Source organism: Bacteroidia bacterium, assembly GCA_039924845.1.
GTDB lineage: Bacteria > Bacteroidota > Bacteroidia > DATLTG01 > DATLTG01 > DATLTG01.
Map to the genome: position 1 here is coordinate 1 of JBDTAC010000004.1, position 57,671 is coordinate 57,671.

Consider the following 57,671-nt stretch of genomic DNA (forward strand, 5'->3'; position numbering starts at 1 on the left):
AAAAATTCAAGGCTTGGATTCCTCATTTCATTTTAGCTTCCTGAAAGCTATTCATCGGGTGATTTTCTCGCATACGCTCGAAACTTCCCGAATTCATCACGCTTTCATTTTGCTAAAATTTTACTCGAAATCCGATGCCGTTGTTTTTCCTCAACCTCATCCCCAATCCTTCTTCAAAGGTGAAGGAGTTAATTGACAATGGAGAATTGAATAATTTTCCTTACGTTCTTTTTTCTTGAAAAAAAAGAACCAAAAATTCAAGGCTTGGATTTCTTCTTTCATTTTAGCTTCCTGAAAGCTATTCATCGGGTGATTTTCTCGCATACGTTCGAAAATCCCGAATTCATCACGCTTTCATTTTGCTAAAATTTTACTCGGAATCCGATGCCGTTGTTTTTCCTCAACCTCATCCCCAATCCTTCTCCAAAGGTGAAGGGGTTAATTTGATTATGGAGAGGAATTTGAAAGATTTGAAAATATACTGATTAAATAAAAATCATATCTTTGGTACTTATTTACCACTAATGAGAAAATTTATTTTTCTTGCTTTTTATTTTTGTATGTTTTCCTTTTCAGTGAAAATAAAAGCCCAAAACCTTGTGCCTAATTATTCTTTTGAAAATATGATACAGTGTATTACTGGATATAACCAATTTACTGGCTATGTGAAGGATTGGACGGGACAAGCTGGTGGTGGTGGGCTTTGCTATTTCACTTCCCAGTGCTCAGGGTATGAATCGGGCGTTCCTTCAAACATTTGCGGTCATCAATATGCACATACAGGGGTAGCCTATGCCGGCATATACACGTATTTTGATTCTGCTGCTTCTGGAGTAAGTAACTATAGAAATTATATACAGGACAGTCTGATAAATCCCTTAATAGAGGGCAAAAAGTATTATGTTACTTTTTACGTAAGTCTGGCAGATACATTCAATTTCTCTTGCAATAATTTAGGTGCTTATTTTTCAGATTCTGCCCTTATTTGGAGCGGAACCAAAGTAAAGTCTTATTTACATCCACAAGTAAGCAATGACATTGTCCATAACCCATTAACAGACAAAATAAACTGGATGCGTGTGAGTGGTAGTTTTACAGCTACTGGAGGTGAGCAATACATAATTATCGGTAATTTTGTGGACGATGCGCATAGTGATGCGACTTATTTTAATGTACCGACACCTGGAGGTTTTGATGAGAGTGCCTATTATTACATAGACGATGTGATAGTAAGTACGGATAGCATTTATGCAGATAGTTTATTTACAGGAGTAAATGAAATAAAGCCTGTTAAGGCGAGTGTTAAAGTATATCCAAATCCTGCTAATTCATTAATAGATGTAGCAGTGGATATGCAACAACTCAAATCAGGAAGTATTTGTTTATACAACACCACTGGACAAGTGGTGAAATGTGAGGAATTATCAGATAATATTACAAGTATTTCAATTAATAAATTATCAGCAGGTTTATATTATTACCGTATTTTAAATAGTAACGGAAGTCTTATAAAAGCTGATAAAATTATTATTGTGCATTAAACAGCCCCATTCCTTCTCCTTTGGAGAAGGGAGTGCAATACAATACCTCTCTTTTGGAGAGGATTTAGGTGAGGCTTTTAAATTATTGAAACTATGAAACGCCTTTTGCTATTTACATTTTTCATCACCTCGTTTTTACCTTTTGTAAAAGCACAACAGCATTATGATTTGTATGGCTTAGCACAAGGAGGAGCTAAAGATATGGGCGTTATTTATCGTTATGATTTACAATCCAATACATTTGATACCGTAATGAGTTTTAATGGCATCAATGGAACATATGCTGTTATTATGGGAGAATTAGTTTTAGGTACTGATGACAATTTATACGGATTAACCGCACAAGGCGGTTTGTATCATGACGGTGTGATGTATCGTTTTAATCCCCTTACCTTTAAAGATACTGTGCTTATCAATTTTGACAGTATCGTAAATGGCAGTTGTTATGATTATTCAAACCAGGGTATTGGCGCTTATATCATGCAGGCAAAAAGTGGTTTGATTTATGGAACCACCGTTTCTGGCGGCAGTAAGGATTCGGGTGTTTTTTTTAGTTATAATATTAATACCGGTAAGGACAGTGTATTGTTTAGTTTTAACAATGGCATTGGAGCCTATCCTATACAAGCAGTAACGGAAGATACATTAACAGGTATATTATACGGTACAACTATTTATGGAGGGACCAATAACTTAGGTGTTATTTATTCTTACAATCCTTTTACAAACAGGGACAGTGTTATTTTTAATTTTGATTCAATCGGAGAAAATGGTGCCTATCCCATAGGCATTAATTTTTGTCCTGCTTCAGACGGTTTGTTTTATGGTATGACAACTTATGGGGGTACTAACCCGGGCGATGGCACTTTATACAGTTTTAATCCGGCAACCGGAAAAGACACTACGTTAATACACAACCTCTTTGGAGGCGGTCCTTGGCGAATGAGCCTGCTGGAAGCAAGCAACGATTTATTGTATGGCGTTTATGTTGCGGGGGCTGATATCAATGGATCTTTGTTCAGCTACGATAGAACAACTAATACCATAACAATAGTGCATAATTTTACGGGAAGCGATGGCTCTTCTCCTTCAGGTGGTGTAACACAAAATCCTGATAATGGCTTATTATATGGGATAACTAATCAAGGAGGTACAAATAACGGAGGTGTTTTGTATTCTTATAATATAACAAGCAATACCTACACCGTGTTACACAATTTTGACAGTCTTTCCACTCTCGGAGGGTCATTTGCTCCTTGGTTATGCCCAACCCTTGTACGTGTAAGTGATACAGGCACTTTTGTAAAAGAAATAAAGCCTGTTAAGACAAATGTTAAAGTATATCCAAATCCAGCAACAAATTTATTGAATGTAGCAGTAGATATGCAACAAATTAAATCAGGAAGTATATGTTTGTATAATACCACTGGGCAAGAAGTAGAATGCGAGGATTTATCGGGTAACATTACAAGCATTTCAATTAATAAATTATCAGCAGGTTTATATTATTACCGTATTTTAAATAGCAACGGAAGTCTTATAAAAGCTGATAAAATTACGATTGTACATTAAGCAGCCCCAACCCTAACCCTCCCCAAAGGAGAGGAGATAAGTGAAAGAGGAGAATTGACAATGAAAAAGGCGGAGCGTCATTCTGAAATGATTCAGAATCTGCGCGTAGGAAAACAATTGAGAATGCAAAATTATTTGAAGATGTCGCGATTGAAAAGAAAGAAGATGTAAATTTTAATTTCGTAATTTCGCGCAAGTTCTAAAATCATTTTATCTCAAAAACATTATTTTATGGAATACAGAAGATTAGGAAAATCGGGTTTACAAGTAAGTGCATTGTCCTTCGGATCATGGGTTACTTTCGGCAGTCAAATTGGTGATGAAATAGCAGAGAATTGTATGAAAGCCGCTTACGATGCTGGCGTTAATTTTTTCGATAATGCGGAAGCTTATGCGAGTGGGAAATCCGAAATCGTGATGGGAAACATTCTCAAAAAAATGAATTGGGATAGAAGTACGTACATTGTTTCGAGTAAAGTTTTTTGGGGTGGAAAATTACCCAACCAAATGGGACTTTCGCGCAAACACATTATCGAAGCTTGCCACAGCGCACTAAAACGTTTGCAAGTAGATTATTTAGATTTGTTTTTCTGTCATCGCCCAGATAAAAATACACCTATAGAGGAAACGGTACGTGCCATGAATACTTTAATTGAACAAGGGAAAATTTTATATTGGGGAACTTCGGAATGGAGTGCGCAACAAATTATGGAAGCATACGGAATTGCGCGTCAATACCATTTAATTCCGCCAACCATGGAACAACCGCAATACAATATGTTTCATCGCGAGCGTTTTGAAAATGAATATGCTCGTTTATATACTGAAATTGGTTTGGGAACAACTATTTGGTCGCCATTGGCATCCGGATTATTAACTGGGAAATACAACAAAACAATTCCTGAAAAAACACGTGTAAGTTTGCCAAATATGGAATGGCTGAAAGAAAAAACAGTGGGAGAAGAAGCCAAAGAAAAAATAAAAACGGTTGCTAATCTTGCTAAAATTGCGGACAAAGTAGGAACCAATATGCCGCGTTTGGCTTTGGCTTGGTGTTTAAAAAATCCGAATGTAAGTACTGTCATTACAGGTGCTTCCAAAGTAGAACAAGTTATAGATAATATGAAAGCTTTAGATGTTGTTCCTTTGCTTACGCAAGAAATAATGGATGAAATAGATATTGTTTTAGGAAATAAACCAGTGCCTTCTGCTTTTTAACAAACGTCTGTTAAAAAAATAAATTTTCGAGGTTCGTTTTTTTAACTTAATTTTGTTTTTTATTTGATACAATTTTATTGATGAAAAAAACATTTTTCTATCTACTCATTTTTAGTTTTATCGTTCCGGAGTTTGCGTCGGCGCAGTATTATAATCGTAACCGTTACGAATGGGTTTTCGGTTTGGGTGCAACCAATTTTCTGGGAGATGTTGGTGGATCCAATTCCATCGGAACACATTTCATAAAAGATTTTAATTGGGGTGCTATTCGCGAAATGGGCAGTGTTGGAATGCGCTATCAATTAAGCGATTATATGGCAGTTAAAGGAGGTTTGTATTTAGCCATGGTAAGAGGAAATGATGCCTTTACTTCTGAAAAATTTAGAGAAAATCGTAACATTAATTTCCGTTCTCCAATAGTCGAAGTGTCTGGTCAATACGAAGTTTATTTCAATAAACAACAAATAGGACATCGTTACCATATCCGCCATGCACATGGCTTACGCTCGCTTAATCTGCAAGGATACGCATTTGTCGGAATTGGTGCTTTCTTTTTTAATCCTCAAGGATATTACAATGGTAATTGGTACAATCTCCGCCCTTTAAGTACAGAAGGAGAAGGTTTACCAGGAGGTCCGAAAAAATATTCGCAATTTGGATTGTGTGTACCTATCGGATTGGGATGTAAATATGCTCTTAACCGCCAATGGAGCATTGGATTGGAAATCAGTGAACGTTGGACAACCTCTGATTACATAGATGATACAAGCAATAAATATTATAATAACGATGCTATTTTAGCTGCGAAAGGTCCCATTGCAGCTTATTTTGCGGATCCTTCTTTAGGAAAAGTGCCCGGTCAAACCAATACTGGTCAGGAACGTGGCAATCCAACACACAACGACACGTATTTGTTTACAATGTTTACTGCTAATTACAAAATAGTTTACCACAGAAGAACGCGCTCTAAGTTCTGATTTTGTGCTGTCAAAAAAGAATATTTTGCCAAAAGGGATCCTGCTTATAAATTTAGGAACACCGGATAGCGCCTCTGTTTCGGATGTTAGAAAATATTTAACAGAATTTTTAAACGATCCGCGTGTCATTGACATTTCTCCGATTGGAAGATTCTTATTAGTCAATTTGCTTATCGTTCCATTTCGTGCATCAAAATCGGCTGCCATGTATCAAAAGATATGGACAAAAGAAGGCTCTCCTTTATTGATATATGGCAACGAAGTAAAACAACAATTGCAAGATCGTTTAGGCGAAAATTACGTGGTGGAATTAGGTATGCGCTACCAACAACCCAGCATTTCATCCGCTTTGGAAAAATTACGGAAAGCTCGCGTAAGTGATTTAACGGTGTTGCCTTTGTATCCTCAATATGCTTCCAGTAGTACGGGATCTTCCATCGAAAAGGTATTGGAAATTCTCCAAAAATGGGAAGTAAAACCAAGTTTGAAGATTATTTCCAAATTTTACGATCAGCCTGATTTTATAGATGCTTGGGTAGAAGTAGCGAAAAAATATTTTTTGAACGACTATGATTATTTCCTTTTCAGTTATCACGGTTTACCCGAAAGACACATCCAAAAAGCGGCTGCACATTACGGTAATAATACTTGCTTAACGGAAAATTGTTGCGATAAAATAACAAACAATAATGCGTATTGTTATCGTGCTGCATGTTATGAAACGACGCGACAATTGGTGAAAAAATTAAATCTTCCGGAAGGTAAATACAGCACTTCTTTTCAATCGCGATTAGATGACAAATGGCTAAAACCCTATTCCGACAAGGTAATTGAAGAAAAGGCAAAACAAGGAGTGAAGAAGATGTTGGTCTTTTCTCCTGCATTTGTAGCGGATTGTTTGGAAACGTTGTACGAAATTGGTTCAGAATACGATGCTATTTTTCGTAAACATGGAGGCGAAAAAATTCAATTGGTTAATAGTCTAAATAGCCACGTTGCTTGGATAGAAGCAATAAAAAAAATAGTACAATAAAAATGTATCTTCATTAATAATATCTCTACACAAAAAATATTTGAAAAAAATATTTTTCCGAATAAAATAATACCTTTGACGCACTAAGAAAAAAGATAATTATAATCGCATGAAAAAAATATTTTTTGTATTCGCTTTTCTGAGCATTGCAGTATTGTTAAATTCTTGTAGCAACGATGTAAAGCTACTTGCACCTTACAAGGAAACAACGGTAGTTTATGGTTTGCTCAATCAATCTTTAGACACCAATTATATCCGTATTGAAAAAGGATATCTCGGAAACGGAAATGCTTTAACGATGGCACAAGTGGCTGATTCTATTAATTATCCAGCAAATCAATTGACAGTTACGCTTACCGCATCCAACACTAGTTTAGGAACGTCAACTACCTATACTTTGACACCAACAAATAGCATTCAGAAAAATACAGGAACTTTTGCAGCACCTGCACAAACATTGTATCAGATGCCTGTAAAATTAGATTCCTCTAATCAATATAATTTAACGATAATAAACAACAAAACAGGGCATACGGTTACATCACAAACTAATTTGGTAAATGGGTTTACGCTGTTGTCTCCTTCTTCAGGAACCACTACTATTGCGCTAACAAACAATGTATATCCGTACCGAACAAAGTGGCTAACAGCGGCTAACGGTAGAGTATATCAGCTTTCTATTCGCTTTTATTATTCAGAAAAAAATATTTCATCAGGCGTTACTACTCAAAAATATGTAGACTGGAGTTTTGCTTCACAAACTTCTCAGGATTTAATTGGTGGAGAGCCTATGGAAACTGATTTTTTTGCCAATTCCTTTTTTCAATACTTAGGAAATGTAATTCCGGTAAATTCGAATGTGCAAAGAACAGCAGGAGCTTTTGTTTTTAATTTTACCGTAGGCTCGGATGATTTTAATACCTATTTGGAAGTAACGGCTCCTTCTTTAGGTATAAACCAAGCAAAACCAACTTTTTCGGATTTAACCAATGGCTTGGGACTTTTCACCTCGCGTTATACAACCAGCATATCTGTAGAACTCACTACGGCAACGTTGGATACGCTTTCATTGGGACAATATACCAAGAATTTGGGTTTTTAAATCGCCCAATAAAGAATAAAAACTGTCTTTTTGTCATTAAATTGATTTCGAAAAAATATTTTTTGAAACGAAGTTATGCCATAATTTCCATAAACGGCATAATAGGGCACTTGGCATAATCATTGACAAACTCAAGCAATTAAAATTTATTGATACTAATATAAAATTAACAAAAATGGGAAAAATAATAGGAATAGACTTAGGTACAACCAACTCTTGCGTAGCCGTAATGGAAGGCAACGAGCCAGTTGTAATAGCAAATAGTGAAGGACGCAGAACAACACCTTCTATTGTGGCTTTTGTTGAAAATGGAGAACGTAAAGTTGGAGATCCCGCTAAACGCCAAGCCATCACCAATCCGAAAAAGACAATTTATTCGATTAAACGCTTTATGGGCGAGACGTTCGATAAAGTAACAAACGAAATAAAACGTGTTCCTTACACGGTTGTAAAAGGCGATAACAATACACCTCGTGTGGAAATTGACGACCGTAAATACAGTCCGCAAGAAATTTCGGCGATCATTCTTCAAAAAATGAAAAAAACGGCTGAAGATTATCTCGGGCACGAAGTAACTGAAGCGGTTATTACAGTTCCTGCATATTTTAATGATTCGCAACGTCAGGCAACCAAAGAAGCTGGAGAAATTGCGGGTTTAAAAGTAAAACGGATTATCAACGAACCTACTGCTGCTGCCCTTGCTTATGGCTTGGACAAGAAAAACAAAGACATGAAAATTGTCGTTTTTGATTGTGGTGGTGGAACACATGATGTATCTGTATTAGAATTGGGTGATGGCGTGTTTGAAGTAAAATCTACGGATGGTGATACACACCTTGGCGGAGATGATTTCGACCATAAAATTATTGATTGGTTAGTTGCTGAATTCAAATCAGAAAATGGAAATTTGGATTTGACAAAAGATCCAATGGCTTTGCAACGTTTGAAAGAAGCTGCTGAAAAAGCAAAAATCGAATTGTCAAGTTCCGCATCTACCGAAATTAATTTGCCTTACATTATGCCTGTGGATGGCATTCCAAAACACTTAGTAAGAACATTGACACGTGCAAAATTTGAGCAATTGGTGGATGATTTGATTAAACGTACCATCGCTCCATGCCAATCTGCGCTTAAAAGTGCAGGTTTAAGTGTGAATGATATTGATGAAGTAATTTTAGTTGGAGGTTCTACACGTATTCCAGCAATTGTAGATGCAGTTCAAAAGTTTTTCGGAAAAGCTCCTTCCAAAGGTGTTAATCCGGATGAAGTTGTTGCGATTGGAGCAGCTATTCAAGGCGGAGTATTAACTGGCGAAGTGAAAGATGTATTGTTGTTGGATGTAACGCCACTTTCTTTAGGAATTGAAACAATGGGCGGTGTTTTGACAAAATTAATTGAAGCCAACACAACCATTCCGACTAAAAAATCAGAAACGTTTTCGACGGCATCCGATAATCAACCATCAGTAGAAATACACATTTTACAGGGTGAACGTCCGATGGCGAAAGACAATCGTACCATTGGGAAATTTCACTTAGATGGCATTCCTCCTGCACCGCGTGGCATTCCACAAGTAGAAGTAACATTTGACATTGATGCGAACGGAATTTTAAATGTATCGGCAAAAGATAAAGCGACCGGAAAATCACAAAATATTAGAATTGAAGCCAGTTCTGGATTGTCTGATGCTGAAATAAAACGCATGAAACAGGAAGCGGAAACCAATGCCGAATCTGATAAAAAAATAAAAGAAGAAACCGAAAAAATAAATGCGGCAGACGGATTAATTTTCCAAACAGAAAAGCAATTGAAAGAATATGGGGATAAATTGCCTGCGGATAAAAAACAACCTGTCGAAACAGCTTTGGCTGCCTTGAAAACAGCGCATCAAGCAAAAGATTTGACTGGCATTACAACGGCAATGGATCAATTAAATGCTTCTTGGCAAGCAGCTTCGGAAGAAATGTACAAAGCATCGCAAAATGCAGGAGCGGATCCAAATGCAGGTCAGCAACAAGCTTCGGCGGATAAAAATGGAAAAGCAGATGGAGAAGTAACAGATGTGGATTTTGAAGAAGTAAAAGAAGAAGAGAAAAAATAATTTTCACGGAATCAAAAATAAAGCATACCTTTGCAACTCAAATTAATTTTTTAACTTATATTATTTATAATGAAAACAGGAACAGTAAAATTTTTTAATGTATCAAAAGGCTTTGGTTTTATCAAAGTTGACGATTCTGATCAAGAAATCTTTGTACACGTAACCGGCTTGGTTGACCAAGTTCGCGAAGACGACAAAGTAACCTTCGAAGTAACCGAAGGAAGAAAAGGTTTAAATGCGATTAATGTGAAAAAAGCATAATCATATACTTAGTACCTTTAAAAAGCCCCGAAATTTTCGGGGCTTTTTTATGCCTTTTATTTTAGGTTTGAAAAATTATTTTTTTGAAGCTCTATTTTTCAATATGTAATTAACAGTTGAATTGTTAGTATTTTTTAGAAACACTTTCTTTTTTGGGGAATTATCGCGTAATTTTGTTTAGTGTTTTTGAGATGATGATGAAAAAGAATGAATTGACCGCACTTATTAGTTTGTTGGATGATCCGGATGAGGATATTTATTCGCACATCCGCGATCGATTATTATCCATCGGTTTTCCCGTTATTCCTGCTTTAGAAGGTGCTTGGGAACAATCTTTTGATACCTTAATTCAAAAACGTATTGAAGATATTATTCAGAAAATCCAATTCAATAATTTGGCAATTGAAGTGGAGAAATGGATGACTTCCGAACAAGATTTATTGAAAGGCGCTTTGTTGATTGCGCGTTATCAATATCCTGATTTGAATGAAGATACCATCAACAAACAAATTTCGCAGATGCGGCAAGATGTTTGGCTCGAATTGAACGACAATTTAACTGCGCTCGAAAAAGTAAAAGTGATTAATCATATTATTTTTGATGTTCATAATTTTAGTGGAAACACTGCTAATTTTCACGCTCCGCAAAATTCCTATATCAATATTGTGATGGAAAGTAAAAAGGGAAACCCTCTTTCTCTTTCTATTTTGTACACAATTATCGCACAAAGCCTTGGTATTCCTATCTACGGAATTAATTTACCAGAACGTTTTATTGTTGCTTACAAAGATGAATATCCCTTTTCGCCTGTGTTTAAAGGTGGTTTCGGAGCAAATGTGTTGTTTTATATTAATCCATTTAACAAAGGCTCTGTTTTCAGTAAAAAAGAAGTGGCTGCTTTTCTGAAACAGTTGAATTTAGAACCACGCGCTTTGTATTACGAACCTTGTTCCAACGCAGAAATCATTAAACGATTGGTTAGAAATTTAATTTCTTCGTACGAAAAATTAGCGTATCCTGACAAAGTAAAAGAATTGAATTTATTGATGGAAGTGTTGGATGGCAAGCACTTCAAGCCAAAATCCTAAAAATAGTTTTGAAAATTATTTTTACGTCTGTGAAAAAATTTTTTTCGCGGATGTATTTCAAATTCAAATTTAATTTTTCCGGCATCACTTCCTGAATGTATAGTTCTTCGGGATTCGAAACTTTTCCGAGTAATTCATTTTCGTTTGCAAATTTTATGGACGCGTAATCCGTAATTCCAGGTCGTACCGAAAGCACTTGCAATTGCTCGTTGTTGTAAAGATTGACGTATTTTCTGACTTCGGGACGCGGACCTACAAAACTCATATCTCCTTTGAAAACATTCGCCAATTGCGGTAATTCATCCAATTTATATTTTCGTAAAAAATAACCCACGCGTGTAATTCGACTGTCTTTCGCGCCCACCGTAAGTAATCCTTTTTTATCGGCGTCGCTTACCATTGTTCGAAATTTAAAAAGAGAGAAATCGCTGCTGTTTTTTCCGACGCGTATTTGCTTGTAAATTATTTTTCCTTTTGAATCAACAACAATACACAACGCGATAATCAGAAAAAAAGGAATCAAAAAAAGTATTCCGATGAATGAGAAAAAGAGATCGAATGCGCGTTTTAACATATCGCAAATCTACTCTTTTAAAACTTGAATGTTAACCCTGCAAAAAAATTAATTCCTGCTTGCGGATAATAACTGTTGTCGTTTACTACCGCTCCGTTGCTGTAATAACTGTTGGTGTATCCGTTAGAAATATATTGTACATTAAAAATATTATTCAGCATTCCGTTTATTTCAATAATCGGAATAAAGGAAGTTTTAAAACTCCACGAAATGCGGAAATCATTCAGTAAGTAAGCATTCAGCATACGCGCATTTTCCGAAGTATTGTCTAAAAATTGGCTACCAACATATTTTGTTAGAAAGCTAAACGATACATTTTTGATGGGTTGATAAGACAATTCGCTGCCCGAAATAATGTTAGGTGAAAACGCAATATTTGTTTCTCCGTGTGATATTGCGAATTGTTGCCCATTGTCATAATCTTGCAAATATTCGGTAAAATTTTTGATTTTATTTTGGCTTAAAGTGATATTGCCATTGAAAAATAATTTTTCAGTAAGCTTAATTTGTATCGTTGCTTCTGCACCTTCGCGATAGCTGGAAGGCACGTTGGTTCTATTAAAAGCACCTACGTCGTTCACTTGCCCTGTAAGCACTAATTGATTAAGATAATTCATATAATATAAATTAAGGCTCCAAAAAATATTTTTTTGATGCTGCTTATAACCTAATTCAAAATCATCTAAATGTTCTGGCTTTGGACGACTTTCTGGCGATGATTGTGTATAATCATCGTGGTTGGGTTCGTGATTTCCAGCACTGTAAGAAGCGTATAAAAACGCTGTCGGTTTTAATGTGTAAGTAAAACCAGCCTTCGGATTAAAGAAATCCAAATGCACCACTTGTTGTACATTTTGCAATAAATAATTGTATCCTAAAAAAGAATAGCCAATGTTCCGTTCTTGCATGTCGGCAAACAAATTCAGTTTTTCGGTGATTTGATCATTGGCTCGCGCAAAAATATTAAAATCGGTTTTGAAAGAAGTATTGTCATAATAATGTTGATCAATATTCGAATTTAATGCATAACGCGCCCAAATAATTTGTCCGTAATGTTCTCCTTGATATTGATTCCATGCGCCTTCCAAGGAAGCCGAAATTTTTTTTCCATTTGTATAGTTGAGAGAATAAGTAGTGCCGTAAAAATAATTACTGAGCCATTGTTGTCGAATAATATCCGATGAAGAAATAGTATCGTTTCCGAGAATAATCGGATTTAGTCCGTAATTACTAAACAAATCATTCGGCTGATATTCCTCGTAATAACCTTGTCCGCGCGTATAATGAAACGCGCAATTTCCACTCCAATGAGTGTTAAATGTTTTCGCAAAAAGTAATTGATAATAATCTTGTTGGTAATTATCAGTTTCGTTGTTATAATACTGAACATTTCCATTGCTGTCGAAATACATTCCTGCTGGGTTAAATGTTCTGTTTGTTTTCAATGAATCTTGCGGAACACCATACCACGCTTGATATGTTTTCTCAACGCCCGAAAAAATAATTGCTTTCATAAACCATGTTTTTGCATAATATCCTCCCGATAAATAATAAGATTTTAAATTGGAAAATGCTCGGTCAATGTATCCATCCGAATTTATTTTTGACAGTCGCACATCAAAATCCCATTTTCCATCAATCAATCCAGTACCAAGGCTTACCGTGTTTTTTAATGTGTTGAAAGATCCAAAAGAATTATCCACTTCTCCGTAAGGTTTTAGATTTAATTTAGTTGTTTCAATATTTAGGCTTCCGCCGAAAGCACCAGCACCATTGGTAGAAGTACCCACGCCACGTTGTAGTTGAATGTTATCTGTAGAAGAAGCGATGTCTGGCAAATCCACCCAATATGTTTGTTGTGATTCTGCATCGTTTACCGGCACACCATTAATAGTAACATTAACGCGTGTTGCATCGCTTCCGCGAATACGAATGCCAGTATATCCAATACCTGTTCCTCCATCCGAAGTTACCACCATCGAAGGCGTATAATTCAGCAAATAAGGCATATCCTGCCCAATATTTTCTTTTTCTAAAACACTTTTATCTATATTGGTATAAGCCATAGCAGATTTATTGTTTGCATTTACAGCACTTATCACTACTTCGTCCGACAAAATGGCTTTTTTTACGAGCTGATAATGGATTGATACGTCAGAAGAAAGTGTCAGCGTATCCTGCAAAGTAGTATAACCTAAATAGGAAATCTCTACAATGTACTTTCCTTTTTTTAAATTTTCTATTTTGAAATTTCCGTTGAGGTCGGTTTCTGAAACAAGAAATGTGTTTTTTAAATTAATGGCAGCATTGGCAAGTGTTTCTCCACTTGTTTGGTCTGTAACGCTTCCGCTGAATGTTATTTGTGCCTTGCTGTAAAAGGCTACAGAGCAAAATGTTAGTGCTAAAATAATTTTTATTGCACGTTTCTTTTTGAAAAACTTTTTTTCACACTTCATTTGATAAGTGATTTAATAAATAAATACACGTGAAAATAAAGGGTGATTTTCACTTTGATAATTTATTTTTCCATCCCTACGCCGGCATTATCCGGATCAGGTTCCTGTATGTTTTTGTTGTAAACGCCAACATACAATGGGTATAATCTCAGCCTGTGAATTAAAATAATTCGGAAGGCACCCCTTAAAAGATGTGCAAATGTAAAAATATTATTTAAGTGTTTGAAAAATTATTTTTTTGAACGCTTAAATTTAACTAAAATATTAAACAGTTTCTCAATATCCCGAAGGCTCTGGCGCTTCTGCGTAAGGTTTTTTCTTCGCTTTTATTTTCTTGATAAACAACACATTTATCAATTCATCGTTTACGGTAATCGTTGTTTTAGACATTCCGTTTATAACGGTTAAAGGATAGTTGTATCTCAATTTTTTTTTCACTTGCTCATACGTTCCATCTACCAATCTTAAATCCATTTCCACTACAGCACCGTCTTTTACCAAAGCTTTTCCATCAAAACATTCAGCGGAACTTCCTGTTCGGAATGTAATAATTACGTCGTTGTGCCAACCATCTCCAACAGTATCGGCACCACGCATTTCAAATATTTTTGCCCATTTAATATAGCAATTCGATTCTTCGGAAGAATCCGTTGCTGCAACCATTTTCACATCTTTCGCAAAAGCCGAAACACAAAAAAGAAAAGAGAATAAAACAAGTGTAGTAATTTTTTTCATAGCGTTGTTCTGATAAAATAGTGTTTAAAAAAGAAAGGCTAAATTTATAAAATAAATTTGATAAAGAATTTAAAAACAACGTTTTTTTGTATTTTTGAATCCCACACAAACGGAATAATTATGAGTTTAAACATCATCAAAAATAATTTTTTAGAAGCTCAACAAACGCTCGAAAAATTTATTTCGAACGAAGTGAATCTGAAAAATATCGAGCAAGCTGGAAATATTTTATCCGCTGCCATTAAAAGCGGAAACAAGATTATTTCGTGTGGCAACGGCGGCTCTATGTGCGATGCCATGCACTTTGCAGAAGAATTAACGGGTCGCTTTCGCGAGAACAGAAAAGCAATTGCGGCACTTTCTATTTCCGATCCGTCTCATATTTCTTGCGTTGGAAATGATTACGGATACGAATTTATTTTTTCGCGTTACATCGAAGCCTTGGGTGCTAAAAATGATGTTTTACTTGCCATCAGCACCAGTGGAAATTCGCAAAATGTGCTTCACGCGATACATGCCGCCAAAGAAAAAGGAATGAAAGTTATCGGTTTAACCGGAAAAAATGGCGGAAAAATGGCTTCGCTTTGTGATATAGAAATCCGCGCACCACATTCTGAATTCGCTGATAGAGCACAAGAAATCCACATTAAAGTTATTCATTCGCTGATTCATTACATAGAAAAACAGGTTTGAAAAAATAATTTTTCAAACTCTTATTTCAAAATATTTTGTTTTTAAAAATTCGTCTTCTTTCAGATAAGTAGAGTAGGGCGTATATTTTTTTGTGCTTTCCTGTTTTTTTATATCTTTATATTTCTAAAAACAAAAAAACATGAACACAGTTTTATTCGATACTGGCATAACAGGATTTATGCTATTGGCTACAAGCCTTGTAATGCTTATGACTCCGGGGCTTGCGTTTTTTTACGGCGGCTTGGCAGGTAAGAGAAACATTCTCGGAATTATGATTCAGAGTTTTGTTTCGATGGGAATAACGACTATTATTTGGGTAGTTTGTGGTTATTCACTTTGCTTTAGCGGAAATGCTTTGGGCGGAATTATTGGAAATCTCGACAAAGTATTTTTACACGGAGTTACACTAAACACGCCATTTCCAGGAAATCCAAAACTTCCGGAATTTGTTTTTATTGCTTACCAAATGATGTTCGCCATTATTACTCCTGCTTTAATTACTGGAGCTTTTATCAATCGAGTTACTTTTAAATCATACATTATATTTTTAGTGCTTTGGCAGTTGTTGGTGTATTATCCATTTGTACACATGGTTTGGGGCGGTGGGTTATTAGCACAATGGGGTGTTGAAGATTTTGCAGGCGGAATTGTGGTTCATGCAACAGCAGGTTTTGCAGCATTGGCTTCTGTTTTTTATGTCGGACACCGCAGAAACAAAGAATCAACGCCTAATAGTATTCCCTTGATTGCAATCGGAACCGGTTTACTTTGGTTTGGTTGGTACGGATTTAATGCAGGAAGTGAATTGAATGTAAATGCCATTACTGGTCTTGCATTTCTTAACACAGATGTTGCTGCTTCCTTTGCTGCCATTACTTGGTTAATTATTGAATGGACGATGCAACGCAAACCAAAATTTGTCGGTTTACTTACCGGAGCAGTTGCCGGACTTGCAACTATAACGCCTGCTGCAGGCTATGTTTCCTTGCCATCAGCAATTGTAATTGGAATTGCCGCAGGAATAATTTGTTATTTGGCAGTTCATTTGAAAAATAAAATGGGCTGGGATGATGCCTTAGATGTTTGGGGAGTTCACGGAATTGGCGGCTGCTTTGGTGTAGTAATGTTGGGTATTTTGGGCGAAAAAGCTGTAAACGCTTCTGGTTCGGATGGTTTATTATTTGGAGGAACACATTTTTTTATTAAAGAATGTATTGCTGTTACTGGAGCTTGTATTTATGCTTTTACTTTCACTTATGTTATGCTTGCTTTGATAAATAAAATTTCTAAAGTAAAAGTAAGCGAAGCCGATGAAGATTCTGGTTTAGACAATTCTATACATGGCGAAAAAGCGTATGACGAAGGTGTTTTGTAATACTCTTTTCAAAATAAAATAATCTCATTTTTAAAAGGATTCAATTTTTTTGAATTCTTTTTTCATTAAAACAAAAAGCGTGAAATAAATTTCCAAAGTCTGCGTTTTACAAGCTAAATTTCCACTTATGCTTGTAAAAACGTACGGTAGTTCCGTTTACGGAATTAATGCTACCACCATCACTGTCGAAGTAAATATTGGTCCGGGTGTCAATTTTTTTTTAGTCGGTTTGCCCGATAGCGCCGTGAAAGAAAGTCAGCAACGCATTGACGCTGCTTTAAAAAATAACGGATATAAAATTCCTGGAAAAAGTATTGTTGTAAATATGGCTCCTGCCGATATTCGCAAGGAAGGCTCTGCGTATGATTTAACCATTGCCATTGGAATTTTAGCGGCTTCTGAACAAATAAAATCGGATAAAATTCATCAATATATTATTATGGGTGAGCTTTCGCTCGACGGCGGATTGCAGTCTATGAAAGGTGTATTGCCCATCGCTATCAAAGCGCGTGAAGAAGGTTTTAAAGGAATTATTTTACCGAAGCAAAATGCCAGAGAAGCCGCCATTGTGAGTGAATTAGAGGTTTTTGGAGTGGAAAATATCAAAGAAGTAATTGATTTTTTTAATGAAAAAATAATTCTCGAGCAAACAATTGTAAACACGCGCGAAGAATTTTTTTCAAAAGTAAACGATTCAGAAGTGGATTTTTCGGATGTAAAAGGACAAGAAAATATCAAGCGTGCGCTCGAAATTGCAGCAGCCGGCGGACACAATGTCATTTTAATCGGTCCGCCCGGATCTGGAAAAACAATGCTCGCCAAGCGTTTGCCCACTATTTTACCTCCAATGAATTTGCACGAAGCACTCGAAACCACCAAAATACATAGCGTTGCCGGACGAATGGGAAAAAATACAGGATTGATTTCGGCACGTCCTTTTCGTTCTCCGCATCATACCATCAGCGACGTAGCGCTTGTTGGTGGAGGCGCAGCGCCACAGCCCGGAGAAATTTCTTTAGCACACAACGGCGTTTTATTTTTAGATGAATTGCCCGAATTTAAACGTACTGTTTTGGAAGTGATGCGTCAACCTTTGGAAGATCGCATTATCAATATTTCGCGCGCGCGTTTTTCGGTAGAATATCCCGCCAGTTTTATGCTCGTATCATCTATGAATCCTTGTCCTTGCGGCTATTACAATCATCCTGACAAAGAATGCGTTTGTGCTCCAGGTGTCGTTCAAAAATATTTGAATAAAATTTCCGGTCCATTGCTGGATAGAATTGATATTCATGTGGAAGTAACTCCCGTTTCCTTCAATGAATTATCTGGAAAAAGAATGTCGGAGAAAAGTGAAAATGTACGCGAACGTGTGGTAAAAGCACGCGAAATACAGCAACAACGTTATCTTACAAGCGAAGGCATTTATTGTAACGCGCAAATGAATACGAAACAATTACGCGAAATTTGTAAAATTGACGCTGCTGGAAATGATTTATTGAAAACTGCGATGGATAAACTCGGACTTTCGGCACGCGCGTACGACCGTATTTTAAAAGTAGCGCGTACTATTGCCGATTTAGATAACAGCGAGAATATAGAAACGATGCACCTCGCAGAAGCTATTCAATACCGCAGTTTAGACAGAGAAAATTGGGCTGGTTAAAACGCGGTTGAAAAAAATATTTTTGTCATAAATTATTTTTTCTGAATTGAAGTTTCAAAGGTAAACATTATCTAAAAAAGGATTGAAAAATTATTTTTTTCAATCCTTTTTTTGCCATAGAAACAAATCTGTTACTTACAATATTTTTCTAATTCTTCCTTAGCATCTATATAACCTAATTCAAATGCTTTTTTCCAATCAATAAAAGCACCTTCTTTATCTTTCAATTCATATTTCGCCAAACCTCTTTTATAATAAGCTTCTTCATCTTCTGTGTCTAATTTAATAGCTTTAGTAAAATCATCAATTGCACCTCTAAAGTCTTCTAATTCATATTTAGCACAACCTCTATTATGGTAAGCTTCTTCATCTTCTGTGTCTAATTTAATAGCTTTAGTATAATCTTCAATTGCCCCTTTATAATCTTCTATATCAATTTTTACATTACCTCTATCTGTATAAAGATAATGCTCTTCTTCCATGCCTTGCTCATTTAGTATTTTAATTGCCTTTGTATAATCTTCTATCGCACCTTTATAATCTTCTAATTCATGTTTAGCTAGGCCTCTATTTTCATAAGCCTCGAAATCTTCAGGTAGTAGTTTAATCGCAACGGTAAAGTCTTGAATAGACCCTTTATAATCTTCTAACTCATATTTAGCAAGCCCTCTTTGATTGTAACATAACCAGTCATCGCCAAAATCTTGAATAAATCTTGTGTAATCTTGAATAGCACCTTTGTAATCTTGAATTTCAAATTTAATTTCTGCATTTTGAAGTAAGGGATAAGAATTACAATCATTTAATTCAAATGCCTTTGTATAATCCTTTATTGCGCCACGATAATCTTCTAATTGATTTTTTGCATCAGCTCTTTTAGAATAGGATTTGGCATCATTAGGCTTTAATTCAATTGCTTTGGTATAATCCTCTATTGCACCTGCATAATCTTTCAATTTGATTTTTGCATGCCCACTTACATAATAATTGCGATGAGCTTCTTTGCTATTGTTTTTTGATTCTTTATCAATAGGACTTTTTCTTTCTGTTATTTTTTCCTCAGATTTAACAATTTCTTTTGTAAAAAGAATTGTTTTAGTTTTTTTAGGAGTATTAAATTGCTCAAGTTCTTCGCTTTCTCTTATCATTGAAAGAGTGTCATTTTCATAGTAAGTATATTTCCATAGTTCGGCTCTCAACTTTGGAGCTAAATATTTATCATCCATATTATATTCTTGGGCAAAGCAAATAATCCTTGTATTAGCAAAATCAATATTTACTTTAATATTTAATTCATCTCTAACTAAAAGTTCAAATTCAGCTTTGTTTTTTTCAATCCAATCTATATATCTATGCGCCTGTACAAGTTGTCCTTTTTCCATTGTCTTTTTATATTCTACAACAACAGGTCTATTGTTATAGTCAAGTCCAAGGGTTTCTATTCTACCATGTTTATCTGTTCTATGTTCTTTTTTTATAAACCGCACTTCAAAAAGTTCTTCAAGATTATTATCAATAAAGTCGTGCAGTTCTAATTCACTTTTGAATTCCTTTTGGGTTACTTTGCTCGCCTTACCATTTTTTATTTCAAATATCATAGTCGTGTGTTATTATTTATGTGAGGTGGATTTGACAATGGAAATAAGTCCTTCGTTCAGCAAAATTACGCAATCGGACGTAACACACAAATAATGTAACCATTATGTAAAAAATGAAAGGAAAAATTATTTTTTTGAAGTTATCGAATCAAGCAAAATTATTTTTTTATTTTTTAAAGATTCTCTAAAAAAATCAATCGTATTGTCAATGTATTTTCTTGGGGAACCAGTAGTTGTATATTTAAAATCAGTAATTATTTCTTCAATATGTTTTATGATGTCTTCCTCTTTCATATTTGAAATTTCAATTTGTTTATATCTTCCAGCAAGTTCGAACCAGTTTAGATTCAAATGATTAACATATCCTGATTTAAGTGGTGTTTTTTCTTCGAAGAAATGAGCTTCGAAATTTATAGATTTTGATATCTCTGCTAAGTTATTTTTCAAAAAAACATCAATACTATGATGCGCTACAATACCTATATAATTTACATCTTCTTGCAATAGAAATGCATCTATAATTGGCTGTCCAAAATATATATTTTTACTTTTATCTATACTAATTTCACCATGAGCAAAACCTCCTTTTAGAGGGATTTTGAATTTAAGCGCATTTGCATAAAAATTATTTACAATACTTGTAAAGATTTTGTAATTGCGAATGCTGTCATTATTTGAAAAAATAATAAATGAATCTGAAAATGTCGCAATCTCAATAAAGTCCTTGTAATATACGATTTGATCAATTTTATTATCCACAATATTATACCTTGGAATATTCGCTAAGAATTCTGTAAGATTTGAAATTTTAGTTAACTGTTCATAAACTTCATCATGAGAATTTCTCATAATAAATTCTTTGAAGCCCAAAATATCTAAAAAAGCTACGAATCTATTGTCTTTGATTTTCCACTCTGAATTTTCTTCCATAATATCTGTCATTATAATTACCTCATAATATTATTTTTATCCAATGCTTTCCTGAATTTTTGAGCATTGGCGGTTTGTTCTACCATGTTAGTCGAAAAATTATGTTTCCCACATCCGTATTCGGCACACATATAAATGTAATTATTTTTATCGTAATTTAAAACGGCATCAATAGAAGAAATTTCTGGCAATAAAATCGGTCCGGGCGGCAAACCTTTGTACATATAAGTATTGTAAGGCGAATCAATGGTTTTGTATTTATCCCAAACGCGCGCAATGGAAAAATCTCCAGAAGCATAAATAAGTGTTGGGTCCGACTGCAAAGGCATTCCGCGTTTTAAACGATTGATATACAAACCTGCAATAATTCTTTTCTCCTCGTTATTTTGCGATTGTTCCGCTTGCACAATGGAAGCCAAAATGGAAATTTGTGTCTGAGAAAAATTAATTTTTTGAGCCTCATTTTTCCGATCACTATTCCACACCTTTTTGTATGCTGCTGCCATTTTTCCCATCCATTCATCTACGGAAGTATTCCAGTAAAATTGGTACGTTCCAGGAATAAACAATGCCATAATATTATTTTTGTTCATGCCGTATTTCTGTAAAAAATCATTGTCGTTTAAAGCATTCAAAATACTTATGGAATCCGCTTCAATTTTATTGGAAACGCGAGATGCCAATTGTTCTTTTGTCCTGACATCGTTCAGCGTAAAATCAATCGGTTCTTGTTTTCCAGAACGCAATAAATTAATTAATGCATCATTACCCATATTCGCTAAGATCCTATATCTGCCTGGTTTTACGTTGTTCAGATAATGTTTCTTTTTCGCAAGCCATTCAAAAGTTGTTCGGTTAATAATGATGTTTTTTTCGCTCAACATATTCAGCACATTGTCAAATGTAGAACCTGTGTGAATGTAAATAAATTGCGATTTTTTTCCGTTCAAAGAAACGTTGGATTGATACACTGTTTTGTAACCAATGTATCCGCCAATAAGCGCAATAATTGCGATTATTAAAAGGAGTGATATGAAAATTTTTTTTCCAAAACTTGTTTTTTTCTTTGCCAAATTTTATACGTTTTTTAATTTTTGTAAAATAGTTGTTGCCTGATTATTTGTCGGATTCTTTTTCAACACTTCGTGCAAAATAATTTTCGCTTTTGCATAATTTTTTTGATAGATAAATAATCCTGCTTGGTTCATTAACAAAGGCTCATAATCCGGATTTAAAGCAAATGCTTTTGTGTATAAATGTTGCGCTTTATCGGCATCGCCTTGCAATAAAGTTAAATATCCCAAATTAGTTAATGCGGAAACGTTGTCTGGATTTTCTTTTAAAATTTCTGAAAAAACGGTACTCGCACCGTCGGTATTTCCAATCGCGACAAGCGCTGCGCCGTATTTGTTTTTAAATTCAGGAACAAAAGGTGCGAGTGTTGTTGCTTTTTTATAAAAAAGATACGCTTGTTCCGGATCATTTTCATTAGAAAAAGCTTCGCCAATCCGATAAGCCGTCCAAGCATTATCGTTGCTGTAAGATGTTGTTGTTAAGTGTTTATTCAGAATTAAATTCGCGCCTAAATTGTTCACGTAAAAAATAATTTTTTGATAGTCCTTTTTCAGGAAATATAGGTGCACCAAACTCGGAAAGCTTTTTTCAATGTCCGTTGAATTAGCATCTGGTAAATATTTTTTTGCAGAATCCAATAACATCGGATTGGCATCAAATTTTTCGAACTGATTGATGTATGCTTTCGCTTTCATTTCTGCCGAGGGATGATCGTCGTTTACGGCATACAATCCCAAAAATGTTTTAATTTTTACGAGTTGATTTTTCGGAATGGGAATGTGGATGTAATGATCGGTTGTAACTACGTGCGGAATATCAATGGTTCCGCCTTTCGGCATGTGACATTCCACGCAATTATTATTTGATTTTGCACGATCTGCGATGTCATCTGTACAAATTTCTTTTACTTTTTTACCATGACAATTTTCGCAAACTGCATTGAAAATATTGTTGTTTACTTGTCGCACATCCTTGTGCGGATCGTGGCAAGTAACGCAAGTTAAGGCGTCTTTATAAGGTTTTAGCGCTTTGTCATTCACTTCATTTTTCATGCTATACATATAGCATTTGCTCATTTTCAAACGCGCAATGTGTGATGCCATAATAAATTCATCTTCCATGCCTTTGTATTTGGGCGTAAATACGTCCATCACATCCGATAATTTCATTCCAGGTTTAAAATCATAAAATGATTTTCCATCTTTTAATACAGTATTTCCTTGCAAATGGCAACGCTCACAAACATCTACTTGCAAAGCCAAGGAAAGTTTTGCCGGATTTACAATCGTATAATCAATCGCTTTTGTAGTATCCACAATATGTCCAGCTTGAATTGATTTTACGTGCAATTCGCCTGGACCGTGACAACGTTCGCAGGTAATTCCGCTTGGAATACTTGTAAATTTATTTTCGGAACCTTTCACAAAATTAGGATACGAATTGTGGCAACTCATACATTCCAAACCAATTTCTCGGCTGAACCGCGAATTATAACCATCTGCAAAACCCGGAGGGAAATCCCAAATTCCTTTTTGCGTATAAAAGGTCATCGGCGCTTGATATACATATCCGTTTACCTCGTACATGTGCGAATTGGTGTGCATTCCGGAGCCTACAATGTAATTTACATGCACCACGTTTTTATACGTTGTGTCCTTTCCGGAAAGCCGAAATTCCCGAATCATCAAACTGTCTTTGTCCCAAAAAGGATAGTAATAAAAATCCTTGTATTTATCGTAAATCACTTCGTGTTTATCAAATCGCGCGGCACTTTTTTGTTCGGTTGCATGATCGAAGGATTCACCCATTCCAGTTTTTATAAAGGAATGATAAATGCTTTGGTGACAGGTTTTGCAGGTTTGCATGCCCACATATTTTACACTGTCGTTGATGTTTAAATAAACGTGATTTTCATTTTCTGGAACAATGTTTTTTTTAGTTCCGCTGTTGCAATAAATCGTGGAAAGCGCCATCAATACAAACAATATGAATAAAAGTATTGTTCGTTTGTAATTATTTATTTGCAAGGAATTTTTTTTCGAAGAATACATCTTTCAAAAAATTATTTTTTGATGAGCTGTAAAAAATATTCGTCTTTCCAGCCGGAAACAGAGGCAACCCATGATTTTTTAATTCCCGTAATCGAAAAATCGTGTTTTTTGAAAAGCAATAAACTATCTTCATTTTCAATCGTGATGTTGCAAAACAATTGATGCAGTTTTAAAATTCCAAAAGCGTAATTGATGAATAATTTCAAGGCTTCGGAAGCATATCCGTGTTTTCTGTTTTCTTCTGAAGCAATTAAAACTCCTACGCCGGCTCTACTATTTATCGGATCAAAATCAAATAAATCAATGGTTCCGATTGCCTCGTTATTACTAACTAAACAAATCATTAAACGCAATTGTTTTGTCGTGTAAATATCTTGATGCGCTTGTTCGATGTAACGTTCTAATGTGTATTTCGAAAAAGGAGTGATAGTATCACTTACTTTCCAGGTGTTAGCATCGTTTTCCCAGCGATAAAGCATTTGCAAATCGTCCGGTTCCAAGGCTCTCAAAAAAATATTTTTTCCGTTCAACATTTAAACAAAATTAGCAGATTGAATACTTTCGTAAATATCGTGCATTGTATATTTTTTCAGTGTAAACGTATTGTTTACAAGGTGTTTTTCCAAATTAAAATGATAGGTATTTTGAATTTTTTTTTGCTTTTCCAATTCGGGCAATAAATCAAAAACGAAATTTATTTTCTTTGTTTCTAATTGATAAATCGATCCGCAAAAATCTTTTATCGGCGTTAAACACGTGGCATTTTCTACATCCACTTTCGGATGCACGAGCAAACATTTTTTAATTTCTTCACGCAATTGTTCCATTGTAAAAAGAGTAGGAACAGTCAGCTTTACAAATAAAGTTTCTATCCTTTTTTGATGAATTAATTTGATGAAACTTCCTATTTCTCCGTCCATCGAAATTCCTTTTACGCTCAAGGAAAATAATTTTCCGTTGAGTGCGAGCGCCAGATGCGGTGGAATTTTTGTAGCGTTAATAATCACCAAAAATACATCGTTCAAAAAAAAGTTTTCCGTAGCCGGAAAAACTTCTGTAACCAAACAATCAGTTGAATTTATATGGCTTTTATTTTCAAACATTTATTTCTCCTTTATAGACGAAATCGGCTGCACCTTCCAACCAAATATCAGTAAATGAATTATCTTTATTTTTCTTGAAATACACGCGCAACTTGCCGCCCAAAGTTTTTACATCGCAATAATTGGCGTTCGAAAAAATATTTTTTTGAGCAGCCACCAACGCCGCTGCCGTTACGCCTGTTCCGCAAGAAAAAGTTTCGTCTTCCACGCCGCGCTCGTAAGTACGCACAAAAAGTTCTTCGTTTTGTTTTTCTAAAAAATTAACATTCGTTCCTTCTTTCTTAAATGCGTCACTATTGCGAATTTTATTCCCATTTTCATAGACGTCAAAATGCGCTACATCCTTTACAAATTTTACATAATGAGGCGATCCTGTATTTAAAAAACAATAGTTTTCGTTTTCTTCAATGTTCAAGACATCGTTCATTTTTAAACGAATTTTATCTTCTAAAATTATCGATTCATGCGCACCATCAATTGCGTGAAAATGTACGCTTTCCTTTACCAATCCAAGCTTTTTAGCAAAAGCAGAAATACATCTTCCGCCATTTCCACACATCGAACTTTCGTTTCCATCGGCATTGTAATACACCATTTCGAAATCGTAATTCAGTTTATTTTGTAGTAACATCAAGCCGTCTGCGCCAATTCCAAATCTTCTGTCGCATAATTTTTTTACCAATAAATTATTTTTACGACTGAACAATAATTCTCGGTTGTCAATCAAAATAAAATCGTTTCCAGTACCTTGATATTTATAAAAAATAATTTTCATAAAGCCTTATTTTAATTGCGCCAAAAAATCTTTATCTGTTACTTTTTCGTATTGACGAAAATCATCGGTATAAGCCAATTTATAAGTAAAAATAGGTGTTTTGAGATAAATAAATCCATCCTTCTGAAATAATTTTACATCCGTAGAAGAATCAATTCCGTACAACAAAATTTTATTTTTCGACATTTTATATCCTTTATAATTAAGCGGCGAGGACCAATATTCTACCCGGAAATACGACAAAGCAACATCCTCATTTTTTGTGTCGCTTACTTTTGCCAGCAAAGAATCTGCCTTGATTTGTGTTTTACTTAAAGGCGCGTCTAAAATTTTTACGAGTACTGTTTTTGATGTAATAAGTTGATCTGTTTTTACAACGATATCATCTGTATTTTCCGCTTTATTAGTGGTATTCGGCAAAGAATCTGTTTTTATAGGATCAGAATTATCGTTTGAAAAATTATTTTTTTGAACGGTCGAATCTGCTATTTTTTTGGGAGTAGTTTTTTGTGTCGCCGGAAAAATATTTTTTTGTTTTTTCTCAACCAATAAATTATTGTTTTGAGCAGGAATAATGGTTACAACGGTATCTTTACGACTGTGCATCAACATTTTTATGGATTTAAAATCGCTGAAATAATCATTTAATTTCAGAAAGAAAAAACCACCGCCAATGAGCAGACCAAATAATAATCCGAGCAAAAAAGTATTGAATTTTTCTTTGTAAAAATGCTCTGCCATAAAAATTATTTTTTTTATCTCTGCAAAGTTACAAACCTCCCGCAAATGGCGTTAATTATTGTTAAAAATAATATTTCGTAAAATAATGCTTTCGCTTTTGAGTTAATTTTGTCGAATAAAAATCGTTTGATTTTTTCAGTTTTCAATTATTGTTTCACTAAATAATTTTAGTCATGAAAAAAATAATAAATGTTTTCGCTGTTGCATTTTTAGGTGGAATTACCGCTTTAAGCGCCAATTATTTGATGGAGCGATCATTTGCTCGAAACAATTCTCACAATCAATTATTAAATCCGATTTCGGTAAAAATGGTCAATTTGCCTTCGGCTGCGCCCGAAGTAAATTTAGATTTTACAAAAGCTGCTGCCATGTCGGTAGAAGAAGTGGTGCATATCAATACAACGTATCCTACAGAAAGCGCGCAAGGCAATTGGTTTTATGATCCTTTTCATAATTTTATTTATGGAGGAGGAGATCAAGGTCAACAAATGCCTCAAATGGCAAGTGGTTCAGGAGTTATTATTTCCAGTGATGGATATATTGTAACCAATAATCACGTGGTGGATAAAGCCAATAAAATTGAAGTAACCTTGAATGATAAACGCACGTATGAGGCGAAAGTAATCGGAAAAGATCCAACGACGGATTTGGCTTTATTAAAAGTGGACGATCAAAATTTACCTTTTATGACTTATGGAAATTCGGACGAAGTGAAAGTAGGGCAGTGGGTATTGGCAGTTGGAAATCCGTTTAATTTAACTTCCACCGTAACAGCGGGAATTATCAGCGCAAAAGGTAGAAACATTAATATTTTGCCCACCGATCCTGCTAAAGGTATCTATCCAATAGAAGCCTATTTGCAAACAGATGCCGCTGTAAACCCTGGAAATAGTGGAGGGGCACTAGTAAACACTTCTGGACAATTAGTCGGAATAAATTCTGCGATTGCCTCCAATACTGGCTCTTATACTGGATATTCGTTTGCAGTTCCTGTAAATATTGTTAAAAAAGTAGTAGCTGATTTATTGGAATATGGTACAGTTCAGCGCGCTTATTTGGGAGTTAGCATTAAAAATTTAGATGCGAATTTGGCGAAACAAAAAAATATTTCCAATCTGCAAGGCGTTTATGTAAGTGCGGTTACTCAAGGAGGAGCTGCCGAAAATGCAGGAATAAAAGCAGGCGATGTAATTACAAAAGTAGGCGATGAATTGGTGAACGAAGTATCTGAATTGGAAGAACAAATCAGTAAGTTTAGACCTGGCGACAAAGTGGTGATTTCCTTACGGAGAGACAATCAAGAGATGAGTATTCCACTGATTTTAAAAAATTCGGAAGGCACTACGAGTATCGTAAAAACAGAAACTCCAGAAAGTATTTCCGTGCTTGGCGCAAGTTTTCAGCCTGCATCAAAAGAAGAAAAACAAAATCTAAACATTGAAAACGGATTGAAAATTACGAGTTTGGACGGTGGGAAATTGAGGAGTGCCGGAATTCAACAAGGTTTTATCATTACGCGTGTGGATAAACAAAAAATAAATTCGGTAAACGATTTAAAATTGGCCTTAGACAAAAAGCAAGGCGGCGGCGTATTGATAGAAGGCGTTTATCCAAACGGAATGCGAGCGTATTACGGCTTTGGTTTGTAAATTATTTTTTTATTCGTCGTTAAAAAGTCTTCTTTCGCAGAAGACTTTTTTTTAATTTTATCTATTTAAGTTATTAAAAATCAATATATTATATTCTTTCGCTGAAAAATATATTTTACAGGTTTGCTTGCATTTCATTTTCAAATAGAGTACATTTGCACCGCGTTGAAAAATTATTTTTTTCAAACTGAAACAAAAGCGTGATTTATACGTTCATCTAAATAAAGAAAGAAAAAACGAAAACATGAGACAGCTAAAAATCACCAAATCCATTACCAATAGAGAAAGTGCTTCGCTTGATAAATACCTTCAAGAGATTGGTCGTGAAGAATTAATTACCGCAGAAGAGGAAGTCGTTTTAGCGAAAAAAATTCGCGATGGGGATCAAGGTGCGCTTGAGAAATTAACAAAAGCCAATTTGCGTTTTGTGGTTTCTGTAGCAAAACAATATCAAAATCAAGGACTTAGTTTACCCGATTTAATTAATGAAGGAAATTTGGGTTTGATAAAAGCAGCGAAAAGATTTGACGAAACAAGGGGTTTTAAATTTATTTCGTACGCTGTTTGGTGGATTCGTCAATCCATATTACAAGCTTTGGCTGAACAATCTAGAATTGTGCGTTTACCGCTGAATCAGGTTGGTTCTTTAAATAAAATTAACAAAGCTTTTTCGAAATTAGAACAAGAATTTGAGAGAGAACCAAGTGCGGAAGAACTTTCTGAATTATTAGAATTGCCACAAGATAAAGTGGCTGATACCATGCGCGTTTCTGGTAGACACGTCTCTATGGATGCTCCATTTATTAACGGAGAAGAAAATAGTTTGTTGGATGTATTGATTAATCACGATTCTCCGAGAGCAGATACGAGTTTGATGGCTGAATCCTTACAAAAGGAAATTGACCGTTCACTTTCTACACTTACAGAAAGAGAAAGAGATGTTATTCGTTTGTTTTTCGGAATCGGTTTAAATCACGGATTAACATTAGAAGAAATAGGTGCAAAATTCGACTTAACTCGTGAACGAGTGAGACAAATAAAAGAAAAAGCGATTAGAAGATTGCGCCATAATTCTAGAAGCAAATTATTAAAGGCATATTTAGGTTAATACTTTAAATTATTAAAAGCCGCAAAAAAACGAGCCAAATGCGAAACATTTTCCTCCACGTTTTTTGCGGTTTATTTTTTTACTAAAACTCAAGCATTAAATACCTATGAAATCAGAAACTTTGCAAAAAAAAGGTTACGAAAACGAATTAAAGGATTGGATTGATCACGAAAGAGCTGCCATTGAATTGATTGGTGTTGTAGGTAATTTATGGTTCGAGAAATCAGTGGAGTTGGTTATTTTTCGTAATCAATTGGTGGACAGAAGTGCGAGTGAAATAATGAATTTACATCAATACGCCAAGGACTTTGTAAAACAACCTATTACAATTAAAGACACCTTGTTGCTTGCCAAAGAAATAGTGAATTTAGACATGGCAGCATCGCGTATAGATATTGGACGATTGGCTTCTGAGTGGATTCAAGAAAAAAATAATTTCAAAACCGCTCAGGAGTTTATTGCTAATAAATTAAACGAATACATTGGAAAAGAAAAGCGAAGTCTGGAGCCGAAAGATGTGGTATTGTACGGTTTCGGTCGTATTGGACGTTTGGCTGCGCGCGAGTTAATTGCACAAGCTGGTAAAGGCGATCAATTACGTTTGCGTGCCATCGTAACGCGCAGTAACTCGAATGATGACATTATAAAGAGAGCGGATTTGTTGAGAACAGATTCTGTTCACGGTCCGTTTCCTGGTACTATTATTGAAGATTTTGAAAACAAAGCACTCATCATCAACGGACATACAATTGAAATGATTGCTGCCAAAAATCCGGATGAAATTGATTACGAAGCTTACAATATTAAAGATGCGCTGTTGATTGATAACACAGGCGTTGCAAGAGATCGTGATGGATTAGCTAAACATTTAAAATCAAAAGGAATTAGTAAAGTATTATTGACCGCGCCCGGAAAAGGAAATATTCCGAACATCGTTTATGGTGTGAATCATCAAAGTATTGTTCCTGAAAAAGAAACTGTTTTTTCAGCTGCTTCTTGTACCACAAACGCTATTATTCCCGTGCTTCAAGTAATTGAAACCAAGCTGGGAATTATTCACGGACACATCGAAACAATTCACTCATATACAAACGATCAAAATTTATTGGATAATTATCATCCGAAATACAGAAGAGGTCGTTCTGCCGCGTTAAATATGGTGATTACCGAAACAGGTGCTGGAAGTGCGGTAACAAAAGTGCTGCCCGTTTTAGCCGGAAAATTAACTGCGAATTCAGTGCGTGTTCCTACGCCTGACGCATCTTTGGCCATTTTAAGTTTAAATCTTCACAAAGAAACGACGAAGGAAATGGTGAATGAAATTATGAAAGATGCCGCATTAAAAGGCGAATTGGTGGAGCAAATTCAATATTGTTATTCCAACGAATTGGTTTCGACTGATGTGGTTGGGAACCCTTGCGCTTCGGTATTTGATAGCCAAGCGACTTTGGTTGCTGACGACAAAAAAAATATTGTATTGTATGTTTGGTACGACAATGAATATGGTTACACGCGCCAAGTAATCCGTTTGGCAAAATATTTAGCCGAAGTAATACGTTTACGTTATTATTAATCGAATTAAAAGGCATCTTTTTAGATGCCTTTTTTTATGCTTCGAAAAAATAATTTTTTGAAGAGTATTAGTTTATCTTTAATAAATGAAAAATCTATTGAAATGTAAAAAAAATATTGCTCGTGAATTTTTAATTTTATTATTAATTGTCATAGCTTCCTTGTTATCAATCTTTGTTTTTTATGCTATTTCAAAATTTGAAGATGCTAAATGCAAAAAAAATTATTCTGAATTGTCAAAATACAACAATCAATTAGATAGTTTAGAAAAAGGTGTTGTTTCACTTAAATACGATACAATTGGATTACCACGACTACCGAAAGGAGTTACTGTTTTGCCAGATACTATTATAGTTAGAAATTCATTAGCTATCAATAGGGTAAATGGAAAAATAAATGAACTTTTAAATCAAAATGCGGAAATACAAACTAATCCAATTGATTTAAATCAGTCTGCAAAATTTGTGTTTTATATTTTATTGGGATTAGCTTATCCAGTTAGAGGATTGTTTTTGATGACAGTTTGGTCAGTCAAAACAATGAGGAAGAAAGAATAAAGTGTTTTTTTAACAAGCGTCAATTTTGTTTATTTCATATTCATAAGTATTAATAAACTTAATATCCCACCTTTCACATTCAAGTTCAAAGTTTTTTACATTTTGTATAATACTATAACAGTTCATTTCTTGCGTTATAATTGAATCTAGTAATCTTTTTTTTAAGTCTTTTTTTTCTGAAATAAATTCTATTCGATATGGATTTCCAGTATCTAATATTTTCTCTCCTTTTAAGAAATTAAATCCTAAATAAATAGCTTTAATTGATTTACTAGAATAAGGCATTATTCTCTCTTTAAAAGAGATATTTTGTTCTATACGAAGTCTGTCTAATTCCGAATCCTCCCAAATTCCTCGTACTTTCAAATATTCCGAATCACTTTCTACAAGAAATCTATACTCATTTTCATGTTTCCATATATCTTTTTTAATATTTGATTGAAGTAAAAAGGTAAGATGGTCGATATTATTTGTTTTAATTTTATCAATTGTTTTTACATAATTAATAGGAAAAGGTCCATGGAAATTCTTTGGAAACTCTTTATAATTAAATTCTAAAAGAAATCCCTCGTTATTATTATAATATCCCCACATTAGTTCATTAAGTTTATTCTCAGTAGTACATAAAATACCAAATCTTGCCAAAAGAGCGCGATAAGAATCTTTTTTTATTGAATTAATAAAGAACTCTTTATGTGTTTCCCAATGATGTCTAATATTTTCTTCTTGATTTTTTGGAGATAAAGATAAAATGCAATTTAAATATAGTTGATTAAAATCTAAGATATTATATGCCGTATCAAATAAGTCATTGAAATCTTCTGGTTGCGACACATAAAAATTATTGTTTTCTATAGATTCAATGCTACATTCATTTATAGAATAATATTTGCTTAATGTATCTGGGTCTAATTTCTTATTGGGATAATTTATTTCAAATTTATTCACGTCTTTTGAAAAATTTATTTTGTACTCCCAATTTTTATATTTTTCAACTCTGTTTTCCATCCTCTTTTATTTGTAATTATTACCATAAACAAATTTACGCAAATACTATTCGCAAAGCATAAAAAACGTATAACAAAAAGTTGCACTTAATAAGAGTGGAAATTTATTTCTTATTATCTTTTTGGCTTGACCCAAAAAGAAAGAAAAAACTCAAGAAAACATAATTGCTATTGCACAAGCAACACGGCATCGTATGTTTTCACTGCCAACCCGCGTTAAAAAATAATTTTTTGGAACAGTAAAAAATCGGCATCGGATTGCGAATAAAATTTTAGCAAATTGAAAGTGTGATGAGATTGGGAAGTCCCGAACGGATGTTCGGAAATCACCCAACGAATAGCTTTCAGGAAGCTAAAATGAAATGAGGAATCCAAGCCTTGAATTTTTGGTTCTTTTCTTTCAAGAAAAAAGAACGTAAAAAAAATAGAACATACTTCGCAAAGTTTTTTAAAAAAAGCGAAACCAGATGCTTCGAAAAAATAATTTTTCAAACTCGTTTTGAAGCAAGAAAAAAAGCCTTCAAAAAAATAATTTTCCAAAGCTCTTTTTCATCCCAAATCAAATAAAAAAATATCCCGAAAATAAAGACTACTTTTGTATTTCATAAATAAAACAATACATTGATTTTTAGTGATTTCGGATTTCTTCCGGCAATTGAGGAAGGATTAACATCGATGGGTTTTCAGAAACCCACACCCATTCAGGAACAAGCCATCCCTGTAATTTTACAAAACAAAGATTTAATTGCTTGCGCACAAACTGGCACAGGCAAAACTGGCGCGTATTTGTTGCCCATTATGCACAAAGCGGAACAAGATAAAAGTGCGGGCGTAAATACATTAATTATTGTGCCCACGCGCGAATTGGCGGTACAAATTGATCAGATGTTAGAAGGTTTTGCGTATTATACTTCGCTCAGTTCCATTGCTGTTTACGGTGGTGGAGACGGATTGTCGTTTGAACGCGAAAAAAAAGCACTTATAAAAGGCGCGGATATTATTATTGCAACGCCTGGTAGATTAATTGCGCATTTGGGTTTGGGTTATACCAAATTTGATACGCTGAAACAATTGGTATTGGACGAAGCCGACAGAATGTTGGATATGGGTTTCCACGATGACATTATGAAAATTGTGAGTTATATTCCGAAAGAGCGGCAAACATTGCTTTTTTCAGCTACTTTTCCACCAAAAATAAGGCAATTAGCGACTAAATTATTGCACGAACCGGAACAAATAAATATTGCCGTTTCAAAACCTGCCGAAGGTATTTTACAAACGGCTTATTTGGCGTACGATGCGCAAAAAACAGCTTTGTTAAAGGATTTATTGAATGGAAAAAAAATAGACAGTGTAATTATTTTTTCTTCTACAAAAAGTAACGTAAAACAATTGGAAAAAGAATTGCAGAAATTAAATTTTTCCTGCAAAGCCATTCATTCTGATTTAGAGCAAAACGAGCGCGAATCGGTGATGCGGCAGTTTAAAAGTCGCCAAATTCAAGTTTTGGTTGCCACCGATATTGTATCGCGCGGAATTGATATTGACGGAATTGGTTTAGTCGTAAATTACGATGTTCCGGGAGATGCGGAAGATTATATCCATCGCATCGGTCGAACAGCAAGAGCTGATTCTACGGGCGTTGCCATTACTTTTATCAATGAAAAAGATCAACAAAAGTTTCACAACATTGAAACGCTCATCGAAAAAATAATTTTCAAAACGCCTTTGCCGGCTCATTTAGGAGCGGCTCCGATTTACGACCCTTCGAAAAAAGTTTTTTCAGATCATAAAAAACATTTTCAAAAACGACCTCAAAAAACGGGTTTGAAAAAATAATTTTTCAAACCCGTTTTTTCAAACTAAGATTAAGAATACTTTTATCTTATATTTGTATTTCAAAACGCTATTGAAATGACAAAAAAAACGCTACTTCTATTATTTATTTTTTTAGGGACACATCAATTTGTTTTTTCTCAAGAGAAAATGAAAATAACTCCTAAAAAAGCGAATGAATATTTCGACAATGGAGATTTTGAAGATGCGTTGGATGCCTATATTTCATTATTGGATAAAGATCCTAAAAATGAAAAATACAATTATCGAATTGCAGTGTGTTACCTCAATACAAACATTGATAAATCGAAAGCGATTCCGTATTTAGAAATTGTAACGCGCATGGAAAAATACGATCCTGACGCCGAATATTTATTAGGAAGAGCGTATCATTTTGCTTATCGTTTTGACGATGCCATCAAAGCATACAATGCGTATAAAAAAGAAGGAAAAGGAACTCCTGATAATTTGAATGATGTGGACAGGGAAATTCAATATTGCTTGAATGCGAAGGAGCTCATAAAGTTTCCAGTGGATGTAAGTTTTGAAAATTTAGGTCCGAATGTCAATTCCGCTTATGCCGATTATTATCCTTTCATTCCTGGTAACGAATCTTTTTTGGTATTTAATTCAAAACGCCCGAATGAAAACGAAAACCGTTCTGCCAACGGACTGTATATTCCAAAAATTTGCATTTCAAAAGTTACGAAAGGACAATTCAGTACCTCGGAAATTATGCCTGCACCACTCAATAATGACGATGGAAATAACGAAGTGATTGGTTTGTCAAGTTCAGGAAATACAATGCTTTTATACCATATTAATTTGAAAGGAGAAGGAGATATTTTTGTTTCGGGAAGTGATGTCAACCGACAATTTTCAAAGCCAGAAAAATTGAATGAAAATATTAATTCGAAAAGCGGAGATGAAATTGCTGCTTCTGTAACCGCTGATGGACAAAAAATATTTTTTGCGAGCAATCGTACTGGCGGATTTGGCGGAACGGATATTTACATGTCGCAAAAATTACCTACTGGAATTTGGGGTCCTGCCATTAATTTAGGAGCGGATATAAATACCACATTTGACGAAGATTTTCCGAATATTTCTCCCGACGGAAAAACACTTTATTTCAGTTCAAAAGGACATACCGGAATGGGCGGATACGATATTTTTAAAGCCATTTGGGATGAAGATCAAAAAAAATGGACGGATGTTACAAATGTCGGTTATCCGATTAATACGCCCGAAGACAATATGAATTTGCGCGTTTCTGAAACTGGAAGATATGGTTATATCGCGGCTCTGCGTAAAGGAGGTTACGGCGATTTGGATATTTATCGTGTTACATTTAATAATGTAGAACCCAAATATTCCGTCATAAAAGGAGAAATTGCAAGCAGTGATGCTACCAAAAAAGTTTCTTATTCGGATGTTTTCATAACTGTTACCAATAAAAAAACACAGGAAGTTTATGGAAATTATGTGCCCAATTCAAATAATGGAAAATATGTGATTATAGTTCCTCCGGGAAACTATCATGTAGATATACAAGCTCAAGGATTTACTGATCTTTCAGAGGATGTAGATGTGTTGGATAAAAATTCTTTTCAAACAGAAATCACTAAAAACGTCGTGCTTAGTCCTGCAAAATAAATGGAATCCAACATTGCCATCGTTACCTTTCTCATCATTGGTATCACGTGTATTTTCTCCATTTTGGCATTTAATAATCGCGCTATTTTCCAGAAATATATATTCAATGCCTATGCGTTAAATCACGATAAAAAGCAATGGTACCGCTTTTTTACACACGCTTTTTTACATGCCGATTACATGCACTTGTTTTTTAACATGTTCGTGTTGTATTCCTTCGGAAGCATCCTTGAAAATTATTTTTTCAAAATGTATTTTGGAGAAAAAAGTGAATTTTATTTTATTCTTTTATACGTTGGAGGCATTATGATTTCTACCTTTCCTTCGTTTGAAAAAAATAAAAATAACCCTAATTATAATTCTGTTGGAGCATCGGGAGCTGTTTCTGCAATTGTGTTTTCGTCCATTTTAATGGGACCGAAAATGCCGCTCAATATTTTATTTTTACCGATTGATATTCCGGCTTATATTTTTGGTGTATTTTATCTGGCATACGAGTGGTATATGGATCGGCGGAAAAGCGATAACATTGGTCACGATGCGCATTTTTGGGGCGCTGTTTTCGGATTTGTGTTTACGATAATTCTGAAACCAAGTTTATTTCTCGCTTTTATTCAACAAATTATCGGATGAAAAATAAAGCAGTTTTTTTAGATCGTGACGGTGTTTTAAATCGTGAAAAAGGCGATTACATCTACGCATTAGAAGAGTTTGAAATTTTACCAGAAGTTTTGGAAACCTTACTTTTTTGGCAGGAAAAAAAATATATTTTTGTGGTGATAACCAACCAAGGCGGCATCAACAAAGGAATTTACGGGCACGAAGACGTTGAAAAATTACATGACTTTTTGAAAAATAAATTAGCCGAAAAAAACATTTTCATTCACGAAATTTATTATTGTCCACATCATCCCGATCAAACCAACTGTATTTGTCGCAAACCAGATTCTTTATTGGTGGAAAAAGGCTTGGCGCGATTTAATATTGACGCATCAAAATCTTTTTTTATTGGCGATAAATTGCGCGATGTACAAGCTGCTGAAAAGGCAGGCGTCAAAGGAATTTTAATCGAAGCGAATAGTCCTTTATCGGAAGTCAAAAAAATAATTTTCTAATCCAAATATGACTTACGTTAATTTCAACGGAAAAATAATTTCTCAAAAAAAACTTTCTCTGACTTCTGAAAACAGAGCTTTTCGCTACGGAGATGCCATTTTCGAAAGTATTCGAATGTTTGACGGAAACATTCCATTTATAAAGAAACATTTTCTGCGTTTAAAAAAATCAATGAAAATTTTGCAAATGCTTCCGAAAAAAAATTTTTCAGCAAGCTATTTTGAAGAACAATTAAAAACACTTGCTCAAAAAAATAATTTTTCAAATGCTCGTTTCCGACTCAGTATTTTCAGGAACGACGGCGGCTTTTATACTCCCGAAACGAATGAAATTTCTTTTTTGATGGAGGCATTTCCGCTTTCAGAAAATAAATTTAAACTAAATTCTGTTGGATATAAAATTGGATTATTCGATGAAATACAAAAAATAAATTCTTCTATTTCATCCATAAAATCAGCTAACGCATTGCTTTTTGTAATGGCGTCTATTTATAAAACAAAACACGGATTGGATGAATGTTTTATTTTAAATGACAAAAAAAATATTTCAGAAAGCATTACGTCCAATGTCTTTATAGTGAAGAATGGAAAAATCCTGACACCCTCTATAAACGAAGCTTGCGTATCTGGAATTATGCGAGATAAACTTATTGAAATCGCTAAAAAAAACAAATTAATCGTACTCGAAAAAAAAATTTCCGAACAAGATATTTTAAAAGCTGATGAAGTTTTTCTGACAAATTCTATCAACGGAATTCGTTGGGTTTCTGCTTATAAAAACAAGCGCTATAACAATAAAATATCTTTTTTTTTGACCGAAAAACTGAACGACAGTTTATAGTTTAATCTTATTTTATTGAGTAGGCAAAACAAGCATTTTGCAATTTCCCTGACCAAACTCTCCAATTAAATCAGCAAAATAAATACCTGTTGAAAATTTATTTTTCAAGAAAATTTTATTCCCAATTACATTATAAGAAACAGACATTTTTTCTCCAACAGAATTATAAATAACAATACTTTTTAATTCGCTCAAATTAAAATTAGTCATCAGCAAACTATTGTCGGCACTACAAAAAACAATCTTACCATTTTGTTTCGCAATATTAACAACACCATTTGTACTATTTACCAAAACATACAACGAAGCCTCATCATTAATACAGCCAGCAGCAGTAGTTTCAGTAACGGAAACGTTTCCACTAATGGTATCAAAATTTACAGTTATGCTGTTAGTTCCTTGTCCGCCCACAATTTGCGCATGCGTTGGAACTGTCCAATTATAGGTTGATCCAATAGTATTGGGAACTGAATAAACAATATTTGCAGCATATTGATTCACCAAAATAGAACCTGTAATAATATAAGGTTGTTTCAAAATTCCGAAGAAATCGGCAGCCCAATAAGTAGAATGGAATTTATGTTCTTCAATGGAATACGTTGCTATGGCACCACCTTGTCGCGGACAACTTCCAGTATCAATAGCAATTCCGTGCGGCATTCCAGTAATTTTATAATAATACACCACCGGATTATTGGAGCTGTCATTATAAATAGTTTGCTCCACATTTGCATTTCCTTGAAATGAATTATAAGTTGAATCTACTATTTGATCCGCATGATTTAGATTCGTCCATTGTTTAATTAATTCTGTTGCATTATTAATATTCACAACGAAATCAGCTGTTCCGTGAAAGATAGCCAGCTTCGGAAAAGGACCAGTATACGTCGGATTTTGCGCTCTTACTAATGCTCTCCATTGCGAAGGTATATTGGTTACTAAGCCATCTTCTGCATACGTTGTAGTCAAAACGGAAGTAGCCGCTTTGTAAGGCAAACCGCTCATTTCGGCACCTTTATGAAACAATTCAGGGTAAGCAGCAAGCATCGCCACCGTCATCGCTGCTCCAGCAGAAAGTCCGGTTACAAAAATTCGAGTTGTATCAATATCATAATTAGCTACCATATAATCGCGCATTTGCTTTATCGAAAGCGCTTCGCCCATGTTACGATTCACATCCGTTGTGTCAAACCAATTAAAACAAAGACTACTGTTATTTGCAATTACTTGTTCGGGATAAATCACATAAAATAGATGTCTGTCTGCTAATTTATCCCAGCCTGTTTCGTGTGCATATTCCAAAGCCGTTTCGGTACAACCGTGCAATGCAATCACAAGTGGAGCTGGACCTGTAATTCCGGAAGGAACATATTTATACATATTCAAATTTCCAGGATTAGAACCGAAACCAAGCACCTGCGCTTGCGCATTCAGATAAAAAATACCGCAACAAATAAAAAGAAGAGTGATGTATGTTTTTAATTTCATGGAAAAATATAATTTGATGCTAAATTAAGAAATAAATTAAACGGGGTAACTTACCTTTTAGCGCGGATGCGTGTTCACCTGACGAAATTGCAGCTCACGCTATAGCGGACGAGAGGGAACATAAAGAAATTGATACGGCAAGTGTCGCGAACGATAGTTCGAGTTCGGAAATCAATGCTCCTACTCTGGCGGACGACACTCAGGATGCGGAAATTGAATTACAATTGGGTCTGTTCATTAAACTGTGTCAGTCACCTCCTCAAGCGAGGAACTAACAATTTATCCCCATCATGGAGGGAGCGGGGGGGAGGAAAAAAGAAAACAGAGCCGTCATTCTGAACTTGATTCAGAATCAGAGCGAAGGATTTAAATAATGGAGAATTGAAAAATCCAATATCAGAAAAATATTTTTTCAAAGCGGAGCGCGAGCCGGAAAAGGTAGCGGGGGTTGAGCCAGCTTGTGCGTGAGCCGATAGCCTTTTCTTGAGTTTTTTGTTTCTTTTTGGGTTAAGCCAAAAAGACAATTTTCAAACAGGAAAAAAGGAAATCGGATTATAAGCGCGGATTTAGTGTCAGATTGGCGACGAGCAAATTTTTAATCCAAAAATCAAAACCATTTATTTTTAGCATTTTTGAAAACAAATTACCATTGATAAATACTATGACAACGGATCCATTTCAAAAAATAATTTTCGGAATCCTTATTTTGACAAGTATTTTATCCTGTCAAAAACCTTCCAAAAAAGTAATTACGCACGGATTTTATTATTGGAAAACCGATTTCAAAATTTCGTCCAACGAGCGAGAAATGCTGCATCAATGCGATGTAAAAAAGTTATACGTACGCTTTTTTGATGTGAATTTGGATGCGGAAACAAATCTCGCAAAACCAATTCAGCCAATTGTTTTTAGCGATCATTTTCCTGCCGGAATACAAATCATTCCTGTTGTATTTATTACCAACGAAACACTTTTAAAAACAGACAGCTCGCAAATAGAAACACTTGGAAAAAACATTGCGGATAAATTAGAGGAGATGATTAAACAGTCTGTAAATACTGGAGTTTCCGAAATTCAATTGGATTGTGATTGGAGCGCATTAACCAAAAATAAATACTTTAATTTAATTCGAAATATCCGCCCGATTGCAGAACAAAATCATTGGAAAATTTCAGCCACGATTCGTTTGTATCAAGAAAAATATTTTACAATTACAGGTGTTCCGCCTGTGGACAGAGGCACTTTGATGGCTTACAATATGCAACCTTTAACCAATCCGAAAATAGAAAATTCCATTTTAGATGTGGAAGAAGAAAAAAAATACATCGGAAATTTAGCCAATTATCCTTTAAAATTAGATGTTGTTTTACCCATTTTTTACTGGGGCGTTTTGTTCCGAAACAACCATTTCTACGGCATTTTAAATAACCTTTCAGATTCGGTTTTGAAAAATAATTTTTCGTTTAATAAAATTGCTGAAAACGTGTACGAAGCAAAAACAGATGTCGATTTGAATACTTTTCATTTGTATCAACACGATCAAATTCGATTAGAAAATTGTTCGGAAGAGGCACTCGAAAAAAGTATTTCTATGATCGCATCAAAAAACAAAACAGATTCGCTTAGCTTTAGCTTTTTTAGTTTAGACTCGCTGTTAATTAAACCTTTTGGATATGAAAAAATTAATTCTTTGTTCGCTCGCTATCGTTAGTATTCTGGCTATTTGTTTTCGTAAAAATATTTTGAAAGCTTGTACAGAAATGACCGACCCAGGAATTTTCCGCGTTATTTTTTTTAGCCCAGATTTACAAAGTGATAAAAGCAATTATCCTTTTTTTTATAGCTACCAATCCGTTTATCAAAGAGACGAACCTTCAAATCCTGTGGACACGAATATCGGTGAATGGGAAAATTATTTCCAACATCAAGCTCCGAAAAAAGACATACAAAAAGTGGTGTACAATTTAAAGGTTTCAGTACTCGAAAGCATTCAACAAAATAAAACCGTTCCTGATTCTTTATCCAATAATAAATGTCTCGTTTTACTCAATCAAGCAAAATACAAAGAAGCACTCGCCTATCTTATTTTCGCCAAAAACTGCGAACCATTTGTAACATTTCCAGCTGATCCTTGGGATCCATTACCAAGAGATACCGCTAAAATGCCGGCTCTTATCACTTTGGGAGAAAGTGATTATAAAAAAACAAAAGATGCATATCTGAAACTACGTTATGCCTATCAGATAGTCCGCTTGGCGGGTTATAGCGGTGATAATGCATTATGTATAAAATTGTACGATGAAGATGTTGTACATTCAAAAGTAAAAAGCACCATTCAAAACTGGGCATTGTTGATTAAAGCTGTTGCCCTCATCAACACAGGAAAAACAGACGAGGGAGATTATTTATTATCGCACGTTTTTGATAATTGTGCTGAAAAAAAAATTGTCGTATTCCAATATTTTCATGAATCCAGAATAGCTGAAAACAACATAGAATCCTTACTGGCATTGTGTAAAAACAATCACGAAAAAGCGGTAATCATGGCAATGCAAGCAACAGGAAATAACTATTTTTCTCCGCAAGCATTAATGAGCGTTTATCAATACGAACCCAATTCTCCATTACTCGAAAATTTATTAATTCGAGAAATAGGTAAAATAGAAGACGTGATTATGACACGAAAAATTTATGCTTCTGCTGCTAATGAAGGCGAAGTATACGAACAAGATTCCACAACTATAGATCCGAAAAATTTAACAAAAGATACGCAAACAAGTTTGAACCAACTCCAAATCATTGTCCAAAATTTTATTGATGAAAATAAAATAAAAAACAAGGCGTTGCTGTATTTATCAAAAAGCTACCTTTCTTTATTAGAGGGTAATACCGGCGATTGCAACAAAGCATTGGATACTGCAAAATCTTTTTGCGAAGGCAATGTAAAAATGGAAGAGGAACGCCATTTTCTACTTATTTTAAATCGAATTAATTCGTACAAAATTCTTACTCCTAAAATTGAAAATGAAATGGTTCCCGATTTGCTTTGGCTTTCAAAATGCAAACCTATCAATACTTCTATTCAGCCAGAACCTTCGCTTTATGCGAATATTATGCGCATATTAGCCTATAAATACGAAGTACAAAAAGATTTACCGAAAGCAATCGTGTGCTTTAATAAAAGTGGGGTTATTTATTTAAATTTAGGCGAACCTTACGATTTAATTTCAAGATGTACTAATCACCATACATTGGCTGATTTACACGAATTACTTTTCAAGAAAAACAAAAATGAGTACGAAACTTTAATTACAGACAGTTTTCAATTCAATAAAAATAGGATGCTTGACTTTGAAGGTACTTTGTATTTGAAAGAATATAATTTTGCTGCTGCTGCTGAAAAATATGCACAAATCACAAACGATTATTGGAAAAAAGATCCTTTTAAAACGTATTTAGCAGCTAATTCATTTGCTGTGCAAATAATAGACACACATGCTAAGACAAAGGCAGACACTGTTATTTACAACAAATACACTTTTTGTGAAAAAATGTTGAATTTACTGAAAAAGAAGGATGCAAATTCTTTATACGAAGCTGCTAATGGTTATTACAATATGACTTATTACGGAAATTCTTGGTTGCTGGTAGAAGACGAATGGAGTGGCGCCGACTTGGAACTTTTTAATGACACAACATTTGATGCTACTATGCCCGAATACGATAAAAATCCTCAAAATAAGATTTTTATAAAAGATTATTTTCATTGTACCACTGCAAAAGAATATTATTTAAAAGCGATGAATGCCTCTAAAGACAATGAGTTTAAAGCGCAATGTTGTTTTATGGCAGCAAAATGTGAGCAAGCAGAAAAAAATACTTATGATTCAACGAATGTTCAAAAATCAGAACAATTTGAATTGTTAAAAAAGGATTTCAGCAATACAATTTATTATAAAAACAGGCTGCAAGAATGTGCTTTGTTGAAAGATTTTGTGGCATATAAAAACATGCATTAAAAATTAAATAGAAGGATATTTTTTCTTCAGATAATCTAAATAATTGCGCAAATTATTTCCAAATTTTTGATGCAATTCTTGATCGAAAAAATCATATTGCGAATCGTACATTTTAAAGGAAACAAAAAAAGCATTTTTTGAAATCAATGCCTCTTTGCTAAACTTGATATACTTGGCTTTATTGTATAAATTAAGGTTGGAAACATTCGCTATAATTTGCTGAATTAAATTCATTTTTTCTTGCTCTTTTTGAGAATCAGATTCGTTCGGCTTAAATTGTTTGTACAAACTATCCAAACGCGCAGCACTTTTCAAAATATAATCGGCATACATTTTTCGATCAGATTTGTGATGCACATAACGCAAATATTCTTCGGAATCCTTTCCATATTTGTGTTGCAGAAATTTCAATGCTCCTTTATCACCAATAAAACTGGCTAAATTTTCATTAAAATCTACATTGTTTTTAACGTACAAAGTACCGTGCGTTAATTCATGAATGATAAGATTGGAAAGGTCTCCAACGTGATATGAAAGCGTATTTGATAAAATCGGGTCGTTTAACCAACCCAACGTTGACCAATCCGAAACCATTCCTAAATCCGTGTCGTAGCCTTCGTTTTCCAATATTATTTTCGCGCGTTTTCCTTTTGTTAAATCAAAAAAGCCTTTGTAAGAAACGTTTCCCAGAAAAGGAAAATTCCATGCTTTGGCACGCAACGAAAATTTTTCAGCAGCCGTAAGCACCCACAGCGAAGGCTTTCCGTGTTGATTGTAAACAGAAGTAAAATTTTTAGAATCATTTATTCCAAGGCTGTCAATTGCATATTGACGAATTTCTTGTACTAAATTCAATTTGTTTTTGATAGAATCCGGCACATTTTTATCGTTCATCATTTCCGAAACCGGCTTTGCCTGAAAATAAATCTCCAACTGTCCTTCGCCTTGCATCCAGCCATATTCAACCAAATCGCGATATACTAACGAAAAAATGACAAGTATCAGAAACAGTATTTCAACAATCAGAAAAATTATTTTTTTCATCGTCTTTTTTTACGTAACAAAATTGGGAAAGATTTTTGAATTACATTTGAATTCTAATTTTAGTGTATGTTTTTCATCCTTTCGAAAATCCTTTCTTTTTGCATCACGCCCATTATCTGGGTAATCGCTTTATTTTTAATTGCATTATTTTCTAAAAATGCGCGACGAAAAAAATATTTTTTCATCGCAGGAATTATCACATTATTATTTTTTTCCAATTCATTTATATTGGATGAAACAATGCGTTTATGGGAAATCCCAGCCACTCCTTCTGAAAAACTTGACAAATACGACGTCGGAATTGTATTAGGCGGCATGACTGATTACGATATTAAATTAAAACGTTTGCAATTTCAGCGCAGTGGAGATCGTCTTTTTCAAGCAATAGAACTCTATAAAAAAGGCATCATTCAGAAAATTTTAATTTCGGGTGGTTCCGGCAGTATTTTGCATCCAGATATTTTGGAAGCTTCTTTATTAAAAAATTATTTGGTCGAAATCGGTATTCCGCAAGCGGATATTTTAGTAGAAGACAAATCGAAAAACACGCATGAAAATGCGCTGTTTTCAAAAGCAATTTTAGAACAAAATTCTGTTGGTAAGAAATATTTACTCATCACATCTGCCTTTCACATGCGCAGGGCTTTGGGTTGTTTTCAGAAACAAGGAATCAGCGTTGTGCCATACAGTACCGACAGATACAGCGGTCCGATAAAATGGGAATTTGACTACCTTTTTATTCCCGACGCTTCTACCTTCAACAATTGGAATGTTTTACTCCACGAAATGGTCGGATTTTTTACCTATAAAATAGTTGGCTACGATTAATTTTTTAATCCTGATTTTTGTGCTTTGAAAAATTAATTTTTCAAACGAGTTTTCTATACGTTCAAAAAAATATTTTTTCAAACCACATTTTTGTTACCTTTGTCGCAACTGACATTATGAAGCCAAGAATCATTTTTAACAGTCGGGCGTTTGAACTCACCATTAACAGGCTTTGTTATCAATTAATTGAAAACCACAATGATTTTTCGGATGCTGTTTTAATCGGTTTGCAACCGCGTGGAATCTTTTTAGCGAAACGCATTCATCAACAACTCGGAATTTTACTTCCCAAAAAAAATATTTTGTGCGGTGCTTTGGATGTTACCTTTCACAGGGATGATTTCAGGAAGCAAGAAAGTCCGCTTATCCCAAAATCTACACAAATAGATTTTATCATCGAAGATAAAAATGTGATTTTGATGGATGATGTGTTGTATACAGGCCGTACCATACGTGCTGGATTGGATGCCATGCTTGCTTTCGGGCGACCGAGAAAAGTAGAATTGATGGTATTAATAGATCGACGTTACAGCCGACATCTGCCAATTCAGCCCGATTATGTTGGCTCAACGGTTGATTCGATTGCGTCGGAGCGCGTAAAAGTAGAATGGAAAGAATCGGAAGGAGAAGATAAAGTAGCCTTAATTTATAAATAAAACGATGAATTCGAAGCTAAGCGTAAAGCATCTTTTAGGAATAAAACAGCTCACAAAAGAGGACATTGAGTTGATTTTTAAGACAGCGGATCATTTTAAAGAAGTTATTAATCGTCCGATAAAAAAAGTTCCTTCGCTCAGAGACATTACCATTGCCAATCTTTTTTTTGAAAATTCTACCCGAACAAAATTATCATTCGAGCTGGCTGAAAAGCGCCTTTCGGCGGATGTGCTCAATTTTGCGGCATCTTCCTCTTCCGTAAAAAAAGGCGAAACGCTGATTGATACCGTCAATAATATTTTAGCGATGAAAGTGGACATGGTGGTGATGCGTCATCCCAATCCTGGTGCGGCCGTTTTTTTAGCCAAAAATGTGAATGCGAAAATTATCAATGCAGGTGATGGCGCGCACGAACATCCTACGCAAGCTTTATTGGATGCGTATTCCATTCGCGAAAAATACGGAGAAGTAAAAAAGAAAAAAATAGTGATTGTCGGCGATATTCTTCATTCACGCGTGGCTTTATCCAATATATTTTGTCTCCAAAAATTAGGTGCAGAAGTAATGGTGTGTGGTCCGGCAACTTTGATTCCGAAATACATTTCAGAATTGGGAGTAAAAGTGGAATATAATCTGCGAAAAGCCCTTGAATGGTGCGATGTTGCAAATATGTTGCGCATCCAATTAGAGCGTCAGGAAATCAATTATTTTCCTTCCTTGCGCGAATACACAATGCTTTACGGATTGGATAAAAAAATACTCGATTCGCTCGATAAAAAAATAAGCATTATGCATCCAGGACCCATCAATAGAGGCGTTGAAATAACGAGCGATGTAGCGGATTCCAAGCAAAGTTTGATTTTAGAACAAGTAGAAAATGGAGTGGCGATAAGAATGGCGGTGTTATATCTTTTAGCCGGAAGAGTGGAAATGTAATTTATTTCTACATATATTTGTTTCGTAAAAATAATTTTTTCAGGAGGGATTTATGAGTTTTCAGGTAAACAAAAAGGACGGATACACCTTGATAAGTGTAAGTGCCGATAAGTTAGACAGCAATATTGCGCCTTCTTTAAAGTCGGAGTTGGTGTTGATAAATTCCGATGGTGTGAAAAACATTATTATCGATCTTTCGGCTGCTCGCTATTGCGATTCTTCTGGATTGAGTGCCATTTTGGTTGCCAATCGTTTGTGCAAAAATTCGCAAGGAACATTTGTATTGACAGGCTTACAAGATGCTGTGAAAAAATTAATTGCTATTTCTCAATTGGATACTATTTTAAATATTGCTTCCAATGTAGAAGAAGGTGCAGACATGGTTTCTAACCAAAAATAACATTCAAATAGTTCCATTCAACTTTTCCATTTCTGCTATTCTTTTTTCATAAAGAAAAAGTTTAGATTGGAATTTAAAATCGTTCAGCTAAAAAATTTCTTCCCTTCTTTTGCCATTTGTTTTAGCAAAATACTTGGGCGATAACGATCTTCTCCGTAATCGTTTTGCAAATCGGAAAGCGTTTTCAAACAATTTTCCAAGCCAATTTCATCCGCCCATTTTAATAATCCTTTCGGATAATTGACACCTTTTGTCATCGCTAAATCAATATCTTCCTTGCTTGCTAATTGCAAATACAAGGAATCGACAGCTTCATTTATCAACATAGAAATAACGCGTTGAAAAATTATTTTTCCGAGCGCTAAATCCTTTAAAGGATTTGGTAACGTAGCGTTCGGCGAATAATCATAATATCCTCTTCCTGATTTTTTACCGAAAAATTTTGCTTCGAATAAACGCTTTTGAGTAAACGAAGGTTTGAAGCGCGGTTCGTAAAAAAATTGTTCCCAAACAGTTTCGGTAACTTTATAATTAATGTCGTTTCCGATAAAATCCATCAATTCAAAAGGACCCATTTTAAACCCGCCAATTTCTTTCATTGCCCAATCAATCGTAGCAAAATCAGCAATTTCTTCTTCGTAAATCCGAATGGATTCTCCGTAAAAATTTCGCGCTACGCGATTAACAATAAATCCAGGCGTATCTTTCGCCAGCACCGTTATTTTTTTCCAAGTGTCAATTAATTTTCGAGTATTTTCTGTAACAACGAGATTTGTAGTAAGCGCCGGAATAATTTCGACCAAAGGCATTAATGGCGCAGGATTAAAAAAATGAATTCCAATAACTCTTTCTGGCTTATTGCAAGCAGCCGCAATGGAAGTAATAGAAAGCGAAGATGTGTTAGAAGCCAAAACACAGGTGTCCGAAACTTTTTTTTCTAATTCTGAAAATACACTTTGTTTAATCTGCAAATTTTCAACAATCGCCTCAATAACTAAATCACAGCCTTTGAAAGCTTCCATATCATTAACATATAGCGTTCTCGAAGTGATGGCTTCTGCTTCGGATTTCGTAATTTTCGTCTTTTCTACTAATCTGAAAAGAATTGTTTCTAAATTATTTTTCGCCTTTTCAAGCGCATTTGCATTGCTGTCATAAACAATAACATGATGTCCCGCACTTGCTGCCACTTGCGCAATTCCACTTCCCATAGCACCCGAACCGATGATGCCTATTTTTGATGTTTTCGAAAACATATTTTTTGATTTTTAAGAACTATTTATTTTAAAATGTTTTTGCTAAATTCGCATTTTTATTTTTAATACGAGTTGAATCGAAAAATAATATTTAGACGAATATGAAAATTTTAGTTTGCATCAGCAACGTTCCTGACACCACTACAAAAATTACTTTTTCTGCCGATAATAAGTCGTTTAACAGCGCAGGCGTTCAGTATATCATTAATCCTTATGATGAAATTGCGCTGACACGTGCCTTGGAATTAAAGGAAAGTTTGGGTGGAACTGTTACCGTTATTAATGTAGGAATAGCAACTACCGAAGCCAACATCCGTAAAGCACTTGCCATTGGCGCAGATGATGCCATTCGTATAAATGCGGAACCTTTAGACGCTTTTTTTGTTGCTTCTCAAATCGCAGAAATCGCGAAAAAAAATCAATACGATATTATTTTAACTGGTCGTGAATCTATTGATTACAACAGTGGATTGGTTGCTGGAATGATTGGAGAATTATTGGAAATTCCTTCTGTTTCTGTTGCCGTAAAATTAGATGTAAACGGAACAGAAGCTTTATTAGAAAGAGAAATTGACGGAGGAAAAGAAGTAATAAGTACATCGCTTCCATTTGTGGCAAGTGCACAAAAAGGAATGGCAGAACCTCGCATTCCGAATATGCGCGGCATTATGACAGCACGAACAAAACCATTACAAGTAGTTGAACCGACAGGAAATACAGCAACAACTTCTTTTGTAAATTATTCTGTTCCTCCTGCAAAATCAGCTTGTAAAATGATTTCCGCAGATCATCCAGAAGAATTAATCAACTTATTACACAACGAAGCAAAAGTCATTTAAAAAAATATTTTTTCAATCTAAAAAACTCATTATGTCAGTAATTGTATTCTCCGAAAATTGGGAAGGAAAATTTAAAAAATCAACCTTTGAAGCCGTTTCGTACGCACACGAAATTGCGAAACAACTTAGCACCAACGTAACGGCTGTAAGTATTGGTAATGTGAGCGATGTCGACTTACAATTATTGGGAAAATACGGAGCTTCAAAAATTTTATCCGTAAAAAACGATAAATTAAATACATTAATTCCCGCCGCTTATACTGCTGTTTTAACAGAAGCAGCAAAAAAAGAAAGTGCACACGTAATTATTATTTCTAACACATACAGCGGAAAATCAATTGCAGCAAGAGTTGCCGTAAAATTAAATGCAGGAATCGTTTCAGGAGTTGTTGATTTGCCAAGTTCTACAAATCCCTTCACCATCCGAAAAAAATGTTTTTCAGGAAAAGGTTTGGTAGATGTAACTATTGCAACTGATGTAAAAGTTATTTCGATTACGCCTAATTCTTATAAAGTAATTGAGAATGCAACAACGCCAACCATAGAAGCGTTTTCGCCAACATTAAACGAAAACGTTTTTCGTTCTGTATCCAAAGAAGTGAAAAAAACTTCTGGTAAAATTGCCTTAACAGAAGCCGAAATAGTTGTTTCCGCAGGTCGTGGATTAAAAGGTCCGGAAAATTGGGGAATGATTGAACAATTGGCAGAAGTTTTGGGTGCTGCCACTGCTTGTTCCAAACCCGTTGCCGACATGGACTGGAGACCACATTACGAGCACGTTGGACAAACTGGAATCACCATCGGTCCTAACTTATATATTGCCATCGGAATTTCCGGTGCTATTCAGCATTTGGCGGGCGTTAGTTCATCAAAAGTAATTGTTGTTATTAATATTGATCCCGAAGCTCCTTTCTTTAAAGCTGCGGATTACGGAATTGTTGGTGATGCGTTTCAAGTAGTACCGAAATTGATTGAGGAGGTAAAGCAAATGAAAATCGCTCATGGATAATTCAAAATTATTTCATTAAATTTAATCATTAGAAAACAGCGTGCGAGAATTTTTTTTTCGAAGAATAAATGAAAAAAATAAAAATTGATATTGTCGGATTATCTTATAGCCAAACACAATCTGGGGCTTACGCTTTAGTACTTGGCGAAGCAAAAGGCAAAAGAAGATTGCCTATTATTATCGGTGCTTTTGAAGCACAAGCCATTGCTATTGAATTGGAAAAAATGACACCCAGTCGCCCGTTGACGCATGATTTATTTAAAAGTTTTGCCGATACCTTTGAAATTCAATTGAAAGAAGTCGTTATTTATAATTTAGTAGAAGGTATTTTTTTCGCTAAATTAATTTGCCAGAATGCTGAAAAAGAAGTAGAAATAGATGCACGTACATCCGATGCAATTGCTTTAGCAGTAAGGTTTTTGTGCCCTATTTACACGTATGAATTTATTTTAGCAACTGCAGGGATTTTATTGGATGATGAAGCAGGAACAGTTCAAAAAGAAGAACCTGAAAAAGAAAAAGCGCCGAAGGTAAAAGAGGAAAATGATTTGAAGAAAAAAACTTCCGAAGAGTTGCAAATCCTTCTTACCAAAGCACTTTCTGAAGAAGCCTACGAAAAAGCATCGCGTATTCGCGATGAAATGAGCAACCGAAAAAAATCTTAATTCGATGAAACAGTACCACGATTTGATGCGCCACGTGCTCGAAAACGGCACTGTAAAAAATGATCGTACAGGAACTGGGACCGTGAGTGTTTTCGGGCATCAAATGCGTTTTGATTTACAAAAAGGATTTCCGCTCCTCACCACAAAAAAAGTTCACATTCGTTCAATTATTTATGAATTGCTTTGGTTTTTAAAAGGTGAAACGAATATTCAATTTTTAAAAGACAATGGAGTTTCCATTTGGGATGAATGGGCAGATAAAAATGGAAATTTAGGTCCTGTTTACGGCTATCAATGGCGTTCTTGGAATGCAGCAGACGGAAAACACATTGATCAAATTTCGCAAGTTGTTAATCAATTAAAAACAAATCCTGATTCTCGACGCATGATTGTAAGTGCTTGGAACGTAGGCGAAATCGAGAAAATGGCTTTGCCACCTTGCCACGCTTTTTTTCAGTTTTATGTAGCGGATGGAAAATTATCGTGTCAGTTATATCAACGCAGTGCCGATATTTTTCTGGGAGTTCCTTTCAACATTGCGTCTTACGCGCTTTTCACGATGATGATGGCGCAAGTTTGTGGTTTAAAAGTTGGCGATTTTATTCACACATTTGGCGATGCACATTTGTATTCCAACCACATCGAACAAACAAAATTGCAATTAAGTCGTGATTTTAGAGCGCTTCCGACATTAAAAATAAATCCTTCGGTTACCAATATTTTTGATTTTAAGTTTGAAGATTTTACGTTAGAAGGCTACGATCCGCATCCTCACATCAAAGCAGCCGTAGCCATTTAATTTCTTTTTTTCGTTTCAAAAAAATAATTTTTCAAATGCCTATTTCCATCATCGTTGCAGCAGCCGAAAATAACGTGATTGGAAAAAACAATCAATTGATTTGGCATTTATCTGCGGACTTACAACATTTCAAAAAAATTACGATGGGACATACCATTGTGATGGGACGAAAAACATTTGAATCCATTGGAAAGCCTTTGCCAGGAAGAGTTTCCATTATCATCACTCGAAATAAAAATTACACTGCGGAAGGTTGCATCGTTGTAAATTCATTGGAAGAAGCCTTACAAAAAAACACTTCCGAAAAAGATTTTTTCATTATTGGCGGAGCTGAAATTTTCAATCAATCCATGCACCTTGCACAAAAAATTTATTTTACTAAAATTTTTCATGCTTTTGAAGGCGATTGCTTTTTTCCGAAAATAGATGAAAAAATTTGGGAACTCCGACAAGAAGAGCGCTTTGAACCAACTGAAAAAAATAATTTTTCGTACGCTTTTTGCGAATATGAAAAGATATAAGTAATTTTCGTTATTCTTATCTGTAAAACAAATATAAAATATGATTAAAAATTTATTTTTCAAAACCGTTTTTTTGACTTCTTTAGTCGCATGTTTTTATTTTATTTCCTGCAATAAATCAGTTCGCGACAACGATAACGAAACACAATCTTCTCAAGATTTTACTACTGCCGAATTTATGTTTGGTGATTTATTTACACAAATGGACGTAGTTTCCAGTGTTCAAGCAGATGTTAATCGCCCAAATCCGCCTGCCAATACAGTGGCTTCATCTTGCGCCACCGTTACTGTAAATCCAGCACTTCCGAATCCTACATATCCAAAAACAATGACTTTAAATTTCGGAACAACAGATTGTATTGGACCCGATGGCGTGAAAAGAAGAGGTATTTTGACGATCGTTTTTAGTGGGAAATATCGAACTGCTGGAACTGTTATTACTATTAGTACTAACAATTATCACATAAACGATTACAGCGTACAAGGCACGGAAACGCTTACCAATATGGGATTAAATTCAAATAATAACCCCTATTACACAGAAAATATTTCAAACGGAATTATTACAACACCCACTGGCGGAATCATCGATTGGCAAGCGCAATGTACGCGCGAATGGACTGCAGGAAGCGCTACGCCAATAGTGATTACAGACGATGTTTATTTAATACGCGGAAACATAACTGGTTCCAGTACAACAGGAAATACTTTTTCCGCAAGTATTTTAAACCCACTTCAACTCACAAATGGTTGTCGTTATGTAGAAAGTGGAATTGTGCAGATGACACCTTTGCATCTTTCTACGCGCAATATTGACTATGGCAGTGGAGCGTGTGACAACCTTGCTACCGTTACTATCAACGGCGTTAATTACAACATTACGTTGAACTAAAAAAAAGCCTCTCAAAAAAATAATTTTCTGAGAGGCTTAAAACCATGACGGATTTTTCAATCTTCTTTTTTACTTTTCTTTTTCGGTTTGGAAATTTTAATTTTGATTTCTGATTTTTCTTTATCCAAATCTACTTCAATCGTATCTCCCTCTGATAACGTGGATTTGATGATTTCTTCCGCCAAAGGATCTTCCACATATTTTTGAATGGCACGTTTTAACGGACGCGCACCAAATTGCGTATCAAAACCTTTATCGGCAATAAAATCTTTCGCTTCTTTACTGATTTTGATATTGTATCCTAAACCATTTATTCTGCCGTACAAACTCGCCAATTCAATGTCGATGATTTTGTGAATATCACCACTGCTCAATGAATTGAATACAATTACGTCATCAATACGATTTAAAAATTCGGGCGCAAATGCTTTTTTCAAAGCACTTTCAATCACACCTTTCGAATGTTCATCCACCGTGCTTGTTTTTGCAGAAGTTGCGAAACCAACACCTTGTCCGAAATCCTTTAATTGGCGTGAACCAATGTTGGAAGTCATGATAATAATGGTGTTTTTGAAATCTACTTTTCTACCTAAACTATCTGTCAACTGACCGTCGTCTAAGGCTTGCAGCAATAAATTAAAAACATCCGGATGTGCTTTTTCGATTTCGTCTAACAATATTACCGAGTACGGTTTTCTTCTTACTTTTTCGGTTAATTGTCCGCCTTCTTCGTAACCAACATATCCCGGAGGTGCACCCACCAAGCGCGATACAGAAAATTTTTCCATGTATTCGCTCATGTCAATTCGGATCAGTGCATCGTCACTATCAAATAAATAATGAGATAAAATTTTTGCCAATTGTGTTTTTCCAACTCCTGTAGGACCAAGGAAAATAAAGGATCCAATTGGTTTATTCGGATCTTTCAATCCAGCACGATTGCGTTGAATTGCTTTCACCACTTTTTTAATTGCTTCGTCTTGGCCGATTACTTTTCCTTTTAATTCATCGCCCATTTTCACCAATCGAGAACCTTCGTTTTGCGCAATTCTTTGCACCGGAACGCCTGTCATCATTGCTACAACTTCTGCAACATTGTCTTCTGTAACGGTTTCTTTATGTCCTTTGGTGTCTTCTTCCCAATGCTTTTTAGCGATTTCTAATTGCTCGAGCAATTGTCGTTCGGTATCTCTGAGTTTCGCAGCCTCTTCGTACTTCTGACTTCTCACCACTTTATTTTTTTCTTCTTTAATCCCTTCCAATTTTTTCTCGATATCGATGATATCTTTCGGAACGTTGATGTGTGTGATGTGAACACGAGAACCCGCTTCGTCCAAGGCATCAATCGCTTTATCCGGCAAATGGCGATCACTGATATATCTTGCCGTCAGCAACACACATGCTTTAATCGCTTCGTCTGTATAAGTAACATTGTGATGATCTTCGTATTTCGATTTTATATTGTGAAGAATTTGCAACGTTTCATCAATCGTAGCAGGCTCTATCAATACTTTTTGAAAACGTCTTTCCAAAGCGCCATCTTTCTCAATGTATTGACGATATTCATCTAAAGTTGTAGCACCGATACATTGTATTTCGCCTCTTGCCAAAGCTGGTTTAAACATATTGGAGGCATCCAAAGAACCGGATGCGCCGCCCGCACCAATAATGGTATGGATTTCATCAATAAATAAAATAACGTCTGGAGATTTTTCCAATTCGTTCATCACCGCTTTCATGCGTTCTTCAAATTGACCGCGGTATTTTGTACCTGCTACAAGCGAAGCTAAATCAAGCGTTACCACGCGTTTATTAAACAATACGCGAGATACTTTTCGTTGAACGATACGAAGTGCTAATCCTTCTGCAATTGCAGATTTACCAACACCTGGCTCGCCAATCAAAATAGGATTGTTCTTTTTTCTTCTACTTAATATTTGAGATACGCGTTCAATTTCTTTATCGCGACCAACAATCGGATCTAATTTTCCGTCTTCTGCAGATTTAGTAAGGTCTCTACCGAAATTATCCAATACAGGCGTTTTGGATTTTGAATCGCTCGGTTTTTTAGTGCTGCTTCCAAATGTGGCAGAATCTTCATCTCCGTCATCATCCGTAGGACTTCCTGGAAATTCTGCTTTTGGATCAAGCGGACTAGCATTGTTATTGTATACGTCTAATTCTTGTTTGATCAATTCGTAATCAATATGAAAGCGGTGCAGGGCTTTTGTTGCTACATTGTCTTCGTCCTTTAAGATAGACAACAACAAATGTTCCGTTCCGATAATCGGACTTTTAAAAAGCTTTGCTTCTAAATAGGTTATTTTCAAAGCTCTTTCCGCTTGCTTTACCAAAGGAATATTGGTGAGCGCATTTATTTTTTTTGTGGGCACGGCAATGGATTGTTCAATGGTTTTGCGCAATTCGTTTAAATCCACTTTTAACCCTTTTAAAAGTTTAATGGCAACGCCTTCGCCTTCGCGGATAATACCAAGTAACAAATGTTCCGTACCAATGTAATCATTTCCCAAACGCAGCGCTTCCTCACGGCTATAGCTGATTACGTCTTTTACTCGAGGTGAAAATTTCGCTTCCATAAAAATATTTTTTTGATAGGTTTACTCTTTAGTCTCTGAAAAACCGCTGAAATTTAGGGCTTTTTTTAATTTTTTCAAAGGTACGTTGCTATTTATATTTCGATATTGTTAATATCTTTCTTTTTTCAACTAAAAAATGTTAATAATTAAACATTTTTTGAGTAGCATTTTTTCGGCAAATTACAATACCTTCGAACTCCATTTACAGCATAGCAATTTCTATGCAATTTTTTGTTTGTATGACAAAAATACAGTATAATGGTTTAATACAAATCATCAATAAATAGTAATAAAAATAAGCGATTTATGGCATCAGGCGAAAAGATTATTTTAATTAACATCGAAGAAGAAATGAAATCCGCTTACATTGATTATTCAATGTCGGTAATTGTATCAAGGGCTTTGCCAGATGTGCGCGACGGATTAAAACCAGTTCACCGCAGGGTATTATACGGAATGCTTGATTTGGGCGTTTTTTCCAATCGTCCGTATAAAAAATCAGCAAGGATTGTCGGTGAAGTAATGGGTAAATACCATCCACACGGTGATGCGTCAATTTACGATACGATGGTGCGTATGGCGCAAGATTGGTCTTTGCGTTATCCATTGGTGGACGGGCAAGGAAATTTTGGTTCGATTGATGGAGATAGTCCTGCTGCGATGCGTTATACAGAGGCACGGTTGAAAAAAATTGGCGAAGAAATGATTAGCGATATCGAAAAAGATACCGTTGATTTCAGACCCAATTTCGATGATTCTTTAACAGAGCCAACTGTGCTTCCGACACGTATCCCAAATTTATTAATCAATGGAGCGTCCGGTATTGCTGTGGGTATGGCAACCAATATGCCACCACATAATTTAACGGAAATAATTGATGCCACAATGGCATACATTGACAATAGAGACATTGATATTGCTGGATTGATGCAATATGTGAAAGCACCTGATTTTCCTACAGGAGCAATTATTTATGGATATGAAGGTGTAAAAGAAGCGTTTGAAACAGGGAGAGGTAGAATTGTGATGCGCGCGCAAACATCTGTGGAAACAGAAGAAAACGGGCGAGAAAGAATCATTGTTACGGAAATCCCATACATGGTTAATAAAGCCGAAATGATTAAGAGGACGGCGGATTTAATCAATGAAAAAAAGATAGAAGGAATCTCTGATATTCGCGATGAGTCCGACAGAGACGGGATGCGCATTGTATATGAATTGAAACGCGATTCTATCACGAATGTGGTGTTGAATAATTTATTCAAATACACTTCGTTGCAATCGTCTTTCAGCGTAAATAATATTGCCTTGGTTGGTGGCCGACCGATGATGTTGAATATTAAAGACATGATCGGACATTTCGTAAATCACCGTCACGATGTAATTGTTCGCAGAACAAAATTTGAATTGAATCAAGCCGAAAAAAGAGCGCATATCTTGGAAGGCTATTTAATTGCGCTGGATCATTTAGATGCCGTTATCAAACTAATTCGTGAATCTGTAACTCCGGATGAAGCGAAGGATGGTTTGATGAAAAATTTCGGATTGAGTGAAATTCAATCAAAAGCAATACTTGAAATGAGATTGCGTGCGCTGACTGGTTTAGAGAGAGATAAGATAAAGAGCGAGTACGACGAGTTGATGAAATTAATTACGTATTTGAGAAGTATTTTGAACGATGAAGCGTTGAGAATGAAAATCATCAAAGAGGAACTT

At 35.1% G+C, this 57,671-nt stretch carries 50 protein-coding genes and 1 riboswitch (1 of these 51 running past the window's edge); of the genes, 34 read left to right on the top strand and 16 right to left on the bottom strand.

Translation table 11 applies throughout. The annotated features are described in order from the left end of the window. Positions 1-560 precede the first annotated feature (560 nt). The 9 genes from ABIZ51_00380 (at position 561) to ABIZ51_00420 (ending at position 10,893) form a co-directional block, all read left to right on the top strand. Positions 561-1,541: a T9SS type A sorting domain-containing protein gene (locus ABIZ51_00380; protein MEO7087229.1), complete on the top strand. Its 981-nt coding sequence runs from the start codon at positions 561-563 to the stop codon at positions 1,539-1,541. Between the two features lie 93 nt (positions 1,542-1,634). Further along, entirely contained in the window at positions 1,635-3,113 is a 1,479-nt protein-coding gene (locus ABIZ51_00385) for a choice-of-anchor tandem repeat GloVer-containing protein (protein ID MEO7087230.1), read from the top strand. Positions 3,114-3,344: 231 nt separating this feature from the next. Beyond that, a complete protein-coding gene (locus tag ABIZ51_00390) occupies positions 3,345-4,331 on the top strand; it encodes an aldo/keto reductase (protein ID MEO7087231.1) in 987 nt (328 codons plus the stop codon). Positions 4,332-4,411: 80 nt separating this feature from the next. Beyond that, a complete protein-coding gene (locus tag ABIZ51_00395) occupies positions 4,412-5,308 on the top strand; it encodes a DUF6089 family protein (protein ID MEO7087232.1) in 897 nt (298 codons plus the stop codon). 25 nt (positions 5,309-5,333) lie between these two features. After that, positions 5,334-6,341, top strand: coding sequence for a ferrochelatase (gene hemH / locus ABIZ51_00400; GenBank protein MEO7087233.1), 1,008 nt, complete (start codon positions 5,334-5,336; stop codon positions 6,339-6,341). 109 nt (positions 6,342-6,450) lie between these two features. After that, a complete protein-coding gene (locus tag ABIZ51_00405) occupies positions 6,451-7,443 on the top strand; it encodes a hypothetical protein (protein ID MEO7087234.1) in 993 nt (330 codons plus the stop codon). A gap of 175 nt (positions 7,444-7,618) precedes the next feature. Then, positions 7,619-9,544 (top strand): molecular chaperone DnaK, encoded by a 1,926-nt coding sequence (gene dnaK, locus ABIZ51_00410; protein MEO7087235.1) that lies wholly within the window; start codon positions 7,619-7,621, stop codon positions 9,542-9,544. A 69-nt stretch (positions 9,545-9,613) separates the two neighbouring features. Beyond that, positions 9,614-9,805, top strand: coding sequence for a cold shock domain-containing protein (locus ABIZ51_00415; GenBank protein ID MEO7087236.1), 192 nt, complete (start codon positions 9,614-9,616; stop codon positions 9,803-9,805). A 191-nt stretch (positions 9,806-9,996) separates the two neighbouring features. Further along, the gene (locus ABIZ51_00420; GenBank protein ID MEO7087237.1) at positions 9,997-10,893 is read left to right on the top strand and encodes a transglutaminase-like domain-containing protein; all 897 of its coding nucleotides are present in this window, start codon (positions 9,997-9,999) and stop codon (positions 10,891-10,893) included. Here ABIZ51_00420 and ABIZ51_00425 read toward each other — a convergent pair. From ABIZ51_00425 to ABIZ51_00435, 3 genes are all read right to left on the bottom strand, one after another. After that, positions 10,877-11,467: a sugar transferase gene (locus ABIZ51_00425; GenBank protein MEO7087238.1), complete on the bottom strand. Its 591-nt coding sequence runs from the start codon at positions 11,465-11,467 to the stop codon at positions 10,877-10,879. The genes ABIZ51_00420 and ABIZ51_00425 overlap by 17 nt on opposite strands. Before the next feature lie 17 nt (positions 11,468-11,484). Further along, complete coding sequence (locus ABIZ51_00430; GenBank protein ID MEO7087239.1) at positions 11,485-13,923, bottom strand: TonB-dependent receptor; 2,439 nt, start codon at positions 13,921-13,923, stop codon at positions 11,485-11,487. Between the two features lie 56 nt (positions 13,924-13,979). After that, positions 13,980-14,118: riboswitch (TPP riboswitch) on the bottom strand. Between the two features lie 81 nt (positions 14,119-14,199). Further along, complete coding sequence (locus ABIZ51_00435; GenBank protein MEO7087240.1) at positions 14,200-14,658, bottom strand: hypothetical protein; 459 nt, start codon at positions 14,656-14,658, stop codon at positions 14,200-14,202. Positions 14,659-14,778: 120 nt separating this feature from the next. On the opposite strand from ABIZ51_00435, the gene lpcA reads away from it, so the two are divergent. The 3 genes from lpcA (at position 14,779) to ABIZ51_00450 (ending at position 18,392) form a co-directional block, all read left to right on the top strand. Beyond that, positions 14,779-15,351, top strand: a complete 573-nt coding sequence (gene lpcA, locus ABIZ51_00440; GenBank protein MEO7087241.1) for a D-sedoheptulose 7-phosphate isomerase — start codon at positions 14,779-14,781, stop codon at positions 15,349-15,351. Positions 15,352-15,490: 139 nt separating this feature from the next. Further along, on the top strand, positions 15,491-16,726 hold the full coding sequence (locus ABIZ51_00445) for an ammonium transporter (GenBank protein MEO7087242.1): 1,236 nt from the start codon (positions 15,491-15,493) through the stop codon (positions 16,724-16,726). A gap of 127 nt (positions 16,727-16,853) precedes the next feature. Beyond that, positions 16,854-18,392, top strand: coding sequence for a YifB family Mg chelatase-like AAA ATPase (locus ABIZ51_00450; GenBank protein ID MEO7087243.1), 1,539 nt, complete (start codon positions 16,854-16,856; stop codon positions 18,390-18,392). A gap of 131 nt (positions 18,393-18,523) precedes the next feature. Here the strand turns inward: ABIZ51_00450 and ABIZ51_00455 are convergent, their stop codons facing one another. The 8 genes from ABIZ51_00455 to ABIZ51_00490 all read right to left on the bottom strand — a co-directional run bounded on the left by ABIZ51_00455 (position 18,524) and on the right by ABIZ51_00490 (position 26,664). Further along, positions 18,524-19,990, bottom strand: a complete 1,467-nt coding sequence (locus ABIZ51_00455; protein ID MEO7087244.1) for a tetratricopeptide repeat protein — start codon at positions 19,988-19,990, stop codon at positions 18,524-18,526. A gap of 126 nt (positions 19,991-20,116) precedes the next feature. Beyond that, positions 20,117-20,920, bottom strand: coding sequence for a hypothetical protein (locus ABIZ51_00460; GenBank protein ID MEO7087245.1), 804 nt, complete (start codon positions 20,918-20,920; stop codon positions 20,117-20,119). Positions 20,921-20,937: 17 nt separating this feature from the next. Next, a complete protein-coding gene (gene mltG, locus ABIZ51_00465) occupies positions 20,938-21,993 on the bottom strand; it encodes an endolytic transglycosylase MltG (GenBank protein MEO7087246.1) in 1,056 nt (351 codons plus the stop codon). A gap of 3 nt (positions 21,994-21,996) precedes the next feature. Continuing rightward, positions 21,997-24,045, bottom strand: coding sequence for a tetratricopeptide repeat protein (locus ABIZ51_00470; protein ID MEO7087247.1), 2,049 nt, complete (start codon positions 24,043-24,045; stop codon positions 21,997-21,999). An 11-nt stretch (positions 24,046-24,056) separates the two neighbouring features. Next, positions 24,057-24,578, bottom strand: coding sequence for a GNAT family protein (locus ABIZ51_00475; GenBank protein ID MEO7087248.1), 522 nt, complete (start codon positions 24,576-24,578; stop codon positions 24,057-24,059). Further along, positions 24,579-25,148, bottom strand: a complete 570-nt coding sequence (locus tag ABIZ51_00480) for a hypothetical protein (GenBank protein ID MEO7087249.1) — start codon at positions 25,146-25,148, stop codon at positions 24,579-24,581. After that, positions 25,141-25,923, bottom strand: coding sequence for a diaminopimelate epimerase (gene dapF, locus ABIZ51_00485; GenBank protein MEO7087250.1), 783 nt, complete (start codon positions 25,921-25,923; stop codon positions 25,141-25,143). Before dapF ends, ABIZ51_00480 begins: the two co-directional genes overlap by 8 nt. 6 nt (positions 25,924-25,929) lie before the next feature. Next, positions 25,930-26,664, bottom strand: a complete 735-nt coding sequence (locus ABIZ51_00490; protein MEO7087251.1) for a hypothetical protein — start codon at positions 26,662-26,664, stop codon at positions 25,930-25,932. Between the two features lie 173 nt (positions 26,665-26,837). On the opposite strand from ABIZ51_00490, the gene ABIZ51_00495 reads away from it, so the two are divergent. The 4 genes from ABIZ51_00495 to ABIZ51_00510 all read left to right on the top strand — a co-directional run bounded on the left by ABIZ51_00495 (position 26,838) and on the right by ABIZ51_00510 (position 31,550). Then, positions 26,838-28,313 (top strand): Do family serine endopeptidase, encoded by a 1,476-nt coding sequence (locus ABIZ51_00495; GenBank protein ID MEO7087252.1) that lies wholly within the window; start codon positions 26,838-26,840, stop codon positions 28,311-28,313. Positions 28,314-28,557: 244 nt separating this feature from the next. Then, a complete protein-coding gene (locus tag ABIZ51_00500; protein MEO7087253.1) occupies positions 28,558-29,421 on the top strand; it encodes an RNA polymerase sigma factor RpoD/SigA in 864 nt (287 codons plus the stop codon). Positions 29,422-29,527: 106 nt separating this feature from the next. Then, positions 29,528-30,994 (top strand): glyceraldehyde-3-phosphate dehydrogenase, encoded by a 1,467-nt coding sequence (locus tag ABIZ51_00505; GenBank protein ID MEO7087254.1) that lies wholly within the window; start codon positions 29,528-29,530, stop codon positions 30,992-30,994. Between the two features lie 85 nt (positions 30,995-31,079). After that, the gene (locus ABIZ51_00510; protein ID MEO7087255.1) at positions 31,080-31,550 is read left to right on the top strand and encodes a hypothetical protein; all 471 of its coding nucleotides are present in this window, start codon (positions 31,080-31,082) and stop codon (positions 31,548-31,550) included. 9 nt (positions 31,551-31,559) lie between these two features. Here the strand turns inward: ABIZ51_00510 and ABIZ51_00515 are convergent, their stop codons facing one another. Beyond that, complete coding sequence (locus ABIZ51_00515) at positions 31,560-32,558, bottom strand: hypothetical protein (protein MEO7087256.1); 999 nt, start codon at positions 32,556-32,558, stop codon at positions 31,560-31,562. Between the two features lie 620 nt (positions 32,559-33,178). Here ABIZ51_00515 and ABIZ51_00520 point away from each other — a divergent pair. The 5 genes from ABIZ51_00520 (at position 33,179) to ABIZ51_00540 (ending at position 38,005) form a co-directional block, all read left to right on the top strand. Beyond that, entirely contained in the window at positions 33,179-34,396 is a 1,218-nt protein-coding gene (locus tag ABIZ51_00520) for a DEAD/DEAH box helicase (GenBank protein ID MEO7087257.1), read from the top strand. 75 nt (positions 34,397-34,471) lie between these two features. After that, positions 34,472-36,049 carry a tetratricopeptide repeat protein gene (locus tag ABIZ51_00525; protein ID MEO7087258.1) on the top strand — a complete coding sequence of 526 codons (1,578 nt, stop codon included), beginning with the start codon at positions 34,472-34,474 and terminating at the stop codon, positions 36,047-36,049. Continuing rightward, complete coding sequence (locus tag ABIZ51_00530) at positions 36,050-36,682, top strand: rhomboid family intramembrane serine protease (GenBank protein MEO7087259.1); 633 nt, start codon at positions 36,050-36,052, stop codon at positions 36,680-36,682. Continuing rightward, complete coding sequence (locus tag ABIZ51_00535; protein ID MEO7087260.1) at positions 36,679-37,164, top strand: HAD family hydrolase; 486 nt, start codon at positions 36,679-36,681, stop codon at positions 37,162-37,164. Before ABIZ51_00530 ends, ABIZ51_00535 begins: the two co-directional genes overlap by 4 nt. Positions 37,165-37,171: 7 nt before the next feature. After that, positions 37,172-38,005, top strand: coding sequence for an aminotransferase class IV (locus ABIZ51_00540; GenBank protein ID MEO7087261.1), 834 nt, complete (start codon positions 37,172-37,174; stop codon positions 38,003-38,005). A 12-nt stretch (positions 38,006-38,017) separates the two neighbouring features. Here ABIZ51_00540 and ABIZ51_00545 read toward each other — a convergent pair whose 3' ends face one another. Continuing rightward, entirely contained in the window at positions 38,018-39,493 is a 1,476-nt protein-coding gene (locus ABIZ51_00545) for a PHB depolymerase family esterase (protein MEO7087262.1), read from the bottom strand. Positions 39,494-40,154: 661 nt separating this feature from the next. Here ABIZ51_00545 and ABIZ51_00550 point away from each other — a divergent pair. Beyond that, positions 40,155-41,204, top strand: a complete 1,050-nt coding sequence (locus tag ABIZ51_00550) for a hypothetical protein (protein MEO7087263.1) — start codon at positions 40,155-40,157, stop codon at positions 41,202-41,204. Then, positions 41,167-43,512 (top strand): hypothetical protein, encoded by a 2,346-nt coding sequence (locus tag ABIZ51_00555; GenBank protein ID MEO7087264.1) that lies wholly within the window; start codon positions 41,167-41,169, stop codon positions 43,510-43,512. The genes ABIZ51_00550 and ABIZ51_00555 overlap by 38 nt, the downstream gene beginning before the upstream one ends. A 3-nt stretch (positions 43,513-43,515) precedes the next feature. Here the strand turns inward: ABIZ51_00555 and ABIZ51_00560 are convergent, their stop codons facing one another. Beyond that, a complete protein-coding gene (locus ABIZ51_00560) occupies positions 43,516-44,556 on the bottom strand; it encodes an aminopeptidase (protein ID MEO7087265.1) in 1,041 nt (346 codons plus the stop codon). Positions 44,557-44,622: 66 nt separating this feature from the next. Here ABIZ51_00560 and ABIZ51_00565 point away from each other — a divergent pair, with 66 nt between their 5' ends. The 4 genes from ABIZ51_00565 (at position 44,623) to ABIZ51_00580 (ending at position 47,377) form a co-directional block, all read left to right on the top strand. Beyond that, the gene (locus ABIZ51_00565; protein MEO7087266.1) at positions 44,623-45,384 is read left to right on the top strand and encodes a YdcF family protein; all 762 of its coding nucleotides are present in this window, start codon (positions 44,623-44,625) and stop codon (positions 45,382-45,384) included. A gap of 116 nt (positions 45,385-45,500) precedes the next feature. Beyond that, positions 45,501-46,040, top strand: coding sequence for a bifunctional pyr operon transcriptional regulator/uracil phosphoribosyltransferase PyrR (gene pyrR / locus ABIZ51_00570; protein ID MEO7087267.1), 540 nt, complete (start codon positions 45,501-45,503; stop codon positions 46,038-46,040). A gap of 4 nt (positions 46,041-46,044) precedes the next feature. Continuing rightward, the gene (locus tag ABIZ51_00575) at positions 46,045-46,977 is read left to right on the top strand and encodes an aspartate carbamoyltransferase catalytic subunit (GenBank protein ID MEO7087268.1); all 933 of its coding nucleotides are present in this window, start codon (positions 46,045-46,047) and stop codon (positions 46,975-46,977) included. Between the two features lie 52 nt (positions 46,978-47,029). Further along, complete coding sequence (locus ABIZ51_00580) at positions 47,030-47,377, top strand: STAS domain-containing protein (protein MEO7087269.1); 348 nt, start codon at positions 47,030-47,032, stop codon at positions 47,375-47,377. Positions 47,378-47,460: 83 nt separating this feature from the next. Here ABIZ51_00580 and ABIZ51_00585 read toward each other — a convergent pair whose 3' ends face one another. Beyond that, a complete protein-coding gene (locus tag ABIZ51_00585; protein MEO7087270.1) occupies positions 47,461-48,633 on the bottom strand; it encodes a 3-hydroxyacyl-CoA dehydrogenase NAD-binding domain-containing protein in 1,173 nt (390 codons plus the stop codon). A 101-nt stretch (positions 48,634-48,734) separates the two neighbouring features. Between ABIZ51_00585 and ABIZ51_00590 the strand changes: the two genes are divergently transcribed. The 6 genes from ABIZ51_00590 (at position 48,735) to ABIZ51_00615 (ending at position 53,358) form a co-directional block, all read left to right on the top strand. Then, on the top strand, positions 48,735-49,472 hold the full coding sequence (locus ABIZ51_00590) for an electron transfer flavoprotein subunit beta/FixA family protein (GenBank protein MEO7087271.1): 738 nt from the start codon (positions 48,735-48,737) through the stop codon (positions 49,470-49,472). Positions 49,473-49,503: 31 nt separating this feature from the next. Then, on the top strand, positions 49,504-50,481 hold the full coding sequence (locus tag ABIZ51_00595; GenBank protein ID MEO7087272.1) for an electron transfer flavoprotein subunit alpha/FixB family protein: 978 nt from the start codon (positions 49,504-49,506) through the stop codon (positions 50,479-50,481). A gap of 68 nt (positions 50,482-50,549) precedes the next feature. Further along, complete coding sequence (locus ABIZ51_00600) at positions 50,550-51,146, top strand: bifunctional nuclease family protein (protein ID MEO7087273.1); 597 nt, start codon at positions 50,550-50,552, stop codon at positions 51,144-51,146. 4 nt (positions 51,147-51,150) lie between these two features. Beyond that, the gene (locus tag ABIZ51_00605; protein MEO7087274.1) at positions 51,151-51,945 is read left to right on the top strand and encodes a thymidylate synthase; all 795 of its coding nucleotides are present in this window, start codon (positions 51,151-51,153) and stop codon (positions 51,943-51,945) included. Positions 51,946-51,980: 35 nt separating this feature from the next. Beyond that, entirely contained in the window at positions 51,981-52,466 is a 486-nt protein-coding gene (locus ABIZ51_00610; GenBank protein MEO7087275.1) for a dihydrofolate reductase, read from the top strand. 40 nt (positions 52,467-52,506) lie between these two features. Beyond that, positions 52,507-53,358 (top strand): hypothetical protein, encoded by an 852-nt coding sequence (locus tag ABIZ51_00615; protein MEO7087276.1) that lies wholly within the window; start codon positions 52,507-52,509, stop codon positions 53,356-53,358. Positions 53,359-53,414: 56 nt separating this feature from the next. On the opposite strand, the gene ABIZ51_00620 is transcribed toward ABIZ51_00615, so the two are convergent. After that, entirely contained in the window at positions 53,415-55,955 is a 2,541-nt protein-coding gene (locus tag ABIZ51_00620; GenBank protein MEO7087277.1) for an ATP-dependent Clp protease ATP-binding subunit, read from the bottom strand. A 306-nt stretch (positions 55,956-56,261) separates the two neighbouring features. Between ABIZ51_00620 and gyrA the strand changes: the two genes are divergently transcribed. After that, positions 56,262-57,671: the 5' portion of a DNA gyrase subunit A gene (gyrA, locus tag ABIZ51_00625; GenBank protein MEO7087278.1), read on the top strand. Its footprint extends 1,122 nt past the window's final position; 1,410 of the gene's 2,532 nt are visible here — the first part of the coding sequence; it begins with the start codon at positions 56,262-56,264; its stop codon lies off the right edge, out of view.

Excerpts from the sequence above, each read along its gene's own strand:
- ABIZ51_00405 (MEO7087234.1), top strand. The coding sequence starts at position 6,451 with ATGAAAAAAATATTTTTTGTATTCGCTTTTCTGAGCATTGCAGTATTG.
- ABIZ51_00580 (MEO7087269.1), top strand. The coding sequence starts at position 47,030 with ATGAGTTTTCAGGTAAACAAAAAGGACGGATACACCTTGATAAGTGTA.
- ABIZ51_00385 (MEO7087230.1), top strand. The coding sequence starts at position 1,635 with ATGAAACGCCTTTTGCTATTTACATTTTTCATCACCTCGTTTTTACCT.
- ABIZ51_00600 (MEO7087273.1), top strand. The coding sequence starts at position 50,550 with ATGAAAAAAATAAAAATTGATATTGTCGGATTATCTTATAGCCAAACA.
- ABIZ51_00525 (MEO7087258.1), top strand. The coding sequence starts at position 34,472 with ATGACAAAAAAAACGCTACTTCTATTATTTATTTTTTTAGGGACACAT.
- ABIZ51_00415 (MEO7087236.1), top strand. The coding sequence starts at position 9,614 with ATGAAAACAGGAACAGTAAAATTTTTTAATGTATCAAAAGGCTTTGGT.
- ABIZ51_00585 (MEO7087270.1), bottom strand. The coding sequence starts at position 48,633 with ATGTTTTCGAAAACATCAAAAATAGGCATCATCGGTTCGGGTGCTATG.
- ABIZ51_00445 (MEO7087242.1), top strand. The coding sequence starts at position 15,491 with ATGAACACAGTTTTATTCGATACTGGCATAACAGGATTTATGCTATTG.
- ABIZ51_00460 (MEO7087245.1), bottom strand. The coding sequence starts at position 20,920 with ATGGAAGAAAATTCAGAGTGGAAAATCAAAGACAATAGATTCGTAGCT.
- ABIZ51_00565 (MEO7087266.1), top strand. The coding sequence starts at position 44,623 with ATGTTTTTCATCCTTTCGAAAATCCTTTCTTTTTGCATCACGCCCATT.
- ABIZ51_00615 (MEO7087276.1), top strand. The coding sequence starts at position 52,507 with ATGATTAAAAATTTATTTTTCAAAACCGTTTTTTTGACTTCTTTAGTC.
- ABIZ51_00495 (MEO7087252.1), top strand. The coding sequence starts at position 26,838 with ATGAAAAAAATAATAAATGTTTTCGCTGTTGCATTTTTAGGTGGAATT.
- ABIZ51_00545 (MEO7087262.1), bottom strand. The coding sequence starts at position 39,493 with ATGAAATTAAAAACATACATCACTCTTCTTTTTATTTGTTGCGGTATT.
- ABIZ51_00510 (MEO7087255.1), top strand. The coding sequence starts at position 31,080 with ATGAAAAATCTATTGAAATGTAAAAAAAATATTGCTCGTGAATTTTTA.
- ABIZ51_00455 (MEO7087244.1), bottom strand. The coding sequence starts at position 19,990 with ATGATATTTGAAATAAAAAATGGTAAGGCGAGCAAAGTAACCCAAAAG.
- ABIZ51_00555 (MEO7087264.1), top strand. The coding sequence starts at position 41,167 with ATGAAAAAATTAATTCTTTGTTCGCTCGCTATCGTTAGTATTCTGGCT.
- ABIZ51_00480 (MEO7087249.1), bottom strand. The coding sequence starts at position 25,148 with ATGTTTGAAAATAAAAGCCATATAAATTCAACTGATTGTTTGGTTACA.
- ABIZ51_00560 (MEO7087265.1), bottom strand. The coding sequence starts at position 44,556 with ATGAAAAAAATAATTTTTCTGATTGTTGAAATACTGTTTCTGATACTT.
- ABIZ51_00620 (MEO7087277.1), bottom strand. The coding sequence starts at position 55,955 with ATGGAAGCGAAATTTTCACCTCGAGTAAAAGACGTAATCAGCTATAGC.
- ABIZ51_00530 (MEO7087259.1), top strand. The coding sequence starts at position 36,050 with ATGGAATCCAACATTGCCATCGTTACCTTTCTCATCATTGGTATCACG.
- ABIZ51_00500 (MEO7087253.1), top strand. The coding sequence starts at position 28,558 with ATGAGACAGCTAAAAATCACCAAATCCATTACCAATAGAGAAAGTGCT.
- ABIZ51_00470 (MEO7087247.1), bottom strand. The coding sequence starts at position 24,045 with ATGTATTCTTCGAAAAAAAATTCCTTGCAAATAAATAATTACAAACGA.
- ABIZ51_00430 (MEO7087239.1), bottom strand. The coding sequence starts at position 13,923 with ATGAAGTGTGAAAAAAAGTTTTTCAAAAAGAAACGTGCAATAAAAATT.
- pyrR (MEO7087267.1), top strand. The coding sequence starts at position 45,501 with ATGAAGCCAAGAATCATTTTTAACAGTCGGGCGTTTGAACTCACCATT.
- ABIZ51_00535 (MEO7087260.1), top strand. The coding sequence starts at position 36,679 with ATGAAAAATAAAGCAGTTTTTTTAGATCGTGACGGTGTTTTAAATCGT.
- dnaK (MEO7087235.1), top strand. The coding sequence starts at position 7,619 with ATGGGAAAAATAATAGGAATAGACTTAGGTACAACCAACTCTTGCGTA.
- lpcA (MEO7087241.1), top strand. The coding sequence starts at position 14,779 with ATGAGTTTAAACATCATCAAAAATAATTTTTTAGAAGCTCAACAAACG.
- ABIZ51_00435 (MEO7087240.1), bottom strand. The coding sequence starts at position 14,658 with ATGAAAAAAATTACTACACTTGTTTTATTCTCTTTTCTTTTTTGTGTT.
- ABIZ51_00610 (MEO7087275.1), top strand. The coding sequence starts at position 51,981 with ATGCCTATTTCCATCATCGTTGCAGCAGCCGAAAATAACGTGATTGGA.
- ABIZ51_00575 (MEO7087268.1), top strand. The coding sequence starts at position 46,045 with ATGAATTCGAAGCTAAGCGTAAAGCATCTTTTAGGAATAAAACAGCTC.
- ABIZ51_00505 (MEO7087254.1), top strand. The coding sequence starts at position 29,528 with ATGAAATCAGAAACTTTGCAAAAAAAAGGTTACGAAAACGAATTAAAG.
- ABIZ51_00380 (MEO7087229.1), top strand. The coding sequence starts at position 561 with ATGTTTTCCTTTTCAGTGAAAATAAAAGCCCAAAACCTTGTGCCTAAT.
- ABIZ51_00425 (MEO7087238.1), bottom strand. The coding sequence starts at position 11,467 with ATGTTAAAACGCGCATTCGATCTCTTTTTCTCATTCATCGGAATACTT.
- ABIZ51_00540 (MEO7087261.1), top strand. The coding sequence starts at position 37,172 with ATGACTTACGTTAATTTCAACGGAAAAATAATTTCTCAAAAAAAACTT.
- ABIZ51_00420 (MEO7087237.1), top strand. The coding sequence starts at position 9,997 with ATGATGATGAAAAAGAATGAATTGACCGCACTTATTAGTTTGTTGGAT.
- ABIZ51_00605 (MEO7087274.1), top strand. The coding sequence starts at position 51,151 with ATGAAACAGTACCACGATTTGATGCGCCACGTGCTCGAAAACGGCACT.
- ABIZ51_00490 (MEO7087251.1), bottom strand. The coding sequence starts at position 26,664 with ATGGCAGAGCATTTTTACAAAGAAAAATTCAATACTTTTTTGCTCGGA.
- ABIZ51_00390 (MEO7087231.1), top strand. The coding sequence starts at position 3,345 with ATGGAATACAGAAGATTAGGAAAATCGGGTTTACAAGTAAGTGCATTG.
- dapF (MEO7087250.1), bottom strand. The coding sequence starts at position 25,923 with ATGAAAATTATTTTTTATAAATATCAAGGTACTGGAAACGATTTTATT.
- ABIZ51_00590 (MEO7087271.1), top strand. The coding sequence starts at position 48,735 with ATGAAAATTTTAGTTTGCATCAGCAACGTTCCTGACACCACTACAAAA.
- ABIZ51_00515 (MEO7087256.1), bottom strand. The coding sequence starts at position 32,558 with ATGGAAAACAGAGTTGAAAAATATAAAAATTGGGAGTACAAAATAAAT.
- ABIZ51_00475 (MEO7087248.1), bottom strand. The coding sequence starts at position 24,578 with ATGTTGAACGGAAAAAATATTTTTTTGAGAGCCTTGGAACCGGACGAT.
- ABIZ51_00550 (MEO7087263.1), top strand. The coding sequence starts at position 40,155 with ATGACAACGGATCCATTTCAAAAAATAATTTTCGGAATCCTTATTTTG.
- ABIZ51_00450 (MEO7087243.1), top strand. The coding sequence starts at position 16,854 with ATGCTTGTAAAAACGTACGGTAGTTCCGTTTACGGAATTAATGCTACC.
- ABIZ51_00595 (MEO7087272.1), top strand. The coding sequence starts at position 49,504 with ATGTCAGTAATTGTATTCTCCGAAAATTGGGAAGGAAAATTTAAAAAA.
- ABIZ51_00395 (MEO7087232.1), top strand. The coding sequence starts at position 4,412 with ATGAAAAAAACATTTTTCTATCTACTCATTTTTAGTTTTATCGTTCCG.